This window comes from Pseudomonas sp. P4_D7 (genome assembly GCF_056401755.1).
The window spans coordinates 1-57671 of record NZ_JBFUIR010000022.1; the positions used below are offsets into that span (position 1 = coordinate 1).

General features: G+C 59.5%; 53 protein-coding genes and 1 tRNA gene (1 of these 54 running past the window's edge). 30 read left to right on the top strand and 24 right to left on the bottom strand.

The window, feature by feature from the left end; translation table 11 throughout:
- Position 1: 1 nt before the first annotated feature.
- A tRNA-Gln gene (locus AC1DVF_RS15660) sits at positions 2-76 on the bottom strand.
- 319 nt (positions 77-395) lie between these two features.
- Between AC1DVF_RS15660 and AC1DVF_RS15665 the strand changes: the two genes are divergently transcribed.
- Complete coding sequence (locus tag AC1DVF_RS15665; protein WP_477782735.1) at positions 396-1424, top strand: alpha/beta fold hydrolase; 1029 nt, start codon at positions 396-398, stop codon at positions 1422-1424.
- A gap of 204 nt (positions 1425-1628) precedes the next feature.
- Here the strand turns inward: AC1DVF_RS15665 and AC1DVF_RS15670 are convergent, their stop codons facing one another.
- The 5 genes from AC1DVF_RS15670 to AC1DVF_RS15690 all read right to left on the bottom strand — a co-directional run bounded on the left by AC1DVF_RS15670 (position 1629) and on the right by AC1DVF_RS15690 (position 6380).
- Positions 1629-1985 (bottom strand): DUF6124 family protein, encoded by a 357-nt coding sequence (locus AC1DVF_RS15670; RefSeq protein ID WP_099759009.1) that lies wholly within the window; start codon positions 1983-1985, stop codon positions 1629-1631.
- Positions 1986-2103: 118 nt separating this feature from the next.
- On the bottom strand, positions 2104-2469 hold the full coding sequence (locus AC1DVF_RS15675; RefSeq protein ID WP_093433121.1) for a DUF6124 family protein: 366 nt from the start codon (positions 2467-2469) through the stop codon (positions 2104-2106).
- A gap of 597 nt (positions 2470-3066) precedes the next feature.
- Positions 3067-4092, bottom strand: coding sequence for a GlxA family transcriptional regulator (locus tag AC1DVF_RS15680; RefSeq protein WP_460090756.1), 1026 nt, complete (start codon positions 4090-4092; stop codon positions 3067-3069).
- 109 nt (positions 4093-4201) lie between these two features.
- Entirely contained in the window at positions 4202-5362 is a 1161-nt protein-coding gene (locus AC1DVF_RS15685; protein ID WP_099759001.1) for a radical SAM/SPASM domain-containing protein, read from the bottom strand.
- A gap of 124 nt (positions 5363-5486) precedes the next feature.
- Complete coding sequence (locus AC1DVF_RS15690; protein WP_477782736.1) at positions 5487-6380, bottom strand: LysR family transcriptional regulator; 894 nt, start codon at positions 6378-6380, stop codon at positions 5487-5489.
- Between the two features lie 115 nt (positions 6381-6495).
- Here AC1DVF_RS15690 and AC1DVF_RS15695 point away from each other — a divergent pair, with 115 nt between their 5' ends.
- From AC1DVF_RS15695 to AC1DVF_RS15730, 8 genes are all read left to right on the top strand, one after another.
- The gene (locus AC1DVF_RS15695) at positions 6496-6888 is read left to right on the top strand and encodes a RidA family protein (protein ID WP_099758999.1); all 393 of its coding nucleotides are present in this window, start codon (positions 6496-6498) and stop codon (positions 6886-6888) included.
- Between the two features lie 89 nt (positions 6889-6977).
- Positions 6978-7697, top strand: coding sequence for an SDR family NAD(P)-dependent oxidoreductase (locus AC1DVF_RS15700; RefSeq protein WP_477782737.1), 720 nt, complete (start codon positions 6978-6980; stop codon positions 7695-7697).
- Positions 7698-7826: 129 nt separating this feature from the next.
- Complete coding sequence (locus AC1DVF_RS15705) at positions 7827-8690, top strand: putative selenate ABC transporter substrate-binding protein (protein ID WP_099758997.1); 864 nt, start codon at positions 7827-7829, stop codon at positions 8688-8690.
- Positions 8687-9484, top strand: a complete 798-nt coding sequence (locus AC1DVF_RS15710) for a phosphonate ABC transporter ATP-binding protein (protein WP_320336899.1) — start codon at positions 8687-8689, stop codon at positions 9482-9484. The genes AC1DVF_RS15705 and AC1DVF_RS15710 overlap by 4 nt, the downstream gene beginning before the upstream one ends.
- A complete protein-coding gene (locus tag AC1DVF_RS15715; RefSeq protein WP_093433144.1) occupies positions 9478-10302 on the top strand; it encodes a PhnE/PtxC family ABC transporter permease in 825 nt (274 codons plus the stop codon). The genes AC1DVF_RS15710 and AC1DVF_RS15715 overlap by 7 nt, the downstream gene beginning before the upstream one ends.
- A complete protein-coding gene (phnE, locus tag AC1DVF_RS15720; RefSeq protein WP_460128486.1) occupies positions 10299-11066 on the top strand; it encodes a phosphonate ABC transporter, permease protein PhnE in 768 nt (255 codons plus the stop codon). The genes AC1DVF_RS15715 and phnE overlap by 4 nt, the downstream gene beginning before the upstream one ends.
- A gap of 188 nt (positions 11067-11254) precedes the next feature.
- Positions 11255-12934 (top strand): MFS transporter, encoded by a 1680-nt coding sequence (locus AC1DVF_RS15725; RefSeq protein ID WP_093433152.1) that lies wholly within the window; start codon positions 11255-11257, stop codon positions 12932-12934.
- Positions 12935-13050: 116 nt separating this feature from the next.
- Positions 13051-13266 carry a hypothetical protein gene (locus AC1DVF_RS15730; RefSeq protein ID WP_460090751.1) on the top strand — a complete coding sequence of 72 codons (216 nt, stop codon included), beginning with the start codon at positions 13051-13053 and terminating at the stop codon, positions 13264-13266.
- Between the two features lie 186 nt (positions 13267-13452).
- Here the strand turns inward: AC1DVF_RS15730 and AC1DVF_RS15735 are convergent, their stop codons facing one another.
- From AC1DVF_RS15735 to AC1DVF_RS15745, 3 genes are all read right to left on the bottom strand, one after another.
- Positions 13453-14223 carry a DUF72 domain-containing protein gene (locus tag AC1DVF_RS15735; RefSeq protein ID WP_477782762.1) on the bottom strand — a complete coding sequence of 257 codons (771 nt, stop codon included), beginning with the start codon at positions 14221-14223 and terminating at the stop codon, positions 13453-13455.
- Between the two features lie 148 nt (positions 14224-14371).
- Positions 14372-16159, bottom strand: a complete 1788-nt coding sequence (locus AC1DVF_RS15740) for a thiamine pyrophosphate-requiring protein (protein ID WP_477782738.1) — start codon at positions 16157-16159, stop codon at positions 14372-14374.
- Positions 16160-16430: 271 nt separating this feature from the next.
- On the bottom strand, positions 16431-16706 hold the full coding sequence (locus AC1DVF_RS15745) for a DUF2798 domain-containing protein (RefSeq protein ID WP_477782739.1): 276 nt from the start codon (positions 16704-16706) through the stop codon (positions 16431-16433).
- A 124-nt stretch (positions 16707-16830) separates the two neighbouring features.
- Here AC1DVF_RS15745 and AC1DVF_RS15750 point away from each other — a divergent pair, with 124 nt between their 5' ends.
- From AC1DVF_RS15750 to AC1DVF_RS15780, 7 genes are all read left to right on the top strand, one after another.
- Positions 16831-17742: a LysR family transcriptional regulator gene (locus tag AC1DVF_RS15750; RefSeq protein ID WP_477782740.1), complete on the top strand. Its 912-nt coding sequence runs from the start codon at positions 16831-16833 to the stop codon at positions 17740-17742.
- Between the two features lie 88 nt (positions 17743-17830).
- On the top strand, positions 17831-18907 hold the full coding sequence (locus AC1DVF_RS15755; RefSeq protein ID WP_477782741.1) for an alpha/beta hydrolase family protein: 1077 nt from the start codon (positions 17831-17833) through the stop codon (positions 18905-18907).
- 2 nt (positions 18908-18909) lie between these two features.
- A complete protein-coding gene (locus AC1DVF_RS15760; protein WP_099758983.1) occupies positions 18910-19320 on the top strand; it encodes a GFA family protein in 411 nt (136 codons plus the stop codon).
- A gap of 48 nt (positions 19321-19368) precedes the next feature.
- Positions 19369-19752, top strand: a complete 384-nt coding sequence (locus AC1DVF_RS15765) for a hypothetical protein (RefSeq protein ID WP_093433186.1) — start codon at positions 19369-19371, stop codon at positions 19750-19752.
- A 106-nt stretch (positions 19753-19858) separates the two neighbouring features.
- Positions 19859-20698: a glutathione-dependent disulfide-bond oxidoreductase gene (gene yghU / locus AC1DVF_RS15770; RefSeq protein ID WP_460090746.1), complete on the top strand. Its 840-nt coding sequence runs from the start codon at positions 19859-19861 to the stop codon at positions 20696-20698.
- A gap of 256 nt (positions 20699-20954) precedes the next feature.
- Positions 20955-23132, top strand: a complete 2178-nt coding sequence (locus AC1DVF_RS15775) for a TonB-dependent siderophore receptor (RefSeq protein WP_257354797.1) — start codon at positions 20955-20957, stop codon at positions 23130-23132.
- Positions 23133-23269: 137 nt separating this feature from the next.
- Positions 23270-24463 carry a GAF domain-containing sensor histidine kinase gene (locus AC1DVF_RS15780; RefSeq protein ID WP_477782742.1) on the top strand — a complete coding sequence of 398 codons (1194 nt, stop codon included), beginning with the start codon at positions 23270-23272 and terminating at the stop codon, positions 24461-24463.
- On the opposite strand, the gene AC1DVF_RS15785 is transcribed toward AC1DVF_RS15780, so the two are convergent.
- From AC1DVF_RS15785 to AC1DVF_RS15795, 3 genes are all read right to left on the bottom strand, one after another.
- Positions 24460-25101, bottom strand: coding sequence for a LysE family translocator (locus tag AC1DVF_RS15785; RefSeq protein ID WP_093433198.1), 642 nt, complete (start codon positions 25099-25101; stop codon positions 24460-24462). The two genes, AC1DVF_RS15780 and AC1DVF_RS15785, sit on opposite strands and share 4 nt — an antisense overlap.
- 892 nt (positions 25102-25993) lie before the next feature.
- Positions 25994-26335, bottom strand: coding sequence for a hypothetical protein (locus tag AC1DVF_RS15790; protein ID WP_095126388.1), 342 nt, complete (start codon positions 26333-26335; stop codon positions 25994-25996).
- Between the two features lie 86 nt (positions 26336-26421).
- Positions 26422-27066: an ATPase gene (locus AC1DVF_RS15795; RefSeq protein ID WP_093433203.1), complete on the bottom strand. Its 645-nt coding sequence runs from the start codon at positions 27064-27066 to the stop codon at positions 26422-26424.
- A 171-nt stretch (positions 27067-27237) separates the two neighbouring features.
- On the opposite strand from AC1DVF_RS15795, the gene AC1DVF_RS15800 reads away from it, so the two are divergent.
- The 3 genes from AC1DVF_RS15800 to AC1DVF_RS15810 all read left to right on the top strand — a co-directional run bounded on the left by AC1DVF_RS15800 (position 27238) and on the right by AC1DVF_RS15810 (position 29294).
- Positions 27238-27486, top strand: a complete 249-nt coding sequence (locus AC1DVF_RS15800) for a hypothetical protein (RefSeq protein WP_093433206.1) — start codon at positions 27238-27240, stop codon at positions 27484-27486.
- 147 nt (positions 27487-27633) lie between these two features.
- Complete coding sequence (locus tag AC1DVF_RS15805) at positions 27634-28791, top strand: GGDEF domain-containing protein (RefSeq protein ID WP_477782743.1); 1158 nt, start codon at positions 27634-27636, stop codon at positions 28789-28791.
- An 8-nt stretch (positions 28792-28799) separates the two neighbouring features.
- Positions 28800-29294, top strand: a complete 495-nt coding sequence (locus AC1DVF_RS15810; protein ID WP_477782744.1) for a PaaI family thioesterase — start codon at positions 28800-28802, stop codon at positions 29292-29294.
- A 55-nt stretch (positions 29295-29349) separates the two neighbouring features.
- On the opposite strand, the gene AC1DVF_RS15815 is transcribed toward AC1DVF_RS15810, so the two are convergent.
- The 6 genes from AC1DVF_RS15815 to AC1DVF_RS15840 form a co-directional block, all read right to left on the bottom strand.
- The gene (locus tag AC1DVF_RS15815) at positions 29350-29613 is read right to left on the bottom strand and encodes a PAAR domain-containing protein (protein ID WP_093433215.1); all 264 of its coding nucleotides are present in this window, start codon (positions 29611-29613) and stop codon (positions 29350-29352) included.
- Positions 29614-29665: 52 nt separating this feature from the next.
- Positions 29666-30073, bottom strand: coding sequence for an Imm1 family immunity protein (locus AC1DVF_RS15820; protein WP_093433218.1), 408 nt, complete (start codon positions 30071-30073; stop codon positions 29666-29668).
- 5 nt (positions 30074-30078) lie between these two features.
- The gene (locus tag AC1DVF_RS15825; protein ID WP_477782745.1) at positions 30079-34806 is read right to left on the bottom strand and encodes an RHS repeat-associated core domain-containing protein; all 4728 of its coding nucleotides are present in this window, start codon (positions 34804-34806) and stop codon (positions 30079-30081) included.
- Positions 34803-37727, bottom strand: coding sequence for a type VI secretion system Vgr family protein (locus AC1DVF_RS15830; protein ID WP_477782746.1), 2925 nt, complete (start codon positions 37725-37727; stop codon positions 34803-34805). The genes AC1DVF_RS15825 and AC1DVF_RS15830 overlap by 4 nt, the downstream gene beginning before the upstream one ends.
- A 126-nt stretch (positions 37728-37853) precedes the next feature.
- Positions 37854-38369 carry an Hcp family type VI secretion system effector gene (locus tag AC1DVF_RS15835; protein WP_008084998.1) on the bottom strand — a complete coding sequence of 172 codons (516 nt, stop codon included), beginning with the start codon at positions 38367-38369 and terminating at the stop codon, positions 37854-37856.
- A gap of 453 nt (positions 38370-38822) precedes the next feature.
- The gene (locus tag AC1DVF_RS15840) at positions 38823-41027 is read right to left on the bottom strand and encodes an OsmC domain/YcaO domain-containing protein (RefSeq protein WP_477782747.1); all 2205 of its coding nucleotides are present in this window, start codon (positions 41025-41027) and stop codon (positions 38823-38825) included.
- 221 nt (positions 41028-41248) lie between these two features.
- Here AC1DVF_RS15840 and AC1DVF_RS15845 point away from each other — a divergent pair, with 221 nt between their 5' ends.
- The gene (locus AC1DVF_RS15845; RefSeq protein ID WP_477782748.1) at positions 41249-43861 is read left to right on the top strand and encodes a bifunctional diguanylate cyclase/phosphodiesterase; all 2613 of its coding nucleotides are present in this window, start codon (positions 41249-41251) and stop codon (positions 43859-43861) included.
- A gap of 44 nt (positions 43862-43905) precedes the next feature.
- On the opposite strand, the gene AC1DVF_RS15850 is transcribed toward AC1DVF_RS15845, so the two are convergent.
- Both AC1DVF_RS15850 and ppk2 read right to left on the bottom strand, forming a co-directional pair.
- Positions 43906-44121 (bottom strand): hypothetical protein, encoded by a 216-nt coding sequence (locus tag AC1DVF_RS15850; RefSeq protein ID WP_093433233.1) that lies wholly within the window; start codon positions 44119-44121, stop codon positions 43906-43908.
- 211 nt (positions 44122-44332) lie between these two features.
- Positions 44333-45148, bottom strand: a complete 816-nt coding sequence (gene ppk2 / locus AC1DVF_RS15855; protein ID WP_477782749.1) for a polyphosphate kinase 2 — start codon at positions 45146-45148, stop codon at positions 44333-44335.
- Positions 45149-45337: 189 nt separating this feature from the next.
- Here ppk2 and AC1DVF_RS15860 point away from each other — a divergent pair, with 189 nt between their 5' ends.
- The 3 genes from AC1DVF_RS15860 (at position 45338) to AC1DVF_RS15870 (ending at position 48881) form a co-directional block, all read left to right on the top strand.
- Positions 45338-47464, top strand: a complete 2127-nt coding sequence (locus AC1DVF_RS15860; RefSeq protein ID WP_477782750.1) for a TonB-dependent receptor family protein — start codon at positions 45338-45340, stop codon at positions 47462-47464.
- A gap of 59 nt (positions 47465-47523) precedes the next feature.
- Positions 47524-48315, top strand: coding sequence for an enhanced serine sensitivity protein SseB (gene sseB, locus AC1DVF_RS15865; RefSeq protein ID WP_477782751.1), 792 nt, complete (start codon positions 47524-47526; stop codon positions 48313-48315).
- A 104-nt stretch (positions 48316-48419) separates the two neighbouring features.
- The gene (locus tag AC1DVF_RS15870) at positions 48420-48881 is read left to right on the top strand and encodes a hypothetical protein (RefSeq protein ID WP_093433250.1); all 462 of its coding nucleotides are present in this window, start codon (positions 48420-48422) and stop codon (positions 48879-48881) included.
- A 93-nt stretch (positions 48882-48974) separates the two neighbouring features.
- Here the strand turns inward: AC1DVF_RS15870 and AC1DVF_RS15875 are convergent, their stop codons facing one another.
- Together AC1DVF_RS15875 and msrA are read right to left on the bottom strand one after the other, a co-directional pair.
- Positions 48975-49238, bottom strand: a complete 264-nt coding sequence (locus AC1DVF_RS15875) for a hypothetical protein (RefSeq protein ID WP_099758971.1) — start codon at positions 49236-49238, stop codon at positions 48975-48977.
- Positions 49239-49272: 34 nt separating this feature from the next.
- Entirely contained in the window at positions 49273-49779 is a 507-nt protein-coding gene (msrA, locus tag AC1DVF_RS15880; RefSeq protein ID WP_220558768.1) for a peptide-methionine (S)-S-oxide reductase MsrA, read from the bottom strand.
- Between the two features lie 93 nt (positions 49780-49872).
- Here msrA and AC1DVF_RS15885 point away from each other — a divergent pair, with 93 nt between their 5' ends.
- Together AC1DVF_RS15885 and AC1DVF_RS15890 are read left to right on the top strand one after the other, a co-directional pair.
- Complete coding sequence (locus AC1DVF_RS15885; RefSeq protein WP_477782752.1) at positions 49873-50250, top strand: hypothetical protein; 378 nt, start codon at positions 49873-49875, stop codon at positions 50248-50250.
- Between the two features lie 144 nt (positions 50251-50394).
- On the top strand, positions 50395-50862 hold the full coding sequence (locus AC1DVF_RS15890) for a hypothetical protein (protein WP_093433260.1): 468 nt from the start codon (positions 50395-50397) through the stop codon (positions 50860-50862).
- Between the two features lie 35 nt (positions 50863-50897).
- Here AC1DVF_RS15890 and AC1DVF_RS15895 read toward each other — a convergent pair whose 3' ends face one another.
- Positions 50898-52115 carry an MFS transporter gene (locus tag AC1DVF_RS15895; protein WP_477782753.1) on the bottom strand — a complete coding sequence of 406 codons (1218 nt, stop codon included), beginning with the start codon at positions 52113-52115 and terminating at the stop codon, positions 50898-50900.
- Between the two features lie 131 nt (positions 52116-52246).
- On the opposite strand from AC1DVF_RS15895, the gene AC1DVF_RS15900 reads away from it, so the two are divergent.
- Complete coding sequence (locus tag AC1DVF_RS15900; RefSeq protein WP_477782754.1) at positions 52247-52861, top strand: TetR/AcrR family transcriptional regulator; 615 nt, start codon at positions 52247-52249, stop codon at positions 52859-52861.
- 174 nt (positions 52862-53035) lie between these two features.
- Here AC1DVF_RS15900 and AC1DVF_RS15905 read toward each other — a convergent pair whose 3' ends face one another.
- Positions 53036-53290 carry an avidin-fold protein gene (locus tag AC1DVF_RS15905; protein ID WP_477782763.1) on the bottom strand — a complete coding sequence of 85 codons (255 nt, stop codon included), beginning with the start codon at positions 53288-53290 and terminating at the stop codon, positions 53036-53038.
- Between the two features lie 233 nt (positions 53291-53523).
- Here AC1DVF_RS15905 and AC1DVF_RS15910 point away from each other — a divergent pair, with 233 nt between their 5' ends.
- The 4 genes from AC1DVF_RS15910 to AC1DVF_RS15925 form a co-directional block, all read left to right on the top strand.
- Positions 53524-54585 (top strand): fimbrial protein, encoded by a 1062-nt coding sequence (locus tag AC1DVF_RS15910; protein WP_477782755.1) that lies wholly within the window; start codon positions 53524-53526, stop codon positions 54583-54585.
- 284 nt (positions 54586-54869) lie between these two features.
- The gene (locus tag AC1DVF_RS15915; RefSeq protein ID WP_093433268.1) at positions 54870-55418 is read left to right on the top strand and encodes a fimbrial protein; all 549 of its coding nucleotides are present in this window, start codon (positions 54870-54872) and stop codon (positions 55416-55418) included.
- Positions 55419-55509: 91 nt separating this feature from the next.
- Positions 55510-56250, top strand: coding sequence for a fimbrial biogenesis chaperone (locus AC1DVF_RS15920; protein ID WP_477782756.1), 741 nt, complete (start codon positions 55510-55512; stop codon positions 56248-56250).
- Between the two features lie 75 nt (positions 56251-56325).
- On the top strand, positions 56326-57671 hold the 5' portion of the coding sequence (locus tag AC1DVF_RS15925) for a fimbria/pilus outer membrane usher protein (RefSeq protein WP_477782757.1). It continues 1159 nt past the right edge of the window; 1346 of the gene's 2505 nt are visible here — the first part of the coding sequence; it begins with the start codon at positions 56326-56328; the stop codon falls past the right edge of the window.

The window sequence follows — 57671 nt, forward strand, 5'->3', positions numbered from 1 at the left end:
ATGGCAGGGGCGGCTGGATTCGAACCAACGCATGGCAGGATCAAAACCTGCTGCCTTACCGCTTGGCGACGCCCCTACTGCTCTTTCCAGCTACTCCGTTAGTTTCGCTGTGAGAACGGGGCGCAATTTACCAAGGTTTTTTTGCTTTGGGAAGCGCGAAGTGAAATATTTTTTGTTTTAAAACAGCGACTTAATATTTTGGCCTGAATCAGGTCCAGGGGGAGTCGGTTTCGCCGCCGTGTATCACACTGTGTACGCCCCCCACCGCGACACATCGACTTTCAACAAAGCCGTTCTTCGACACAGGCCAGATACGTCTCCGCGCTCAAATGCACTCAAGGTTTCAGGTGTTCATTCAGAACCCTTGGCCAAAGGCTCGCAAAGGAGACGTCACCATGAAGATGGCACTGCACACCCGCAAAACCGCATTTGGCTTGTCGATTCTGGCTGTATCGCTGTTCGGCGCTTTTGGCAGCGCTCAGGCGCAAACCACTGAACCGGCCGCCGTCAGCTATTCCGCGCCCTCGCCCTTCGGCCCGCTCAAGCATGTGAAGGCCGGCGTGCTTGACGTCGCCTATGCCGAAACCGGCCCAGCAGACGGCCCGGTGGTGATCCTGTTGCACGGTTGGCCCTACGACATTCACAGCTACGATGAAGTCGCGCCGCTGCTCGCGGCCAAGGGTTATCGGGTGTTGATGCCGTATGCGCGCGGTTATGGCGATACGCAGTTCCTCTCCAAAGACACCCTGCGCAACGGTCAACCAGCGGCGCTGGCCAGTGATGTCATCGACTTCATGGATGCGCTGAAGATCAAACAAGCGGTGCTCGGTGGTTATGACTGGGGCGCGCGTTCGGCGGACATCGTTTCGGCGCTGTGGCCGGAACGCGTGAAGGCATTGGTTTCGGTCAGCGGTTATCTGATCGGCAATCAGGCCGCCGGGCAAAACCCGCTGCCGCCCAAGGCTGAATTGCAGTGGTGGTATCAGTTCTACTTCGCTACCGACCGTGGTCGTGCCGGTTACGAGAAAAACACTCACGACTTTGCCAAGCTGATCTGGCAACTGGCCTCGCCGCAGTGGAAATTTGACGACGCCACGTTCGATCGCAGTGCCAAAGCGCTGGAGAACCCCGATCACGTCGACATCACCGTGTTCAACTACCGCTGGCGTTTAGGCCTGGTTCAGGGTGAAGCGAAATACGCCGCGCTGGAACAGAAGCTCGCTACCGCGCCGTCGATCAACGTGCCGACCATTACCCTCGAAGGCGATGCCAACGGCGCGCCGCACCCGGCGCCGGAGGATTACGCCAAGCGTTTTACCGGCAAGTATCAGTTCCGCTTGATCAATGGCGGGATCGGGCACAACTTGCCGCAGGAGGATCCGCAGGCGTTTGCCAAGGCTGTGATTGATGCTGACCACCTGTAGAAACAAAAAAGCAGTCAGCCGCTCAGGCTGACTGCTTGATTATTTGAGGGTGGAGGGATGGTCACGTTTTGCAGATGCTTTGCCTGAACGGACGCCATCGCGAGCAGGCTCACTCCTACAGGGGGAACGCATTTCAAATGTAGGAGTGAGCCTGCTCGCGATCACGCCCGACCAGACACCCTCAACCCCGACTAACGTGCGCGATCACTCGGTTGGCACAACCAGATCCAGCGCCTTGTTCACCGCCAACTCCCCCAACATGACCACTTGCGCAATACCCAGCAGGGTATGACGATTTGCGCCCTCCAGCATTCCGGCAAAATTACCGAGCATGACCGACGCGGACGCCAGGGAGCCGCAAGCATTGGTCAGCAGCGACTCCGTGTCTGCTTGCGGGTTGGCCATGAACAGAGCATTGGGCGTATAGGGTGTGGCCATGATCGCGGCAGGCAACAGGTAATGGTCGAGTGCACGCTCTGCCGCTTCGTGGAGCTTTCTTGAATTGGGCGAGGCGTACGGCGATATCAGGTCAGTGACCGGTGGTTCGGGTGGCTGGGACATCAGCTGAAACTCCAGACAAGAACCGTTGGCGGCTCTTTGATAGAAGGCGTGAAGCGCCGCGATTACAGACGCTTCTGTGCAATGAGGGAGCGAGCCCCCTCACCCATCTGCTCCGCGACTAGTGCGGCAAGCGCTGGTTGTCCAGAACTCGGCCGACCACCAGCTCGCTGAGCATGATCACCTGTTGCAGGATCAGCATCTTTTTGCGCTGTGAGGGTTCTATCGAATCGGCGAGTTCACGGGCCATGTCAGTGGCGGAGGACAAGGTTTCAGTGGCTTCGACGAGCAGGGTTTCGTTATCCACTGTGGGGTCGATGAGGTAGATCTTGCCGGTCTTGCGGGTGGGTACTGAGGTCTTCAGCGCTGAGGGGTTGAGATAGAAGTTGATCGCGCGGTCGGTGGCCTCTTTGATGTTTTGAGGTTCGAGTGCGGCGTCGTAGGGGATTGGATCGGTTTCTGGCGGGTTTGGCGTAATTTTGAACATAGATGACACTCGCTTAGCAAAAAATAAGGAGCCATCACTCACGCTACCAAACGAGGTGGTGACCATTGCGCAGGTTGGTAGACCGGTCTAAGCGAGTAAACCCCGGCGCTCCCGAAGGAGCCCCACGCATGGCCACCATAAAAAACCGAGCCCCGAAAAGAGACTGCATATAGCGGCGCATAACGCTTAGAAAACGGGCTACCAAACCCGATCACTGTTTTGCAGTGACAGGGAAACGATACAGCCCGCCTCAAGGCGCGTAAGCCGGCGGATTCTGGCGTACGCGTAGGCAACGGCGCAAGGTGTTGTAGCCGTTATGGCGTAACAGTGCGTGTAAGTTAAACGTGCGTGGGTGATAGCGTTTAAAAGCCCCTCACCCTAGCCCTCTCCCAGAGGGAGAGGGGACTGACCGGGGTGTTTGGGAGAGCTACGCCGACGTGGGATACCGAGGTGAATTTTGGTGACGAAGCGGTTGGTGCCGCCTGCAAGTTCCCTCACCCTAGCCCTCTCCCAAAGGGAGAGGGAACTGACCGGCTGTTTGGGGGAGGTACGCCGACGTGGGATACCGAGGTGAACTCAGGTGGGTGACGGCTTGGGTTATTTGACCAGGCGTTTTTCTTTGGAAGGTCTGTAGCCGAAATATGAGCTGTAGCATTTGCTGAAATGGCTTGGCGAGACGAAGCCGCACGCGACCAGCACTTCCACTTGTGAAAGCTCAGTGTGCTGCAACAACCGTCGCGCTTCGGTGATGCGCAGTTCCAGGTAATAGCGCTGCGGCGTGGTGCCCAGTTGCTCCTTGAACAAGCGCTCCAACTGCCGACGAGAACGCCCGGCATACACCGCCAGTTGCTCCAGCTCCAGCGGCTCTTCCAGATTGGCATCCATCAGCTTCACCACTTCACGCAACGGCGCACTGACGCAGATGTTCTCGTCTGGTTTGATGCGCCGGTAACGCGATTCCTCGAAGGCGAGGATGTCTTCGATCCCTTCGACCAGGGCTTTGCCGTGCAGACTCTTGATCCAGTCCAATGCCATGTGGAAAGCGCCGGACGGACTCGATGCCGTGAGCCGGTCGCGGTCGATCACGTAAGGCTCACTGCTGACATGGGTGGTTTTGGCGATTTCAGTCAGCGCCGGGCGATGTTCCGGGTGGATCGCGCAGCGATAGCCGTCGAGCAATCCGGCGCGGCCGAGGAACCACGAACCGTTCCACAACCCGGCGAGGCTGATGCCCCGCTCCGCTGCAACCTGAAGCAAATGAATAAACTCCTCACTCGCCCGCAACTCAGTGCGATACCCGCCACACACCACCAGCAGATCCAGTTGCGCCAGCGCGGCTGAATCCAGACGTGCGTCAGGGCGGATGACCAGCCCCAGATCACTGATGACTTCGCCGTCGCCCAAACCAAACGTGCGCGAGGAAAACAGCCCCGGACGCAGCAGGTTGGTGGTGACAACGGTGTCCAGTGCTTGGGTAAACGCCGGTAGCGAAAAGTGTTCGAGCAGCAGAAAACCGGTCCGGGTCATGCGCGTTTCATCCGCGCTTTGCTCATTCAGATAGCGGAGGTTTTTCCCCTTCATGCCTCCGCTGAATTGGCGTCGTTCGATCAAGTTGTGGTCCATCGGTCATGTTGTTGTGCGCCGATAGTTGGCTTGATCCGCCAAAGAGTCAATCACGCCGGTGAATGGCGAACAGTTTCAGTGGGGGGTTGTCCGCCAATCCATCTCTGACTCAAACAGCCGAGAAAACCCCGGCGCCTAAACGCCCCTCAAGACGCCCACACAGCACGTAGTGCTGATAACCGCTGGAGAACGATCCCTGGGAAATCGCGATCCTGACATCGTCATTCAATCGAAGGTACTGGGCTTCATCAAAGTTTTCTGCGCTGACTTCGCCCGCACGCCCGAGACGCTCGCTGTCCACCGTGAGACCCTGGCTGGCGAAGTGCTCGAAATCGATGATGCGATTCACCGCGTGCCGCTCCAGCACACCCTGATTGGGATGCATCGAGTAGATATGCAGGCCCTTACTGGCGCAGCGGTCGCACATGTCGACACAGTTTTTCTGCGTCGATTTACGCCGCGTCAGCTCTTCAAGCGGCATGTCGAGGTACTTGCCAACCTGATACTCGGTCTGATTGAAGATCGTGCAGCAAAGCACCGTGTTGCCATTGCAGTCGATGACCAGCCAGTCATCCTTGAGCGTGCACGCCATCTTGGGAAATTGCTGGATGACGTTGACGAGATCGTCGTACGGCGGCAATGCGAGGCGTTTCAGGGTGTCAATGTCCGTAGCCGTGACAGACGGGTCACGCTCGACAATGGCCAGTGTCTTCTCCAGCGGCATCATCACCGAATACCCGGTGGTGAAGATGAAGCCAAGACGCTCACTGAACGCGCGCATCAGTGATTCTTCTTCGATGTTATCCAGGTAGCGGTGATAGTAAACATCCACACGGGTTCTCAGACCCAGGCGCTGTTTGATCTCCTGCAGGGCGATCATGTTTTGTTTTACAACTTCGATATCGCCGCCGACATGGCCCTTTTCGTAGGTCTCCTGGTAAAAACCCGAGAGCGAAATACGGAAGTAACTCGGCTCGGCCATCAGGGCCTTTTCCATATTCTTGGCGAGATTAAGGTTGGTGCTGATACCGCTGCCCATGCCGGCAGCATTAATGATCTCGATAAATTCGCCAATTTTTGGATGAATCAGCGGCTCGGTCCAGTTATAGAGGTAGATGGTGTCGACGCCCTCTGTCTTGGCCTTATCGACAATCTGCTTGAACATGTCGAGCTGCATGGCTTTTTTGAAATTGAGATTTTCCGAGTTGCCCATTGGGCAAGACGGGCAGCTCAGATTGCACGCACCGACGATATCGATGTACATATTCATGCGGGTGAAGCTCCTAGAATTGAAAGCCATGCATCTCATCACTACGGGCTTTCAAGTCGCCTGATTGTGTTGGTATTTTGACGGCACTGGCACAGCAGCTAGCAATAACTGCACCACAATGCTTCTACGCCATTAACTCAACGACCCAATCGATGAACACGCGCAATTTCAGGCTGACATGCCGGTTCGGCGGATAAGCAATGTAGAGCGGCATCGGCACAAGTTTCCAGTCTTCGAACAGCGGCACCAGCTCGCCACGCGCTTGATGGGCGGCAGACATGTATTTGGGTAACCACAGCACGCCCATGCCCGCCAGACCTGCCGCGAGATAAGCGTTGCCGTCATCGACTGCCAATACGTGCCGTCCCTTGATTTGCAGGTTTTCAGTGGCGTTGTGCAAGGCATATGGCACCGGTTTGCCGGTGCGTGCCCAGAGAAAACCGACCACGCGATGGTGGCTGTCTTCCAGGTCTCTCGGGTGCGCGGGGATGCCCGCGCGCGCCAGGTATTGCGGTGCGGCAAACACCCCCAACTGCAGATCGGCGACCTTGCGTGCCATCAGCGACAGGTCCATGAGYTCGCCGCCGCGCACCACGCAATCGACGTTCTCATCAATGATGTCGACGATACGGTCACTGACGCCCATGTCGATCTGGATATCCGGATAGCGCGCGTGAAACTCAGGCAGGGCCGGCACCAGAATCAACCGTGCGAGCGGACTCGGGACGTCCACTCGCAGCCGGCCCGAAGGTGATGCCGCCGCGCCTGGCAGGCTGGTTTCGGCATCATCGAGGTCGGCGAGCAAGCGGATCACGCGTTGGTAATACGCCGCGCCATCGGCGGTGACGTTGACCTTGCGCGTGGTGCGATTGAGCAACTTGACCCGCAGGCGCGCCTCCAGTTGCTGAACCAGTTGGGTCACGGTGGTCTTGCTCATGTGCAAGGTTTCCGCCGCTTTGGTGAAACTCCCCGCCTCGACCACTCGGGCGAAGGCCTGCATTGCGTCAAAACGGTCCAAGGTGTGCCCTCGATTGTTTGGATTTCACAAACAGTGAACGCCAAGCTTGCGCGTTTATCGCTGGCCTGCAAATACCTACAGTGGCTCCATCAACTCAAATGAAGGAGACACTCCCATGACTCAGCGCGATGTTGTTTTTCCATCCGCACGCCGCACGCTTTACGAACGCCACCGTTACTCGCCCGCCATTCGCTCCAACGGTTTTCTGTTTGTTTCGGGACAGGTCGGCAGCACCGAGGACGGCACGCCAGAGCCGGACCTGAAAAATCAGGTGCGTCAGGCGTTCACTAACCTCAATGCAATCCTTGAAGAAGCCGGTGCCAGCTTCGATGACGTGGTCGATGTCACCGTATTCATCGTTGATCCCCAGTCGAAATTCGAGACGATCTGGAATGTGGTGCTGACCGAGTTCTGGGGCGAGGCGCCGCATCCGACGGTGACGGCGGTTGGTGTGACGTGGCTGTATGGGTTTGATTTCGAGATCAAGGTGATTGCCAGGTTGCCGTAAATATCCGGACACACCCATTCGTTTGCCATTTCAGAGGTCGTCTGTTTGCATGCTGCCCCACATCAGCATTCAGATCAGGGAGAGGATCGATGAACATTTTGGTGGTGGGTGCCAGTAAAGGCTTGGGCCGAGCTTTTATCGAAGGTTTGGGTCACGCGGGAGACACGCTGATTGGTGTGTCCCGCACGCGTCCCGAAGGTTTGGTGTGCGAGGCAGAGCATCCAGTACGCTGGGTGGAAGCCGATCTGATGAACCCGGCCAAAGCCGCGCACGCCATCGAGCATGCGGTCGTCGACGATGGGCTGGATACGCTGATCTACAACCTCGGTATCTGGGAAGAGTCGGCTTTCGATCCAGCCTATGACTTTCTCGACAGTCCGGACGACGAATTGCAAGCCATCGTCAGTTGCAACATCAGCGCAACAATCCTGTTGATCAAACGCTTGCTTCCGCTTCTGCTGAAAAGCCCCCATCCCAGAATCATCCTCACCGGATCGACTTCAGGCCTGCCGCAAAGCGGGCGTCCGGAAGTCGCCTTCGGCGCCTCCAAATTCGCCCTGCGCGGGATTGCCGATGCGTTGCGCGAAGGCTACCGGCATCAGCGTCTGGCGGTGACTTGCCTGAATCTGGGGTATCTCAACACCGAGGATCGGCTGAGCACGCCGCGAGATCTGGCTGCGCAGCGTGGCGAGGGTCAGCTGATTCCAGTTCACGATGTCGTTCAGGTGGTGCGCATGATTCTGAGTCTGTCTTCGGCCAGCTACGTCAAGGAACTCACCCTGCCGGCAATCCTCGACGAACGCTTTTGACCGTTCCTGCCCTGATGGCGCTGGCCTTTACGCGTGCGAATACGTATAACCTCGCCGATTCGTCTACCCTCACGTTGCGCCCTGGTTCAGCACTTCACACTTTTTGACGCTCACGAAACGGAGAATTCCATGCTCAAACGAACACTGGCACTGACCGCCGGCCTGGCCCTGTCCTTTTCTACTTTGGTGGTGCAAGCCGCTGACGTTTTGCGCGTCAGCGCGATTCCCGATGAAGCCCCGACCGAGTTGCTGCGCAAGTTCGAACCACTGGGTGCTTATCTGGAGCAGCAACTGGGCATGAAGGTGCAGTTCGTGCCGGTGGCCGACTACCCGGCAGTGGTTGAAGCACTCGCGACCGATCGCCTCGACATGGCCTGGCTCGGCGGTTTCACGTTCGTGCAGGCACGTTTGAAAACCGACGCAACGACGCCAGTGATCCCGTTGGTACAACGCGAACAGGATGCGCAGTTCACCAGCAAATTCATCACCGCTGACCCCAATGTGCATAGCCTCGCCGACTTGAAGGGCAAGACCTTCGCTTTCGGTTCGGTGTCGTCGACTTCCGGCAGCCTGATGCCGCGTTACTTCATGCTGAAAAACGACAACATCAAGCCTGAGGGCTATTTCAGCCGTGTCGCCTACTCCGGCGCCCACGACGCCACCGTGGCCTGGGTGCAGGCTGGCAAGGTTGACGCCGGTGTGCTGAACGCCAGTGTCTGGCAGAAACTGGTTGACGCCGGCAAGGTCGACACCAACAAGGTCAAAGTCTTCGCCACCACCCCGACCTACTTCGATTACAACTGGACTGTGCGCGGCACCCTCGACCCGGCACTGGCCGCGAAGATCAAGAAAGCCTTCCTTGATCTGGACCCGGCCAACCCTGAGCAGAAGAAGATTCTAGATCTGCAGGCCGCCAGCCGCTTCATCGAGACCAAACCCGAGAACTACAAGGGCATCGAGGAAGCCGCCCGCGCCGCCGAACTACTGAAATGACCCTACGCCTCAAACAAGGCAACCTGCGCCACGCCAATGGAGTCGACGCCCTGCGCGGTGTCAACTTGCAGATTGGCGTCGGCGAACAGGTGGCCATCATTGGCCCGTCCGGGGCCGGAAAATCGAGTTTGCTCAACCTGCTGGCCACCGCACTGCGGCCCAGCAGTGGCGAGATTGAAGTGCTGGGCGAACGCGCCTGGCACTTGTCTGCCCGCCAGCGTCAGCGTCTGCGCGCGCGGATCGGCCTGGTGCATCAGGCGCCGCCACTGCCACCGCGTCAGCGTGTAGTGACGGCGGTGCTGGCCGGCAAGCTCGGCCAATGGAGTCTGGGTAAAAGTCTTTTGAACCTGTTGCATCCGCTGGATGTGGCCGGTGCGCGCGCGGCGTTGGCGCGACTGGACCTGGGCGACAAATTATTCGCGCATTGCCAGCAATTATCTGGCGGCCAGTTGCAACGCGTCGGTATCGCCCGCGTGTTGTATCAGGCGCCGGAAATCCTCTTGGCCGACGAACCGGTGTCAGCCATGGACCCGGTCATGGCCGGGCACACGCTGTCGATCCTCTCGCGACATGCCCGCGAACGTAACGTCACGCTGGTGGCGAGCTTGCATGCGGTGGATCTGGCGCTGTCGCACTTCCCGCGAATCATCGGTCTGCGCGACGGGCAGATTCTGTTCGACAGCGCCTCCGCTCAAGTCAGCCCCGAGATGCTCGACGCGCTGTACGCCAACGAAAAGCTGCAATCGCCGACAGCTGCGTTGGCGCCTTTGACTGTGCAGATTCCACGATGCTGAAAGCCGATTCACGCGATCCCGCTGCATGGCCACGTCTGCTGCTGACGTTGCTGGCGATTGCTTTGCTGTGGCCGGGCATTCAGCTCAGCGAGCTGAATCTGGGCGTATTGCTCCCCGACAGCCAGAATGAAATGGGCCGTTTTGTCGCGCAGTTCTGGCCACCGGCGCACGACGAAGCGTTTCTGCAGTTACTGCTCAAAGCCACCCTGCAAACTCTGGCCATCGCCACCGCCGGCATGGCTCTGGCGCTGGTGTTGGCGATACCGGCGGGCCTGGTCGCCAGTCGTGCGCTGTCGCTGTCTGCCGCGTCACGCGGTGGCGTGCCGAGCCGACTGGGGCGTCTGTTGCGCTGGCCGGTGCGCGGACTGTTGATTTTCCTGCGCAGCGTGCCGGAAATCGTCTGGGCGCTGCTGTTTGTGCGCGCCGTAGGGTTGGGGCCGGCGGCCGGTGTGCTGGCCATCGCCATCACCTACAGCGGCATGCTCGGCAAAGTCTATGCGGAGATTTTTGAATCGACCGATCAGCGTCCGGCGCACGCACTGTTGCAGGCTGGCAGCGGGCGTCTGGCGGCGTTTGCTTACGGCACGTTGCCCAACGTCGGGTCAGAACTGCTCTCGTACACGGTCTATCGCTGGGAATGCGCGATCCGCGCGTCAGTGGTGATGGGGTTTGTCGGTGCGGGAGGTCTGGGTCAGCAGATCGACCTGTCGATCCGCATGTTCGCCGGCGGTGAAGTCGCCAGTATTCTGCTGTGCTTCCTGGTGCTGGTATTGGCCGCCGACCAACTCAGCCGCTTGCTGCGCTGGAGGCTGACATGAACCGGCTGATCAACTTGCTGCTGATCGCCGGTATTGCGCTGGCGGTCATCGCGTCTTTCGCTTATCTGGGGCTTGATCTGGGTGAGGTGTGCAGCGCCACCAGCCTCAAGCAGATGGGCGCGTATGTGCAGCGTTTTCTCAGCCCGGACTTGAGCGCGGATTACCTGAAAGCCATCTTGCATGGTTCGATGGAAACTCTGGCGATGTCGGCCCTCGGCACCCTGCTCGCTGCTGTGTTCGGCATCGTTCTCGCCCTGCCCGCCGCCGGACGGTTCGGCTGGCCGTTGCAAAGCGCCTCGCGCCTGCTGCTCAATGCCTTGCGGGCGATACCGGAACTGGTCTGGGCGGCATTGATGGTGCTCGCCGCCGGCCTCGGCCCGAACGCCGGCACCCTCGCCCTCGCCCTGCACACCACTGGCGTGCTCGGTCGCTTGTTCGCCGAAGCCTTGGAAAACACGCCACCGCAACCGGCCGAAGCCATTCGCTTGCAGGGCGGCAACCCGATTCTGGCCTTCTGCTACGGCACCCTGCCGAACCTTGCGCCGCAACTGCTCGCCTACGTTCTGTACCGCTGGGAAAACAACATCCGCATGGCCAGCGTGCTGGGTTTTGTCGGCGCTGGCGGATTGGGGCAGATGCTCTATGTGAGCCTCAGCCTGTTTCAGGAAGCGCAAGCCAGCACGGTGATTCTGGCGATGCTGGTGCTGGTGTTTGTGGTCGACTGGTTGAGTGCGTGGAGCCGGCAACGCTGGGTCAAGGCCTAGTACGCAGGCTGGCGAGTGGATATCTGGCAGAAGCTGATTATGCTTCAGGAAAGCTTGCACATTTGCGCGATGGCGGCACTGTGCAAGCTTCACGCAACAGCGCTTCCGGCATATGCCACAAGGCCAGAGTGAGACGAGCAATAACGGGGGACTCCGGCCTACAACAATAAGCACGACGGAGAACACCCATGGCCACAACCTACACAACGTCCACCGGCAGTCCACCGCGCAGCGGCGGCATCACCAAGGAAGAGCGCAAGGTCATCTTCGCTTCGTCCCTTGGCACGGTTTTCGAGTGGTACGACTTTTATCTCTACGGTTCACTGGCGGCGATCATCGCCAAGCACTTCTTTGCCGGTGTCAACGAAACCACCGCGTTTATCTTCGCCCTGCTCGCCTTCGCCGCCGGGTTTGCCGTGCGGCCGTTCGGGGCGATTGTGTTTGGCCGGCTCGGCGACATGATCGGGCGCAAACACACGTTTCTCATCACCATCGTGATCATGGGCGTGTCGACCGCGATAGTCGGTCTGTTGCCCGGCTACGCGACCATCGGCGTCGCCGCACCGGTCATTCTGATCACCCTGCGCTTGCTGCAAGGCTTGGCGCTCGGCGGCGAGTATGGCGGCGCCGCGACCTACGTGGCCGAGCACGCGCCACGCAACAGACGCGGGTTCTTCACCTCGTGGATTCAAACCACCGCGACCCTCGGCCTGTTTCTGTCGCTGCTGGTGATCCTCGCCTGCCGCACGGCGCTGGGCACTGAAGCCTTCGAAGCCTGGGGCTGGCGGATTCCGTTTCTGTTGTCGATCCTGCTGCTGATCGTTTCGGTGTACATCCGCCTGCAACTGAGCGAGTCGCCGGTGTTCCAGAAAATGAAGGCCGAAGGCAAGGCGTCGAAAGCGCCGCTGACCGAATCCTTCGCGCGCTGGGACAACCTCAAAGTGGTGATCATGTCGCTGCTTGGCGGCACGGCCGGGCAAGCGGTGGTCTGGTACACCGGGCAGTTCTACGCGTTGTTCTTCCTGCTGCAAACGCTGAAGATCGACCCGCAAACCGCCAACCTGTTGATCGCCGGTTCGCTGCTGATCGGCACGCCGTTCTTCGTGATTTTCGGCAGCCTCTCCGACCGCATCGGGCGCAAGCCGATCATCATGGTCGGGTGCATGCTGGCGGCGCTGACGTACTTCCCGATCTTCCACGCGCTAACCCAGTACGGTAACCCTGATGTGTTTATCGCCCAGGAGAAGAACCCGGTCAAAGTGATCGCCAACCCGGATCAGTGCTCGTTCCAGTTCGACCCGGTGGGGAAGGCCAAATTCACCAGTTCCTGCGACCTGGCGAAGACCCTGCTGGCAAAACGGGCGATCCCGTATGAGAACGTGATTGCCGAGCCGGGCACCGTCGCACAAGTGCGCATCGGCGATAAAGTCGTCGAGAGTTTCGAAGGCAGCGCCCTGCCGGCCGCCGACTTCAAGACCCGCAACGATGCGTTCACCGCGACTCTCGGCACCGCGCTCAAGGAAGCCGGTTATCCGGAGAAAGCCGACCCGGCGAAAACCAACTACCCAATGGTGTTGCTCCTGCTGACCGTGCTGGTGATCTACGTGACCATGGTTTACGGCCCTATTGCCGCGTGGCTGGTCGAGCTGTTCCCGACCCGCATCCGCTATACCTCGATGTCGCTGCCGTATCACATCGGTAACGGCTGGTTTGGTGGCTTCCTGCCGACGGTGGCGTTTGCCATGGTCGCCGCGACCGGGGATATCTATTACGGCTTGTGGTATCCGATCGTGATTGCGGTGATGACAGCGATACTGGGCACGTTCTTCCTGCCGGAAACCAAGGATCGCGACATTCTCAAGGATTGAACACCGTGCGCGCCCTCTCCATCGCGGGAGGGCGCCATTCGGCATGACCTGGCAAAAATATCGAACGCCTGCCGCACTGCCTGCCTCCAATGTTTACACCACTGGAGGTCAGCAAAATGAACAGCGACGATAAAACCCCGCACGCCCCGCCCACCGATACGTCCGGCAAACCGGTAAACGTTGTCGAGCGCGATCTTGAAGACCGGGACGATGACAGCGCAGCCGTGGATGAAGTCATCACGCCCTCGTCCACAAGAGTGAAGGAGCAGGACGCCGAGACGCTGCAGCGCAAGATCGATGAGATAGAGCGCAAAGTGGCCGATGGTAATTAGTGGTATTGAAGGAGATCGCGGCAGTCTGTTCGATCTACCCCCTCACCCCAGCCCTCTCCCCCAGGGGGGCGAGGGGGAAAGGGAGCCGATCTGTGTGTTCTTCAAGTCTTGCGTTCAACTCGGTATTTCAAGTCGGCGTTACTTGCACAAACACCTCGGTCAGTCCCCTCTCCCTCTGGGAGAGGGCTAGGGTGAGGGTTTCTTCGCCGGGTTGAGTTTCACGGCCGCACATATCTGCTCCCAATCGGCCGTCAGCGTCGCCAGCGCCAAGGCATTGCCCAGCGCCGCGCCGCTGGCGGTATTGTCGAAAATGCACCAGGTCGTGGCACCTGCAGCGGTCGCTGACAGCAAGGCGTGTGCGAGGTGTTGCAGATAAGGTGAATCGTAGGCGCTGTGGTAAATGCGCGGTGAGCCGTGCAGGCGCCAATACTGGGTGCCCGCCCAGCCGGCTGGCGAAATATCACGGCGGATGCGCGAAGGATCGACTGCTGCTTGGGCGATCTGATGAGTCATTAATATCGGCTCGGCGCTGACCCACGATTCATGCCTTGGCTCAAGCACCACCGCGCCGGAGAACCGCTCGCGCAATGTCGTGAAAAAGGTTTCGGCGCTGGCGGCGTCAAACGCCAGCGAAGGTGGTAACTGCACCAGCAAGCAGCCCAAGCGTTCGCCCAGACCGCCGCATTCAGCCAGAAACCTGTCCAGCGCCGCCTCGCAACCTGCCAGGCGTAACTCATGGGTGATGTGTTTGGGCGTTTTCACCGAAAACCGGAAGGCCTCCGGTACACCATCGGCCCAACGCTCATAGGTTTGCCGGCGATGCGGACGGTAGAACGAGCTGTTGATTTCCACGCCGTTGAGTCGCGTGGCGTAGCGCTGCAAATGCGTGCCCTCCAAGGGAAATACCGGCCAGTGTTCGCGCCCCAGACTCCAGCCGGCACAACCGATGAAAATCAAAAGCACACCTCCGGGTTTCTCCTGCCTGATCGTTCCTACGCTCTGCGTGGGAATGCCTCAAGGGACGCTCCGCGTCCAGTGACGCGGAGCGTCACGGGCTGCATTACCACGCCGAGCGTGGGAACGATCAAACCTGTGCGTTTACCGGTTATTTTTTCCCGGGTAACACCGCGCCGAGCACCTGTTTGGCGGTTTGCACGATCACCCCGGCTTCATCCGGATCGCCCTTGAGCAATGTCGTGGCGAATTTCTTCGCCTGCTCAAGCTTGATGTGCGGCGGCAAGGGCGGCACGTTCGGGTCGGTCTTGAACTCGATCACCACCGGCACTTCCGAGGCCAATGCCTTTTCCCAGGCTGCGGCGACGTCTTCTTCGCGATCGACAAAAATGCCTTTCAGGCCAATGGAAATGGCGAACAAGTGGTAAGGCACGTCCGGGATACTTTGCGACGCTTCGAACTTCGGATCGCCCTCCATCACCCGCTGCTCCCACGTGACCTGATTGAGATCCTCGTTGTTGAACACCGCACAGATCCATTTCGGACTCGCCCACTGCCGCCAGTATTTGGCGACGGTGATCAGTTCGGCCATGTTGTTCATCTGCATTGCGCCATCGCCCACCAGCGCAATCACCGAACGCTCGGGATAAGCAAACTTCGCGGCAATCGCGTAAGGCACAGCGGCGCCCATGGACGCCAGGCCACCGGACAACGAGCACTGCATGCCACGGCGTATTTTCAGGTCGCGGGCGTACCAGTTGGCGCAGGAGCCGGAGTCGCTGGTGATGATCGCCTCATCGGGCAAGCGTGGCGACAGCTCATAGACCACCCGTTGCGGGTTGACCGGGTCGGCTTTGGCCATGGCGCGTCTTTCGAGGGTTTTCTCCCAACTGCTGCGCCAACCTTCGATTTTCTTGCGCCACTTGTTGGAGGTTTTCTGTTCGAGCAGTGGCAATAAAGCGGCGAGGGTTTCCGCCGAGTCGCCGACCAGATTGACTTCCATCGGATAACGCAGGCTGAGCATGTCGGGCTGCAAATCGATCTGCACGCCGCGCGCCTGGCCTTCTTTGGGCAGAAACTCCGAATACGGAAAACCCGAACCGATCATCAGCAAAGTGTCGCATTCGTTCATCAGTTTGTAGCTCGGTTCGGTGCCGAGCAGGCCGATGCTGCCGGTGACCCAAGGCAGATCGTCCGGCAACGCGGCTTTGCCCAATAATGCCTTGGCGACGCCGGCACCGAGTTTTTCCGCCACGGCGATGACTTGATCGGTCGCCTGCAATGCCCCGGCGCCAACCAGAATGGCGACCTTCTCGCCCGCGTTCAAAACCTCGGCGGCACGCTGCAGATCCTCGTCATAAGGCAGCACTTTGGGTTTCGTGTAACCCACCCCGGAATGCGCGGTGCCATGGGCGCGAGCCGGTGCTTCATATTTCAGTTCCTGCAAATCGTTGGGCAGAATCAGCGCGGTTACCCGCCGTTCGCCCACGGCCGTGCGCACTGCGCGATCGAGCAAATGCCGCACCTGCGAAGGCGCCGACGCCTGCTGCACAAATGCCCCGGCGACATCCTTGAACATCGACACCAGATCCAGCTCTTGCTGATAGTGGCTGCCCAATGCCGTGCGTACCTGTTGACCGACGATGGCGAGCACCGGCATGTGGTCCATGCGCGCGTCATAGAGGCCGGTGATCAGGTGCGAGGCGCCCGGGCCGGACGTGGCGATGCACACACCCAGCTCGCCGGTGAACTTGGCGTGTGCCGAGGCCATGAACGCGGCCATTTCTTCATGCCGCGCCTGAACGAATTCGATTTTGCCCTTGGCCCGACTCAGCGCGCCGAACACGCCGTTGATGCCGTCGCCCGGATAACCAAAAATTCGCGTAACACCCCATTCACTGAGCCGCTCAACCAGAAAATCTCCCACTGTCATCGTCATCTCGATCCTCGTCTTTCTCCGCTGCATGGAGCTGCCCCGACAGCACATCCGCCGGGAGGTGTAAGGGTCTGGACAGTTGGGTTGTTGGCGAAGTTTCGATTGGTTTCCTCAGGCCAATCCTTGTTTGTTTTTCTGAGTTCCCCACAAGACCTGTCGATCGGTGGTGAGTCCATTCGCGAGCAGGCTCGCTCCCACTGGGAATTGAGTTGCAAATGTGGGAGCGAGCCTGCTCACGAAGTCGGTAGAACAGCCACTGATGACGCGGAGGCTTTCAACGATGCGGATGCACCGTGAACGCCACCAGTTTGATCACGATCGGCCGCACGACCAGGATGCACAGGAACGCCACCGGCATCGCCAGCTTATAGGCGTGCAAGGCATTACTCAGGTAGTTGTTATCAATGCCCGAATTGGCAGCGGTGATCACCAACGACATCAGGAACGCCATGATCGTCGCCATGTACAGCGCAAACACGTACGGCGTGGCGCGCGGCGACAGCTTGCGTCGGCCTAGGATCATGGCTTCGGAGCTTGTTGGTTGATTCATAAGGCGTTTCCATCCATTGACAGGGAGACCGCACGTTAGCAAAGCCGGTCTGCCGCAACTAGACGCTCAGTTGCAGGTACTTTATAAAGCAGAACTTACGAATCAACCCTCAACGGGACGATGAATGAATCTGTTAGCGGCGATTGCCAGTTTTATCAAAGTGGTCGAAGCCGGCTCGATTGTCGGCGCCGCCAAGACCCTCGGCGTCAGTGCGGCAGCGGTCAGCCAAACGCTCAATCGGCTAGAAGCACACCTCGGCGTACGGCTGCTGCAACGCACCACGCGCAGCATGGCACTGACCGAAAACGGCGCGGTGTACTACGAGAAAGTCCGACGCATTGCGGCGGATCTGGAATCGGCACAAAGCTCGATCAGCAGCGATGAAACCCATTTGCAGGGTCGGCTGAGTATCGCCTCGACATCGGCGTTCGGCCGCCACGTACTGGCGTCGCTGATTGCCGGTTTCGGCGCACTGCACCCGCGCCTGCTCATCGAACTCTCCACCACCAACGGCAAGATCAACCACATCCAGGACGGTATCGACCTGAGCCTGCGGATCAAGCCGCAACTGGAGGACGGCATCGTCGCGCGCAAGATCGTTTCGCTGCCCTTCATCATGTGCGCCGCGCCAGCTTATCTTCAGCGTGCCGGGTGGCCGCAATCGCCGGATGATCTGCAAAACCATGCCTGCCTGGCCTTTCGTTATCCCCTGGACGGGCGTTTTCTGCGCTGGAGTTTTATCCGCGACGGGCAGCGTTTCGACGCCCCTGTCAACGCCACCGCCATCAGTGATGACATTGATGCACTGGCGCAAATGGCGGTTCACGGTGCAGGGATCACGCGACTGGCGGAGTTTGTTGCAGCGCCTTTCCTGGCGACCGGGCAACTGGTGCCGCTGTTTGAACACAGCGTCGTCCAGCCAATGGACATCTATGCCTGCGTGCAAGAACGCGCGGCGATGACGCCGAAGGTTAAAGCCTTTCTGGATTATCTGACAGCGCATCTGGCCACGCGCTGGCCGATGGAAAATGTTTAAGATTCTGGGTTCAAAGAGGCTCGCTGAAGCGCGCGAAATCGGGCAAAGTCCACCTCGCCCAATCGGCCCATCACGGAAGATAACAACAATGAAAAAAACGCTCGGTGCCCTGCTACTGATCTGCTTGAGCAGCCACGCCTTCGCTGACGCCCAACCCGTTGGTTTCCAGTACGCCACGCTGGCGGATCCGCGCAATGAGCGCCCGGTAGAAATGGTCGTCTGGTACCCGAGTGCGACCACCGCTGCGACACCACAATTGTTCGGCGACAACCCGGTATTCGTCGGCGCCCCTGCGGTGCTCAACGCCCCGGCCGCCAAAGGCGAGCATCCATTGGTTGTGCTATCCCACGGCAATGGCGGGAGCTGGATCAACCAGACATGGCTGGCCAGCGCGCTGGCCCGTCAGGGTTACATCGTCGCAGCGGTCAACCACCCCGGCACCACCAGCCGTGATCGCAGCCCGCAAGCCGCGGCGCAGTTGTGGCAGCGCCCCGTTGACCTCAGCCGCGCCATTGATGCGGTGACGGCGCAACCGGAAAAATTCGGCGCAGTGACGAAGGATCGAATTGCTGTTGTGGGCCATTCGCTCGGCGGCTGGACGGTCCTCGAAGCCGGCGGCGCGCGCTTCGACCCCGAACGATTTGCCAAAGACTGCAAGGTTCACACGCAACTCGCCAGTTGCACCGCTTACCAACAAATGAACACTGCAAACACCGCGCAAGCGAAAGCTCAATTGGCCGCCGACTGGCGTGACAAGCGCGTCACTGCCGTGGTTTCACTGGATCTGGGCCTGTCGCGCGGGATGACCGACGCCAGCCTCGCGGCCTACCCCGTGCCGATCCTGGTGATCGCTGCTGGCGTGCCGTCGAAAGAACTGCCCGCTGAACTGGAGTCCGTCGACCTCGCCAAACGTCTGCCAAAAACCTCATCGCGTTATGTCGAGATCAGCGACGCCAGTCACTTCAGTTTCATGGCAATCTGCAAACCTGGCGCCGTGGCGATGCTCGACGAGGATGTACCGGGCGACAGCATCATCTGCACTGATGGCGACGGTGGTCGTCCGCGTGCGGTCATTCAGCAACAGGTGATTTCCCTGATCAGCGGGTTTCTGTCGCAGTCACCTGCCCCCTTGAAACAAGCCATTACCTACAAGGATTCGCAATAACAATGCTCACGCCCTCCCCTCAGACCTTCCGGGGCAGTTGCCTGTGCGGAGCGGTGAAATACCAGATCCGTTCACGGCCCAAAGCGCTTTCGCACTGCCATTGCAGCCAGTGCCGCAAAAGCCACGGCGCGGCGTTTGCCAGCTATGGCAGCGTGCAGCGCCAGAACCTGGAGTTGCTGGAAGGTGCTGACCATCTGAAGTCGTATCAATCGTCTGAATCGGTACAACGCCAGTTCTGCACGCACTGCGGCTCGTCGCTGTTCTGGGCAAGCAATCAAGGGGAATTCAACGGCTGGATCTCGGTTGCGCTGGGCACGCTCGACACGACGTTCACCACGGAAAAACAGCAACATGTGGAAGTCACGTCGAAGGCGCCGTGGTTTGAAATCAAGGATCAATGGCCGCAGCGCTGAGGCTGAAAGATTCATTTATCAGACGTTGCTTCACCCATTGGAGATCAGATGAAACGCTCAAAAATTGCGGCGTTGGCTGCGCTGGTAATGGCCGCAATAACCGTCATTTCACTGCAGATGTTTCTGTACGACGCCGAGATAACCATGGCTCAGGCATCCATGGGCAGCGTGCCTGTCCAATTGGTCGCACAAATCCTGATCACCATCGCCACTCATCTGTTCGTCGTCCTGATGGTGCCAACGCTCTTGATCGCCTACAGGAGGTACCTCGCCGGCTATGCGGTGCTTGCCCTGTCCCTCGCGGCCTACGCCCAGATGACCACAGGGCTGGGTGTGATCGGGCCGATGATCGCGGTCATCGCCGTCTCGATCCTGGGTTTTTATGGTTTCAGAAAAGCCAGCGAATGGATTCGCTACCTGCGCGCGAAATGACTGATCAGACCGATCAATCGCACTCTGGATCAGGAAGCGGGTTCTGTGGTGTGCTGTCTATTATCAGCGAGGTATTTTTTCCACTTGCCAAGATGAGGCCCCTTACATGAGCAAAGCACCGTACGTTCCGCCCCAGGTCTGGAAAAACGAAGCCCCGTCCGGTGGCCAGTTCGCCAGCATTAACCGGCCGGTTGCCGGGCCGACCCATGACAAGACCTTGCCGGTCGGCAAGCATCCGTTGCAGCTCTACTCGCTGGCCACGCCCAACGGCGTCAAAGTGACGATTATGCTGGAGGAGCTGTTAGCGCTGGGGCACAGCGCTGCCGAATACGATGCGTGGCTGATCCGCATTGGCGAGGGTGACCAGTTCTCCAGCGGCTTTGTCGAGATCAACCCCAATTCGAAAATTCCGGCGCTAATGGACCGTAGCGTTGAGCCGCCGATTCGTGTGTTCGAATCCGGTTCGATCCTGCTGTACCTGGCGGAAAAATTCGGCGCATTCCTGCCGAAGGATCCGGCGGGCCGCACCGAAACCTTGAACTGGCTGTTCTGGCAGATGGGCTCGGCGCCCTACCTGGGCGGCGGTTTCGGGCATTTCTATGCCTATGCGCCGGAGAAGATGGAGTACCCGATCAACCGCTTCACCATGGAAGCCAAGCGGCAACTGGACGTGCTCGACCGGCGTCTGGCCGAAAGCGCCTATCTGGCCGGCGACAGCTACACCATCGCTGACATCGCAGTCTGGCCGTGGTACGGGCAATTGGTGCGCAACAACGTTTATTCGGCGGCCGAGTTTCTCGCCGCTCACGAGTACACCCATTTACAGCGCTGGGCCGAGGACATCGCCCAGCGGCCGGCGGTCATTCGTGGGCAACGCATCAATCGCACCTGGGGTGATGAAGCAACCCAAGTACCCGAGCGTCACCAGGCTGAAGATTTGAACTGACAGCCCTTTCATCACGTTCAGCAGCGGGCCGATCACAAGCGTTTGAGATCGGCCCGTTTTGCTTCTATCTCGCCCCCGAAAAACCACGACTCTGCGCCAACCCGCGCCGTAGAGCGCCCGCCCGATTGTGAAAAATTCGTTAACTAACTGAGCCGTACGCCTTTCTTCACCCGGAATGATCTGACAGACTAATGCGAATAATTCCTACACGCACTCGCACTGGATTCGTTTTCGTATCATTTGGGGAAGCAGATTGATGTCGTTTTGCACCATACACCGCCGCTCAAACCGTTCACCAAACCTGTTGGCACTCGCCATTTGCATGGCCAGCATCACACCGGCGCTGGCCGACGAGGCAACACCTGCCACGTCTGAAACAGCCGCGCCGGCCACGCTGGAACTGGACGCGACAGAAATCGGCGCGACCCAGATGAGCAGCACCACCGAAGACACCCAGTCCTACACCACCGGCCCGATGCGGACGGCGACCAAGCTGTCGCTGACCATGCGCGAAACACCCCAAGCGGTAACGGTGATCACCCGTCAGCGCATGGACGACCAGAACATGACCAGCATCAACGACGTGGTGAAAGGCACGCCGGGACTGTTCCTCAGTCAGGCCAGCGGCCCGGGTCGGCAGACTTACAGTTCGCGCGGTTTCGACATCGACACCATCATGTACGACGGCCTGCCGAGCTCCTATTCGCCGTTCTCGATGGCGGTGCAACCGAATCTGGCGATGTTCGACCGCGTCGAAATTGTCCGTGGTGCGACCGGCCTGGTCACCGGCGCCGGCAACCCTTCGGCGGCGATCAACCTGGTGCGCAAACGCCCGACGGCCGATCAGCGTGTAACCCTCACTGGCGCCGCCGGCAGTTGGGATGACTACCGTGGCGAGATCGACGCCTCCAGCCCGTTGAACGAAAGCGGCACCCTGCGTGGCCGGGTGGTCAGTTCCTATCAAGGCGCCGACAGCTTCCGCGACAAGGAAGAAAACGACCATGGCCTGTTCTACGCCATCGGTGAAGCCGACCTCAGCGACAGCACCACCGCGACCCTCGGCTTCTCGCGTCAGAACGAACAGACCAACTATTTCTGGGGCGGCCTGCCGATCGGCACCAACGGCCACCACCTCGACCTGCCCCGCTCCACCTACCCGGGCACCGACTGGGAAAACCGCAAGCTGCAGATCGATACTGTGTTCGGCGAAGTCGAGCATCGTTTCGACAACGACTGGAAACTGCACGTCGCCGGCTCATCCTCGACCCTCGACGGCGAGTTCTCCGGGACTTACCTGTCGCGTTACGCCGGCCCGCTGGAAACCACGGCCTATCAATCCCATCACACCGACAAGCAGCGCTCGCTCGACGTGTTCGCCAGTGGCCCGTTCGAAGCGTTCGGCCGCAGCCACGAACTGGTGGTCGGCGCCAGCAACCGGGTGTATGACGCGACCACCAAGGAATACGATCCGTACACCACGGCCTGGCCGATTGGCGCGCCCAAGCCTGATTTCGTACGGGACGGCAAAACCCGCAACGTCACCACTCAGGACGCCGTCTACCTGACCACCCGCCTGAGCCTGGCCGACCCGCTGACGCTGATCCTCGGCAGCCGTCTCGACTGGTACGACTACGACGACCGCACGGCCGATGGCGACTACAAAGTCACGCGTAACCTGACCCGTTATGCCGGCCTGATCTACAAGCTCGACGACCATCATTCGGTGTACGCCAGCTACACCGACATCTTCACCCCGCAAACCCAGAAGGACCTCGGCGGCAAGGTGCTCGAGCCAATCGTCGGCGAAAACTACGAGGTCGGCATCAAGGGCGAGTACTTCGACGGCGCCCTCAACGCCAGTCTGGCGGTGTTCCAGATGGACCAGACCGGTCGTGCCACCCAGGCCGACAATCAGTTCGGTTGCCCGGTCCTGACCTGCTACGGCTCATCGGGCAAGGTACGCAGCCAGGGCGTGGACATGGAACTGCAAGGCGCGCTGACCGACAACTGGCAGGTCGGCGCTGGCTATACCTATACGCGCGCGCACTACATCAAGGACGAAAACCCGGCCAACAACAATCAACGTTTCGAAACCGACACGCCAGAGCATCTGTTCAAGGTGTCCACCGTCTATCGCTTCCAGGGTCCGCTGCAACACTTGCGCGTGGGTGGCAACGTTTACTGGCAGAGCCGCATGTACAACGACGTCGCTCTGGCCAATAACGGCAGCTACCGCCTTGAACAGGGCGGCTATGCGGTCACCGACCTGATGGCTGGGTACGAGGTCAACAAACACCTGGATCTGCAGGTCAACGCGAACAATATCTTTGATCGCGTCTACTACTCGGCCATCGGCTCCAATGTTACGTGGGGCTCCAACGACAACTACGGCAACCCGCGCAGCTATATGCTGACGGCGAAGTACAAGTTCTGAGTCGCTGACCTTCTGATCAGCAACAAACAAGGGCGCCGGGGAAAGCCACGGCGCCCTTGTACTTTCTGGCCTCTTCATTAGTCATGAGCAGCAATAACCGTTAGTCTCTGAGCGAACTCTTCACGAAGCATCGCGCCATGACCAATCCGGCCTTTACCCCTGATATTGACGCGATCCGCAGCATTGACGCGGTGCCAGTCATCCTGAGCATGGTCAAACACCTCACCGGCATGCGTTTCGCCGCAGTCGCGCGGGTCACCGAAAGCAACTGGGTGGCATGCGCTGTCGATGACTCCATTGATTTCGGGCTCAAACCCGGTGGCGAACTGGTACTTGAATCGACCATCTGCCACGAGATCCGCCAGCATAAGCAGCCGGTGATCTTCGGGCACGCCAGCGCGCACCCGGTCTTTTCGTTGCACCACACGCCGAAAACCTATGGGCTGGAAAGCTACATCTCCATTCCCATCGTCAAAGCCAATGGCGACTTCTTCGGCACGCTGTGCGCCATCGACTCGGTCCCGGCCAATATCGACGAACCCGCCATCACCAAAACACTGACCCTGTTCGCTCAATTGATCGCCATGAACCTGGACACCCAACGCCATCTGGAAGCGACCCGAATTGAGCTGAACAACGCCAATGAACTCGGGCGCCTGCGCGAGCAATTCATCGCCGTTCTCGGCCACGACTTGCGCACACCACTGAGCGCGGTGCGCATGAGCGCTGACTTGCTGGAAAGCAAAACCGAAGACAAACGTTCACTCAACCTGATTGCGGCGATTCGCAACAGCTCGGTGCGCATGGGCGTGTTGATCGAAAACATCCTCGACTTTGCCCGAGGACGTCTGGGTGGCGGGATTCCGGTGCAGCGCAAGTTAGTGGACGACTTGCAGCACACCTTGCAATTGACCCTCGCCGAGGTACAAGCGTCCCATCCCCAAGCGGTGTTTATCCATGAACTGGATGTGCCGGTGGGCATTTATTGCGATGCGCTGCGCATCAGCCAATTGCTTTCCAATCTGCTGGGCAACGCGGCCACCCATGGCTCGAACAGCGCGCCAATCGTCCTCAAGGCGTATGCGGAAAATGACGAGATCGTGATCTCCTTGACCAACCAGGGCACACCGATTCCAGCGCAACTGCTGCCACTGCTGTTTGAACCGTTCTCCCGCGCCGAGGCCGGGCAACGTTGCGAGGGTTTAGGGCTGGGGCTGTATATCGCCTCGCAGATCGCGATGGCGCACAACGGTACATTAAGCGTGACCTCAAGCGCCGAGTCGGGAACCTGCTTCGTGGCGAGACTCCCGGCCCGGTACAAATGGCTTTAAGCCGCCTGCCGCCGCATTGTCAGAATCGCCGCGCCAAAACCGATAAAGGTCGAACCAACCACACGACTGACCCAACGGGACAACGCCGGACGGGTCAGCACGCCCTTCGCGCGCGAAGCCAGCGCGGCGTACACACTCAGTGACGACACTGACAACGCCATGAAGATCGAGGTCAGGATCAGAAACTGCGGCAGCAACGCCGCGCCCTGATCAATGAACTGCGGAAACAACGCAGTAAAAAACATCGTCGCCTTGGGATTGGTCACCGCCGTCAGGAACGCCGACTTGTACAGCTTGCCGCGAGTCGGTCGCACCCTGCCCGCCTCACCTTCAATCCCATCCGGCAGCATCGGCCCCTTTTTGAACAATTGCTTGACCCCGAGGTAGAACAGATACCCGGCCCCGATGATCTTCACCGCGTTAAACAGCACTTCAGAACTGGCCAACAACGCCCCCAACCCCAACATCGCCGCCGCCGACAAACAGAACAGCCCACTGGCATTGCCCAGCGACGACCAGATCGTGCTGCGCTGCCCGTGAGCAAGGCTATTGTTGATCGCCATCAACGTCGCAGGCCCCGGGCTAGCGATGGCAATTGCCGCGACCAGAGTGAAGGTCAATATCGAGTGAGAATCCATTTTCGCTGCTCGCAAGGTTGAAGATGCCGCATCTTACAACAACCGGCTGCATAGCCCAGATCAAAAGCCCCTCACCCTAACCCTCTCCCGGAGGGAGARGGAACTGAYCGAGGTGATTGCSAGAGYYAYGCCGACGTGAAATACCGAGCYGAACTCAAATCCAGAAGCAGATCAAAAGCCCCCTCACCCTAACCCTCTCCCGGAGGGAGAGGGAACTGATCGAGGTGATTGCGAGAGCTACGCCGACKTGAAATACCGAGCCGMACTCAAATTCTGAAACAAATCAAAAAACCCTCACCCTGGCCCTCTCCCGGAGGGAGAGGGAACTGACCGAGGTGATTGCGGGAAATACACCGACTTGAAATACCAAGCTGCACTCAAATTCGGAAGCAAATCAAAAGCCGCACCCACCCCGCTCTCTTCACCACTCCACAGGATGAGCGTTAGCTCGGCTGCAGCTCTTGATCTTGCCGTGCTGGCCCCTTCGGCAGGCTGAGTGGAGGGATTGATSCGGGGGTGGGAGCGCAGCGACCGTTTGGCGAAGCCAAACACAGCGAGAGGAGGTGCAGCGAAGCAAACCGTAGGCGCTGCGCCCGGATCGATCCCGGAGCGAAGGAACCCCGAGCCCCAGCGAGCGGGCCGAACGCCGGGGCCCAGCCTTTTGCTTACTTTTCGGCGTCTGGAAAAGTGAGTCGCTGTAAGAGCGAAACCGCCAGCGGCGACACCCGCAGAAACGGATATTCACAAAGAACACCCAGAGCATGGTCGGCCCAAAGGCCGCCAAGGCACCAAACAAAAAAAAGCCCCGCAAACCGAATGAAAGGCGCGAGGCAAAAAATTGGTTGGTTGCGGCCAACCAAAGGAGCTCAGTCAATACGTAAAAAAGCCAAAGTCAGATGCAATCCTGCGCCGCCCGCTCAAAACTCGAAGGCAAAAGATTCGAAGCCAGCAAATGGCGCTCATAGATAAACACCTTGCCGCCATTACCGGCCTTATAAGCCTCCAGCACGTTGTCAGCAGAAATCTTGCTCGGCACCACAATCCGATAACTACGCTGAGTCTGCGAAACCGTCGGGTTCAACGCACTGCCCTGCAACTTCGGCACAACACAATCGGCGTACTGCGCAGGCGTCTTGCTGGTCTGCAACGTCAGGCTCGGATTGTTCGGCGCCGAAGCGCAACCGGCGAGCAGCAAAGAGGCAACGGCCAGAGCGGGCACAAATAAAAGACGCATCGGTGTCATCCTGAAAATAAAGGTTCGGTTCAACCGGCAACGGTTCAGCCTCACGGAGCCGCCGTCGCCATTTATGTTTTAAGTGATCAGCTCGACGCTACCAGCGCCTTGAGCGACACATCGAATTGCTTCAACGCGTTGAGTTGCAGGTCACGCTGCTTGCCGATCTGTGCAGCGATGGCCGGTGCCGCCTGGTTATGCACCCAGACCGAAGGCAACTGCTTCTCGACGGCGCCTTCTGCCTTGCCGATGTATTGCAGGTCGGCGTCGTAGAAGCGTGCGGTAAAACGCGCTTCAACCAGACTGTTGCGCTGCGTCAGCAAGCGGTTGAAGGTGTCGAGTTTCACCACCACGTCCGGATGCGCCTGTACCAAAGCATCAAGGTTGTCGTAAACGGTCACCGACAAGAACTGCTGTTGCAGCGAACTCACCAGCCAGTCGATGGCCAGTTCCGGATCGGAACTGTCGACGAACGCTTCACGAATCCGCGAATCCAGCGCGTCTTTCGCGCCGTTGACCGCCATGTTGTGGTAACGCTCAAGGTATTGCAGGTTGTCCAGGGTGTTCTCGCTGAGCAACACACCCACGGTTTGCGAATGCTGCAACGTGGCGCTGCTGCCCGTGATGGTCTGGAAGTGACACGACCCGGCGTCGGCTGCGTAAGTCGGAGCTGTGAACAGTGCGCCGCCTGTCAGCAGGGCGACAAAAGCCAGTCGGGTCAGGGTGTTCATCGCGCAAATTCCTTGAGCTGCGTGTTCGATGGAAACGATTTTCCGCCGAATGCCGACAAAGCAGAACTTGCGTTTCGTGATGGTCACTATTACTTCTAGCAATAGTTGCGCGACGTGCAGACTGCTACACACTCAACCACAACGAGAAAAACAGCCCATGAGGAGTTCGCCTTGAGAACGTTTGACCTGATCCGTGACGCCGTTCTGCCCGATTTTCGCGAGCGTGTGGCCGAATACCTGGTTCAGTACGAAAGCGTATTGCTGGACAAAGGCATTACCGACCCGCAGCTCATCCAAGACACCGCCAACCAGTTGCGCGGTTACCTGCGCGGGCTTAACACCACCCGGGTGCTGGGCATGGCCTATTGGGAAGAGCTGGATCGCCGAGTTGTCGACACCTGGCTTGAGCCCAAGCCATGACCCATCGGCACGGCGGTCAGGGTGGCGGTGAGCGACCGCGCCCTCCCCGCTGCCAATGATCTGCGCGGCAACACGACCTCTGCGAAAAAGCCGCCCGAACGCTTACAATCGCCGGTCAAACTGCCACTCAGACAGGCTCATCAAGAAATGCCGCTCGACCCACCTACGATGCTGACCCTTTCCATCGCCCTCGCAGCCGCCGCAGCGCTGTACCTGGCGATCGAATGGCGCAGCATTCGTGAGCCTTCGCTGCTGTTCTGGAGCGCCGGTTTTGCCACCATCACGGTCGGTTCCACCCTGGCCCTGCTGCGCAGCAGCGGCTTTTTGCTGATCGGCATCTGGTTCGCCAACGGCCTGCTGGTGACCGCGCATTTCCTGTTTCTGCTCGGCGTGGCGCGTTTCACGCAGATACGCTTGTCGACGGCCTGGTACCTGATCTTTGTCACCTGGCTGGTCTTGCTGCTGTTGCCGGAGGGGCCGCTGTGGTCGAAGGTCATGCTGGCGGCCAATTCGTTGCTGGTGGCGCTGTCGACCCTCAAGGCCAGCTCGCTGCTGCGCCCCCATGGCAAATCGTTGAGCGTCGGCGCGGTGCAGTTGCGCTATGTGCTGCTCGGTCACGGTATTTTCTACGTGGCCAAAGCGCTGACAGTGGTGATCCCCGGCACGCTGATCGATCTGGCGGCGTTTCGCGGCGAGATCATTCAGATTTCCCTGGTCGAGGGCGCGATGGCAATCATGTTGATCGCCCTGTCGATGACCGGCACCGAGCGTTATCGCCGCGAAAAACAGATCGCCCGCCTCGCCGAACGCGACCCGCTGACCGCTTTGTATAACCGCCGCGCCCTGGAAAAACGCGCGCCGCGCCTGTTCGAACAGGTTTCGCCGGCGCATCCCGGCGCCTTGCTGCTGATCGACATCGACAACTTCAAACTGGTCAACGACCAATACGGCCACACCGCTGGCGATCGTTTGCTCATTACCTTGAGCGAGATGATCCGCTCGGTGCTGCCGCGCAATGCGCTGACCGCACGCCTGGGCGGTGACGAGTTTGTCATTTTGCTCAGCAGCACCTCGGGTGAGCGCGTCCTGGAACTGGGCAACGCGTTGCGTGAGCAGTTTCTGAGCATGACCTCCCAGACGTTCCCGACCACCGCTGCGGTGACCCTGAGCATCGGCGCCAGCCTGTTCGACAAGCCGCCCGCGCACCTGACGGCGCTGATCGAACAAGGCGACGCCGCTCTCTACGAATCGAAACGCGGCGGACGCAATCGTCTGCGCCTGACCAGACTCACTCCTCCAGGATAATAAAAACCATGTCCAGCCTCGTTACCCCTTTGCAAGACCTCGCAGCACCCGAAGGCGTTTGCTACGGCTGCGGTGGCCGCAACCCGCACGGTCTGCACGTCAAAAGCCACTGGCACGAAGACGGCGTTCACGTGATCGCCGAACACCTGCCGGACGCCAAGTATTGCGGCTGGCCGGACCTGGTCTACGGCGGCCTGCTCGCGATGCTGGTCGACTGCCATTCCAACTGGACGGCCATGGCCTACCACTACCGCGCCGAACACCGCGAACCCGGCAGCCTGCCACGCATCGACTGCGTCACCGGTAACCTCGGCATCAAATTCATCAAGCCGACACCGATGGGCGTGACGCTGACTCTGCGCGCGAAAGTCGAGGGTGACGTCGGGCGCAAGACGCGAGTGATTTGTGAGGTGTTTGCCGGTGAAGTGCTGACGGCGGTGGGCGATTCGGTATTTGTGCGTGTCGATACCGGGCAACTGGCGGATGCGGCACACGGGCGATAAACCTGGCGAGCCTGCCTGCCTTGTCCAACCGTTACCGGCAGGCCCTGGCGACTGTTCAACTGACCACAGCCCCTTTGGGGCCGCTGGCAATCAGAGCGGCGCCACAAGCGGTTTTCATGCCGTCCAACGCCACAGGCGTGCCATCAACGGTGTAAGTGCTACTGCCCTCGGCGATGGGGAAAATCCCTTTGCACAGAGGGCAGCTTACCTTGTGTCCGACACCGGCAATGGGCTTGCCATTGAGATCGGTTTGAGAGAATGCCTCAAGGACCGTGCCACCATGCGTGGTGGAGTCACCCAAGCGAATCGCGTCTTTCACAGCATCACTCCTTTGCCGTTCAATCAGGCCCGACGGTCTGACCTTCGCCCCCTCATTCTTCAATCTCCCACGCCAATCCCGGGTCCGCTTTGCCGTGTTCGCAAAAATACAGCAACGCTTTCCGGGCACTTTCTTTGCCGACAACCTGGTTTTTCGGGTAACTCCCGGACTGCCCACCGACGACGACATCAACCGTCTCATCGCTTGATGCATCAGGAGTGGTCAGTGTGTACAGCTTCTCGTCGACGTTGACCGCGATAAACACAACATAGCGATGGTCGTTCCCCCCGCCCACGCTCATGTAGTTATCGTCATCGAGCAAAAACAGTGTCGAACTGCACGCCTTTCCATCCAGTCGATCCAGAGTTTCGAGTACCTTTGCGCGGTCGGGACTCAAGTGCTCTCGCTCTTTGAAAGTCTCGCCCTTTGCTTCGTCTTCTATGATTTTTTCCAGCTTCATGATCACTACTTCGTTGGTGTGTAAGTTCGGCTGCCACTGGGTGAATGCACGGTAATATTACATCCCAGATTTCGAGCCAGTGAACGAATACCCCCTGCGCCCGGCAACCCACAAGCCTTGCACGGATCGCGGTCGACCCACATTTCGGCACTTTCGGCTTTACCTGCCATGCCCGCATTCACGGCATGTTGCACCGCTTCAGCCTCCGCGTGGGTTTTGGTTTGCGCATTTACCCGATCGAGGGTAATCGCCGTCTTGGGATTCTGATCACCTGAGTTTATACCCTCGAAACTCTGACCATTGACCCTCAATAAAGACAATGTCGATGTGTCATTGGCAGAACCTGCGACGGGTAGACCCAAGGCTTTCCTGCGGTCAGCCAGTTGCTGCCGTGGATCACAGGTTTCCAGGCCCAGCGGATCGATCCAGCCCGTCGGGTTTGGTGCATAGACATAAAGATTCAAGCCACCGGCATAGCTGATCGGGTCTTTGCTGATGAAACGACCGACCTGCGGATCGTAGTACCTGTAGCGGTTGTAATGCAGGCCCGTCTCATGGTCATGGTACTGCCCCTGAAAACGCAGTGGATTCGTCAGCCCTTGTTGCCTGGCCCGATCTGAACGCTGTTCCTGAACTTGGCCCCACGCCTTGTATTGCGCACTCCAGACGATTTCACCTCGCTGGTCAGTCAGTTCCTGTGGCGTGCCCAAGTGATCGCACTGATACCAGCTCAACTCATCGATCGGTTGGGCCTTGGGTGCGTGGTTCCACAACGGATCATCGTCCAGTCGATATTCGTCGCTGTAGTCGGGCTGCTCCGACAGTTTGATTGCCTGATGCCGCAGTGCCTGAGCGACAGGCACAAAGGTGCCAGGCTCGTACACGTAATGCACGGTACGACCATAGTCACCATCCACCTGTGCGAGGCTACTTTCCCAGGCTAGAACGTCACCGTCCCAACCATATAACGTGAAGCCGCAACCCGACTCGCGCTGCTTGCGTGCGTATTCGTGATGGTTCCATTGAGAGCCGGCTTCAGGGTGCTGTTTAAAGTGCGCACGGGAGTGTTTGTAAACCCTGCGGCCCAGCGCATCGTAGGCGTAATCGACCTCCAGACGGGCGTCGTCAAAATGCACCAGACGGTCGAACAGATCCCAGCGCAGCCGGCTGTAACTGCCGTTATGCCAGCGCTGGATCAGGTTGCCCCGCTCGTCATACTCATAATGAGTGCCGGCGTACTCGCGCAGCAGGTTATCCAGAAGCTTGCTGCGGGTCGGGTCCTGATCCAGCGGGCGTCGGGTTTGCCGGGCCGTATCGTCGAGCAGATTGCCAGCCGGGTCGAAGGCAAAGGTTTCCACACCCAGGCGACTGCTCGCCTGAAGCAGACGACCGACCGGGTCGTATTGATAAGCCAACGTCCCTCGGCGAGTATCGTCAATACCGCGCAACTGACCTGCCGCATCGTACTGATACTCGCGTTTGAGGACAGTGCGCTTATCGTCGGCGCGCCCCAGCAGTTGCTCCTGCAAACGTCCGGCGGGGTCCCACTGCTGGGTTTGCAACAGATGATTGCCCTGATGCCGCGCAACTTCACGATGCAGGTCGTCGCGCTCGAAACCGATAAGGTCATGTTCATCGAGGCGCATGCCCAACAGATGACCGCTGCCGTAAGTCAGCCAACTGACCCGATGACCGTCCGGACGCAGCGTGGCCACTCGCTGATTGAGCGCATCGTATTCATGTCGCCAGATCGCGACCGAGGGTTTTTCCAACCCCAGAAAATGCTGATGTTCGCGCAGCAGGTTGCCAGCCGGGTCATGGAACCACTGCAAGCGGCTCTGATCGTTACTGGCCAGCACCAGGTTGCCGTTACCATCGTAGGCGAAGGTTTCCGCTTGCGACTCGCTGCCCAGCGTCGCCAAACGGCTGATCATCCGGTTCATCGGGTCGAACTGGAATTCGGTGAGGCGCTCGCCGTCGCGAATGGAGGCCAATCGCCCGGTCTCGGTGTCATAGCGATAGTGTTTGCTGCGCCCATCGAAGCCGGTTTCATGGAGCAAGCGCCCTACCGGATCGTACTCGAACTGCACCCGCTGCTGGTTCTCGTTTTCCAGGGCGGTCAGCCGCCCCAGTCGGTCCCAGCGATAGCGCAACGTCTGCTCCGTGGCATCCACTCGCTCGGCCACCAGCCCCGCAGCCGTGTAACGCCAGGAGGTGCAGCGGTCCAGCCCGTCGACATGCGCCAGCAAACGACCTTCAGCATCGTAAGTGAAACGTTCTTCGGTTTTATCCGGATGCCTGATCAGCACCCGCTGGCCGGCACGGTATTGGTACTCGGTGCTTTGCCCGGCCGCGTCGGTGAAGCAAATCAACTGCCCAAGACTGTTGTACTCCCAGGTACTGGCCTTGCCGGAGCAGTCGGTATATTTCGTCAGTTGACCGGCATCGTTGTATTCAAGTTTCTTCTCGGCGCCGTTGGCGTCCTTGATCGCTTTGAGCAGGCCTGCCGAGGTGTAGGCGTATTCGGTCTGGTTGCCCAATGGGTCAATGGCTTTCTCCAGATTGCCGTGAGCATCATAGTCGCGCAGCCAGAGCCCGCCTTCGGCGTCGCTGATCTTGATCAACTGATCTTGATCGTCATACGCAAAATGCACGACGGTGTCGTCGGCACGAATATGCTCAAGCACATTGCCCCGTTCGTCATAGCTGAAGCGGTCGATGCTGCCGTCGGTGTGCACATGGCGCACGACGTTTTTCGCCTCATCGCGAAACAGCCATTCCGAGCGTTCATCCGGGTGTCGAATGCGATAGGTGTAGCCAAGGATGTCGTAGTAGTGCCAGGTCTCGTTGCCATGGGCATCGGTGACATACGTCAGGCGGATGTTTTCGTCCCATTCCAGCCGGGTATCGAAACTGCCGTCATCCGCCCATTCGCGGACGGCTTTGGCATCAGCGCCCTGACCTTGCCATTGCAGGTTCATCCCGCGCCCGGTGCGATCGGTGTAACGCGTGACCAGATGGTGCTGGTATTGATAATTCCAGGCCGCGCCGTTTTCATCCTGGGCCTGGATCAGATCACCGCTGGCGTCGTAGCGATAGGCACACAATTGACGCTTGGGTGCACCGTCGCGAATTTCCCAGAGACCGATCAGGTGCCCTTGCGCGTCGAGCAGGGTGCCGAGCTGCAAGTGGACGTTGCTGATATCGCCTTCGTAGGTAATCAGATCCGACAACACCGCCTCGTCGTCATGACGGTGTTCGTAGTGAAGCATGACCCCGGCACCGCTGCGCAGGACGATACCGATCAGCACGTAACGCTGACCGCGGCGCACGTAGGTTTCCTTGCGCTCGATACCGCTGCACAGCACCAGCCGGTTTTCGTCGACCCGCACCAGCGTCAGGCTTTCAACCGGGTCGTAATGGGCCTCACCGACTTTGGGCAGTGGGTAATTGTGGCTACGTCCATCTGCCGCGTGAAACACCAGGCCGTCATCGACGCGATCGAAACGGGTGGTGAATTCGGTAATCCAGCGAGCGCCCATGTCCCCTTTGTCATAGGCCTCCAGGCGCGAGTAATACGTGCGCGTCCAGTTGATCGGGAACGGGCCCGGCAGGCTGAAATCAGTGTGACGGAAAGTCTCCGAGCCCATCGAGAAACTGATGCTGTGCGCGGTAATCGGGCACACCACGTTTTTTCTGCAATTAGGGTCGGCTTTCGCCCCGGCTTGCTTGGACTGCATCTCAAGCTGACCTTCCCCGGCCTTGCGCTTGGCCTGGGTGGTGCCGCCGGGTTTGACGTTCGTACTCTGACCATGCGCCTTGCGCTTACGCCAGGTGACCACGGCGCCACCGAGCATCTGCAACAGCCAGCCGATGGAGTGTTGAACACCCGGATCGCTGAGCTTCTTCAGCTGAGTTCGCAGCTCTACGCCCAAAGTCCGCAGCATGGACGTATTGCTGAGCACCAATGCCTTGGCTTTTTCCGGCAGCAGGTTTTTCGCTGCGCTGTTGGCTACGCCTTTGCCGGCGGCCTTGTAGGCACTGAACGCTGCACCAAAGATGTTGCCGATGGCCGCTTTGGGGTCATGCAGTAACTGGCTGCGCGCCGCCGTGATCTTTGAACCCGCAGCGTTGAGGTCGCCCTTGGCATCGAGTTTGCCATTGACGACGGTTTCCAGCCCCTTGGCAATCTCGTTCACCGCGCTCTGGCCCAGTTTGCCAGCGTCGTCGAGAATGCCAGCGAGTTTGGGCTGCGCCTGTTTTACGAAGTCATCGATCGTGCCGACAATGGTCGCGTTCAAATGCCCGATCAACACTTCGATCAGCGAATCACCCAGAAGCATCTTCGCGCTGTTACGCAGTTCCTGGCGCACCAGGCCCAATGTCGGACGCAGCGTCATGCGTGCCGATGCCATGGTTGGAGGGGCCGGCAGTACGCCAATCAGGTTGATCCCTAGGCTGACCCAGTCCAGCACTTGGCGCTGCTTGCTTTTGGCCAGGGTCACGATGTCGCCAAGGGCGTCGACCAGCGCCATGATGTTACCCACCACCGGCAAGGCGCCGGCAACGTTCTTCACACGGTCGAGCGTGACAACCCCGCCACTGATCGACTGCAGCCAGGCATCGAATTTGGCGGCGCCGCGACCGACGTCTTGAATATCGATGGTGTTGAGCGGAACGACAGCAACCTGGGGTTCACGTTTTTTATCGGGCGCAGGAGTCGGAGTAGTCATGACATGAACTCATCTGGCAGCAAGCTTGAGGCCGGACTCAGGCCGGGCGTTTGAATCGCGTTTTTGGGCAACGAAACGGCAGGCAAACTCGGCAACTTGCCGTTCTTGCTCGCGGCGCCGAGGATGCTCGACGCACTCGGCAACGCCGCACTCGCCAATTTCGGCAATCCAGCCGCGCCACCCTGCACAACACCCTTAACCTGCTGCGCTGTTTGCATCGCACCTTGCGCCGTCTGCATCGCACTCATCCCTGTTTGCGCCATGTCCTTGCCCTTCTCCAACATGTCCCAACTCTTGCTCGGCAAGACCTGCGCGACCATCGCCTGCACTTGGCTCGGCACGTCTTCAGCCCCCGGCGGATTCAACGGCCACTCAGGTTTGCCGATGTAACTGCCATCGCTCCACGTATCCGCCGGATCCTTGCCGAACAGCACTTGCGCCGGCCCCGGTGCGGCGCCGGTGACGCTGGCGAAACCTTTGCCATCGAGCTTGCCCTTGATGCTTTTGCCCAGGGCATCGATGACTTCGTAATCGCCTTCCTTGATGCCCTGACGCCCGGCGTACTGGTTGAACAATTCCAGGTTGCCCTTGCCCGGTTTCGGCGGTTCCGGGAATACCCCCGCCAAAGATTTCGCGCCGGTGTAGGCGAAGTTCGCCGCGTGCGCGGTGTACGGGCCGCTGGTGGCGTGGGTGATGCCGCCGGCGTTGTAGGTGGTGGCGCTGCCGCCGCCCTGGATCACCAGTTCGGTTTTCGCGGTGATGGTGATGCGGTCGGCATTGGCAGTGATGTTGAGTTTGGCCAGCAGGTTGATGCTGTCCTTGAGTGCGCGCACATCGATGTCGCCGGACGCTGCAACCAGACGCCAGCCCATGCTTTGCACGAACAGGCGCATGCCGCGACTGGCGCTGGCCAACAGGCGTTTGCCGATCGACAGGCTGGTGTGGCCGGTGCTGCTCAATGCCAAATGTTCGCCAGTGGCGATGTGGCTGGAGCGCGGCGTGGTCAGGGCGATGCCGGCCGGGCTGGCGAGGACCAGATGCGGCTCGGTGAACTCGGGAAATTCGTTGGCGGTGAGGTTGGCCGGACCGCTGCCGAGTACGCCTTGGTGCTGGGCGTGCAGCGCTTTGGCCACGTCGTCCTGATCGCCGGCCTCTTGGGCCTGAAGCTCTTTGGCCTGAACGGCAAAACCGTCCTGCTGATCGCTGGCCGTGGCGAGGCGCTCGGCAGTTTCCGGCAGATCCTTGTGGTGCTTGGATTCGTTCGGCCGTGGCTCGGTGGTGATCAACAGACCGGCCCCGGCACGTACTGCGCCGTGGCGGTCGGTTCTCAACTCAAAACCTTCGCCGCGCGGTTGACCGCCGCTCGGGCGCGGATGGGTCAGATAACCGAGATTGATCGCACTGGCGCCGTGGTCGCTGCGCAGCGCAATGCTGATCTCGCTGGTGGTGTCGTCGATGCGCAGTTCGTTGGCGCGGCTGCCCTTGTATTCCTTGCTCTTGACCGTGGCCAGGGTCTTGAAATCCGGCAGTTTGTACGGCGGCAGATTCGCGCCGTGGTACAGGCAACCGGTGATCAGCGGCTGGTCGGGATCGCCTTCGAGGAAGGTGATCAACACCTCCATGCCGACCCGTGGAATGTTGATCGAACCGAAGGTTTCCGCCGCCCAACTCGACGCGACGCGCATCCAGCAACTGGTCATGTCGTCGTGTTTGCCTTCGCGGTCCCAGAAGAACTGCACTTTCACCCGGCCGTACTGGTCGCAGTAGATCTCTTCGCCTTCAGGGCCGCAGACCACCGCACTTTGCGTGCCGAGGACTTTCGGTTTCGGGTGATCGAGCGGCGGACGGTACGGCACATCCCACGGGATGGCGCTGAAGCGGTTGCGGTAGCCCTGGTGGAAATCGTCCTTGAGGTCGGTGGTGTCGCTGGTCACCGACTCTTCGAGCACCTGCGGCTGCTTGCCTTCGTGGAAGATTTCGGTGAGCAGCCAGAGGTCATTCCACGTCGGGTTGGCGTGGTCGGTCAGGGCGAGGAAATGCCCGCTGACCAGAATCGGCTGATCGCTGTTGCCTTCGGCCAGACGATAGTCGCTGCGATGGCGTTCCAGCGCGCGATTGGCCAGGTGTTTACCGCGCTCGCGATCAACGAAACGACCCGGGTAATCGTAGTCTTCGAGGTCCGGTTGGGCGCTGCTTTTGGCGTCGCTTTCCAGCTCGATCTTCGGTTTGACGAAATCGTAATCGCGGCGCGTGGTGCGACTGGTGCGGGTGGCCAGACGCAGGCCAAAACGCTTGACCACCGGTTTGTCGGCGACCAGTCCGGAGTCCTGCTGATAGGCCACTGGCGCGAGTTTCGGGAACACCGTCTGGTCATCGCCGAAGGTCAGTTTGTGGCCGCTGGACGTGTGCTGGAAGTGGTAGTGAATGCCCTCTTCTTCACACAGGCGCTGGATGAAATCCAGGTCCGACTCGTCGTACTGCACGCAGTAGATCCGTTCCGGATAAATCGCGCTGAGCTGGAAGTGGTAATCGCTGGCGAGGATGCCGTGTTCTTCCAGGACCTGGCTGATGATCTGCTGCACGGTCATCTGCTGGAAGATGCGCTGATTGACTCGATGCGCGAGGTACGCCAGTTGCGGGCGCAGGGAAATCTTGTAGCGGGTCAGGCGCTTGCCCGCCTCGCCCTGGGCGATGCTGTAGACCAGCCCGTGAATGCCAGTGCCGGTTGGCGACAGCTGAAGAAACGCCAGTTTGTGCAGCACGCTTTCGAGGTTGATCGAGGCCTTTTCACTGACCAGTTCCAGCTCGAATTCGAACGGCGTGTTAAGGGCCTCACGACCGGTGAACGACAGCACCTGAAAGTCGCTGTCGACACCATCAACGGTCAGATTGAAATGAGGCTGGTTGGCCGGTGAGAACATTCCCTTGTCCCTCGCGCAGTGCTGCAACACGCCTCAGGGTGCAAGAGCCTGAGGCGAAGAATTGCTTGATCGAACAGTGAACTCGACCAGTCAGACTGGTCGAGTCGGTATCACTATCAGCCGCGATTAAACGACTGGAGCACGCCAGTCATCGGAACCCGAAGTACCGGAGACTTCGTGGGTCCAGGTGATTTTACGGTAGGTGAACTGCACTTCTTCCAGGTGGGTGAAGTGCGCGTTGCCTGGATCCTGGCAGTTGTGCATTTTGTTGTTGATGGCGACGATGATCGCGTCTTCCAGTTTGGTGGTGTAGTAATGCTCTTGGGTGCCTTGCGCCGAAGTGCGGTACCACTGGATAACGATTTCGCTCATGCGTTCGCCGGAGGTCAGAGCGGCTTGCAGCAGAGGCGAAGCCTTGTCGTAGACCTTGGTGATCACCACAGGCTTGTGCACGCGCTGACCGGTTGGCTGACCGGATTGCGGGTCACGCGGGATGATCACGTCGTGGGTGAACGCCTGAACCATCACCTGGTCTTCGTGGCCTTCTTGAAAGGTGTTGCCAACGGAATCGGCAGTAAATGCGCCGGCAGTGATCAGGCCTTGTTTTTCGCCAGTGACGGACATGTACGCGGGGGTTGCCATGGAATGCTCTCCTTGCTCAAAAGACACAAGCGACAGGCACCATTGCCTGTCCGTGCGAATTTGGATATATCAACTTTCATGCCAGTCATTACATTGCCATTGTTCATCAACAACTTGTGTAAACAACTTCAACAAAAGTAGCTATTGCAGCCAGGAAGAGTCGTCGTAAGTGCGCAACTTCTTGCGCAGTACTGCGCAAGAAGTTGCGCACTTGGCTGCACGCCCTGAACGGCGTGGCCTGTAGCGATTTTCAGGAATGTTTTCTGGAAACAACTGCGCAACTTCTTGCGCAGTTGCTAAAAAGCGTTTTCATCGTCAATCGACGAAAAATCTCCAGATAGCCTTACTCTCGTTGACGTTGCATCAACGCAGTTTTGCTGAATAGGCAAAACATCGCGCGTAAAGAAAAGCCAGGCAACTGCCTGGCTTTTCTGGTCAGCGGAAATAATGTAGTCAGTGCGAAGAAGCCGTCACATTCGCCCGCGCCGTGTGCAGCTTTTTATAGCTCTCGATCAAGCGCAAATGCCGATCCAGTCCTTCCAGCTTCATGCTCGTCGGCGTCAGGCCATGGAAGCGCACGCTGCCGTTGACCGAGCCAATCGCTGCATCCATACGCTCGTCACCGAACATGCGGCGGAAGTTGGCTTCGTAGTCTTCCAGTTGCAGATCCTCGTCCAACTCCATCTCCAACACTACGTTGACCGCTTGATAGAACAAGCCGCGCTCGACGGTGTTGTCGTTGTATTGCAGGAACGCTTCGACCAGGTCTTTAGCCTGTTCGTACTTCTGCAGCGCGAGGCAGATCAGCAGGCGCAGCTCCAGAATGGTCAGCTTGCCCCACGGCGTGTTGTCGTCGAACTCGACGCCGATCAGCGTGGTGATCTCGGTGTAATCGTCCTGCTCGCTGTTTTCCAGGCCTTGGGCGAGGTTGCGCAGGCCGACCTTGCTCAGGGTGTGCAGGTTGAGGATGTCGGCACGGAATTGCAGGGCTTTGTTGGTGTTGTCCCAGATCAGGTCTTCGACCGGGTAGATCTCCGAGTAGTCTGGCACCAGGATGCGACAGGCCTTGGCGCCGATGTGCTCGTAGACCGCCATATAGACTTCTTTGCCCATGTCTTCGAGGATGCCAAACAGCGTTGCAGCCTCTTCGGCGTTGGAGTTTTCGCCTTGGCCGGAGAAGTCCCACTCGACGAATTCGAAGTCCGGTTTGGCACTGAAGAAGCGCCACGACACCACACCGCTGGAATCGATGAAGTGCTCGACAAAGTTGTTCGGTTCAGTGACAGCCTGGCCGGAGAAGGTCGGTTGCGGCAAGTCATTGAGGCCTTCGAAACTGCGGCCCTGCAACAGTTCGGTGAGGCTGCGCTCCAGCGCCACTTCCAGGCTCGGGTGCGCGCCGAACGAGGCGAACACGCCGCCGGTGCGCGGGTTCATCAGGGTCACGCACATCACCGGGAATTCGCCGCCCAGCGACGCATCCTTGACCAGCACCGGGAAGCCCTGCTCTTCCAGGCCTTTGATGCCTGCGAGGATGCTCGGGTATTTCTCCAGCACTTCTTGCGGCACGTCCGGCAGGGCCATTTCGCCTTCAAGGATTTCGCGTTTGACCGCGCGCTCAAAGATCTCCGACAGGCACTGCACTTGCGCTTCGGCCAGGGTATTGCCGGCGCTCATGCCGTTGCTGAGGTAAAGGTTTTCGATCAGGTTGGACGGGAAGTACACCACTTCGTTGTCGGACTGGCGCACGAACGGCAGCGAGCAGATGCCACGCTGGGTGTTGCCGGAGTTGGTGTCGAACAGGTTCGAGCCACGCAATTCGCCGTCACGGTTGTAAATCTTCAGGGTGTACTCGTCGAGAATTTCGCTCGGCAACTCGTCCTTTGGCCCTGGCTTGAACCACTTCTCGTCCGGGTAATGCACGAACTCGGCGTTGGCGATTTCTTCGCCCCAGAACTGATCGTTGTAGAAGAAGTTGCAGTTCAGGCGCTCGATGAACTCGCCCAGCGCCGAGGCCAGAGCGCCTTCTTTGGTCGCGCCCTTGCCGTTGGTGAAGCACATTGGCGAATGCGCATCGCGAATGTGCAGCGACCAGACGTTGGGCACGATGTTGCGCCACGAAGCGATTTCAATCTTCATGCCGAGGTCGGCGAGGATGCCCGACATGTTGGCGATGGTCTGCTCCAGCGGCAGGTCCTTGCCGGCGATGAAGGTGCCTGCGTCCGAACCGGCAACCGGCATCAACAGCGCCTGGGCATCGGCGTCGAGGTTGTCGACTTCTTCGATGATGAATTCCGGCCCAGTCTGCACAACCTTCTTCACCGTGCAGCGATCAATGGAACGCAGGATGCCCTGGCGATCTTTCTCGGAGATGTCCGCCGGTAATTCCACCTGGATCTTGAAGATCTGGTTGTAGCGGTTTTCCGGGTCGACGATGTTGTTCTGCGACAGGCGAATGTTTTCCGTCGGGATGTTGCGCGTGTCGCAGTACAACTTCACAAAGTACGCCGCACACAACGCCGACGACGCCAGAAAGTAGTCGAACGGCCCCGGCGCCGAGCCATCGCCTTTGTAGCGAATGGGCTGATCGGCGATCACCGTGAAGTCGTCGAACTTGGCTTCAAGTCGAAGGTTGTCGAGAAAATTGACCTTGATTTCCATGCGGGATTACCAGAATACGGCTAAACGAATGGCCGCCATTATCCGGTTTTTGCGCGGGAAGTCTTGCCCTTTCGGGAATCGCCGCTGATCGGCGCGCTGCACTCGGGGAGGCAAATCACGCGGGTTTCACTACGCTTTCAATGCAGTCCCCCAGAAGAATCTGAACATTGCGCCCGCGCCGTGGTTCTAGATTCAGAAGACAGCGGATCAAGGACGAGCACATGGACCTTTCCAGCTTTGCAGCCCCGCTTCCACCGCGCCAGAGCGCCGTCACCCGCCGCCTGGCCTTCGCGGTCGGTGCGCTGTTTGTCAGTGGCGTGATTGCTGCCGCCGTGGCCTTGCTCGGCATTGCCGAACGCCTCGACAACGACGAGATCAACAAAACCCGCTTCTATTCCGCTCGCGCGCTGGAAAACCGCATCACCGCCTCGAAAAACTACATCACCAGCTACGCCTACTGGACCACGGCCTACGAGCATTTGAGCGGTCAGGTCGACACCGACTGGGCCTACACCGAACAGAACCTCGGCAAGACCCTGTTCACCAGTGACGGCTATGACGGCGTGTTCGTGCTCAACCGTGAAGGCACCCGTTACGCGGTGGTGCGCGGGCAAATGGTCGCTGCCGAGTTGTCCGCGTTCGTGCAGGTGAGCGCCACGGAGTTACTCGATCAAGCGTTGGGCCAAGGTGATCTGACCAAGCCGGTCAGCCGCTATTCACTGTTCGAAGGCTGGCCGGCGCTGGTCTCGGCGGCAGCGATTATTCCCAACGATGAGCGACCACTCGGCGACCCGCAGAAAACTTCGGTGCTGGTGTTCGTCGACAAACTCACGCCGACCAAATTGCGTCTGATCGGCAGCGGTTACGGCTTGAACAACCTGACCCTGGCGCCGGACGAGACCATCGACCCGCAGCGCCCTCGGGTGCCACTGGACAACACCGGTTACAGCCTGATCGCCGATCTGGAGCGGCCCGGGCAACATTTATTGTGGTCATTGTTGCCGCCACTCGGCGCGACGATAGTGGTGCTAATGCTGCTGACCGCGTACTTCTTCCGCCACGCGTTGCGGTCATCGCAGTACGTCGATCAGAGTTTTGCTGTCATGCAGACTTCCAATCACGCACTGGAGAACGCCAACCGCGAACTGGAAGCCAGCGAAGAACGCTTTCGCACGGTGGCCGAAGCCGCGTCGGACTGGATCTGGGAAGTCGACCGCACCCTGGCACTGACCTACCTTTCGGCACGCTTCAGCGCAGTGACCGGTTACCCGCAAACCCTCTGGCTGGGGCAAGACATCGGTCAACTTCTGTTTTGCGACACCACGCCTCTGGAACTGTGGCTGAGGAATCTCACCGAGCAAGACAGCGCCAGTGACTTGCGTTGCACCTACCGTGACCACGCCGGCCAGCAACGCCACTGCCGGCTCTCCGCCCGGCCGATCTTCGACAAGCACGCGGTCATCGGCTATCGCGGCACCGCCAGCGACATCACCGACGAAGTGGCAGCACATGCGCAAATCCAGCATCTGTCGATGCACGACGCCCTCACCGGCCTGCCCAATCGCAACAAACTCGCGCGTTATCTGGATGAAGCGCTGCTGCTCAAGGAGCACGCGCCGCCGCTGTCGTTGCTGATGATCGACCTCGACAACTTCAAGCCGATCAACGATTCGCTCGGCCACCCGGCCGGTGATGCCGTGCTGCAGGAAGTCGCCGTACGCCTGCGTGAATGCACTCGCGAACTGGACATCGTCGCGCGTCTGGGCGGCGACGAATTCATCGTGGTGCTTAATGGCATGGACAGTCATCACGAAATCGACAAGTTCTGCACCCGCCTGATCGCCAGCCTGCATCAACCGGTGGTCTTCGAGCAGCATCCGCTGCACATCGGCGCCAGCATCGGCATCGCGCTCAGCCGGCGCCACAGTTATGTGCCCAGCGACCTGATCCGTTACGCCGACATTGCCCTGTATCAGGCCAAATCCGAGGGCAAGAACACCTGGTGCTATTTCGAAGCGCACATGAGCGATCAGATCCAGACCCGCCGACAACTTGAGGATGACCTGCGCCACGCGCTCAAGCACAACGAATTCATCCTGCACTATCAGCCGCGCTACAAGGTCGATGGCAAGCACATCGTTTCGGTCGAAGCGCTGGTGCGCTGGCAACATCCGACCAAGGGCCTGCTCGGCCCTGACCTGTTCATTCCGTTGGCGGAGCAAACCGATCTGATCGTTCCGCTGAGTCGCTGGGTATTGCGCGAAGCCTGCGAAACCGCGCTCGGCTGGCCGGAAGACATCCTGCTGTCGGTCAATCTGTCGCCGGCGCAATTTGCCCTCAGCGATGTGGTCGAGGATGTTCGCGAAGTGCTGGTACAGACCCGTTTCCCGGCCAGTCGCCTGGAACTGGAGATCACCGAGAACGTGATGCTCAACGACACCGACTGCGCGCTGACCACCATGAATGCCCTGAAGGAATTGGGTGTGCGCCTGAACATGGACGACTTCGGCACCGGTTACTCATCGCTCGGTTACCTGCGCGCTTACCCGTTTGACGGGATCAAGATCGACAAGCGCTTTATCGCCTCGATCAGCAGCGGCACTAACGATCGCGCGGTGGTGCAGGCGATCATCGGCCTGGGCAAGGCCATGGGCCTGACCGTGACTGCCGAAGGGGTCGAAACTGAAGAACAGCTGGATATTCTCGGGGTCGATCAATGCAATGAGGTGCAGGGTTACTTCATGAGCCGGCCGATCGACAAAGCAGCGTTTGCGCGGTTGCTGCAGGATTCCAGAGGTGCACAGTTGAAAGCGAAGACAGGTCGTGTGACCTGAACGGCTACAGGGCGGATCCATCGCTGTAGCCGTTTGCGGCGGGTTCAACCGTTTGATCGCCCCGTATCCCCGATGAATACATTGCCCGCATCCCGCACCAGTTGCCGCCACTCGGCGCTGGTGATCAGTCCCTGCTCCTCCATTTCGTCGGCTGCCTTGAGCAGTTCGTCGTACTGCTCTTCCGGGTCCAGACGCATCTGCGATTGCGTCGCCAGCTTTCGCCATGCCGCCAGTTTTTCTTGTTTGCGCTGATCGAACATCGGGAATGATCTCGTGAGGGACTTCCCCGGTAGAAAGAAAGGTCAGCGCAGTGGTTCAGCGCAGTCGACGGATGGACTGTTTGCTTTGGATACACCACCGAACCCTGTAGGAGTGAGCCTGCTCGCGATGGCGGATCGTCTGTGGCGGATGTGTTGGCTGACACACCGCTATCGCGAGCAGGCTCACTCCTACAGGGATTGTGGCAGTTTGTCAGAACTTCTCGGCCACGCGCCGGTATGGATAATCCGGATCCCGGTACTTGCCCGGTTTCTGCCGTTTGGGCAGCTCGATTTTCTCGCGTTTCACATCCTCATACGGAATGCGGCTGAGCACATCGGTGATGATGTTCAGCCGTGCGCGGCGCTTGTCGTTGGAGTCGGCCACCAGCCACGGCGCGTGTTCGGTGTCGGAGTGTTTAAACATTTCATCCCGCGCCCGTGAGTAGTCGTACCAGCGGCTGTAGGACTTCAAGTCCATGGGTGTCAGTTTCCAGGTCTTGCGACCATCGTTGATTCGCGCTTYGAGCCGGCGGGTCTGCTCTTCGGGGCTGACTTCCAGCCAGTACTTGAGCAGGATCACTCCGGACTGGACGATGGCGTGTTCAACCAAGGGAATCGATTTGAGAAATTTGTCAGCCTGCTCGTCGGTGCAGAAGCCCATCACCCGCTCGACACCGGCGCGGTTGTACCAGCTGCGATCGAAGATCACTATTTCGCCCGCTGCCGGTAGATAAGGCAGATAACGCTGCACATGCATCTGGCTTTTCTCGCGATCGGTCGGTGCCGGCAACGCCACCACGCGAAAGACACGCGTGCTGACGCGCTCGGTCAACGCCTTGATCGTGCCGCCCTTGCCGGCGCCATCGCGCCCTTCAAAAACGATGCAGACCTTGACGCCCTTGGCGATCACCCAGTCCTGCAACTTGACCAGTTCGACGTGCAGTTTGCGCAACTGGTCGAGGTAATCCTTGTTTTTCAGCTTCAGACTTTCAGGCGCTGTGGCGGCCTTTTTTTTGCCTTTTGCCATGACCTTGGCCCTCTCCAATAAATGCAGAAACAGACTGTTGATTGACGGGATACACCAGACACGTGAGGTTAGTTCATGCCGTGCTGTTTGCCATTGCCGGGCAAAAAGCAAAATTGCCATGTGTTTCCTTCGTTCTTTGTTGCGTCGCACTGTTCATTGCCCTGCCCTTGTCTGCCTGGAGTTTTCTCGATGCCCGCGTCCAAATCCCTGCCCGCCGCCCTGCTCGGTCTGGCTCTCGCCGGCCCGGCAATGGCCGAGACTCAAGGTCTGGAACTGGGGCAAGTGCTGATTTCGGCCGACGAGCAAAGCGGCTCAGACGCGAGTATTGAAGAGGCCAAAACCCGTCTTGAACAGGTCCCCGGCGGCACCAACGTGGTCGACATGCGTCAGCCGTTGCAGGGCCGCGTGGCGAGCAATCAGGATGTGCTGGCCTATCAGCCGGGCGTTTATGCGCAGTCGGCGGGCAACGAAGGCGTGAAGATCTCGGTGCGTGGCTCGGGCATTAACCGCGCGCCGGGCGCCCATGCGTCGGGGCTGTACACGATGCTCGACGGCCTGCCTCTGACTGGCCCGGGCGGCACGCCGTATGAATTGCTCGAACCGCTGTGGGTCGATCACGTTGAAGTACTGCGCGGCGCCAACGGCTTTGATCGCGGTTCGCTGGCACTGGGCGGCGCCATCGATTACGTCAGCCACACCGGCTACAACGCGCCGAAACTGCAAGTGCGTTATGCCACCGGCAGCCACGGCTATCAGCAGCGCCAGGTCAGTTCTGGACAAGTGCTCGGCGATTTCGATTACTACGTGTCGCTGACTGATTCCAACGCCGACGGCTATCAGGATCACACCGCCAGCGAGAGCAAAGGCGTGATCGCCAATTTCGGCTATCGCTTCAACCCGAACCTGGAAACCCGCTTCTATATCCGCTACCGCGAGACCGACAACGACCTCGCCGGTCGCGTGACCAAGCACTCCATCGAGCACTCGCCTCGCGCGGCCAATCCGTCCTATGTGGCACGCGATGACAGCCGCAAGCAACCGGGCAGCACCTTCATCGGCAACAAGACTACGTTCTATATCGACGACGACTCGAGCATCCAGACCGGCCTCGTCTATCACGATTACCCGATGGACCTGCGCGAAGGCCCGAACCTCTTGAAAGTCGCCTACACCGACGTCAGCGGCACCTTCGACTACAAACGCCGTGACACTATTTTCGGCATGGAAAGCCGCAGCAACGTCGGCCTGCGCGTCACCAAACACCTGCCCAACGACGGCGCCAGCGAGTTTGTGCGCATCCCTACCGGCAACACCGCAAGCTACGTGCCGGGCACGCGCATGCGTAACTTCACCTATCAGGGCTCGGACACTGTTCTGCACTTTGGTAACGACCTGGAAATCGCCGACGACCTCTGGCTGACTACGGGCCTCGCCGCTATCTACACCCGCCGCGAAAGTGCCGTGACCTATCCGCAGAGCGGCGGCAAAACCAGCATGAACGACTGGGACTACGCACCGCGCCTGGGCCTGCGCTACCAGATCACCCCGGACCTGCAAGTGTTCGGCAACCTCAGCCGCTCGGTTGAAGCGCCGCACCCGTGGTCGCTGATCTACAGCTCCAACGTGCGCTTCCCGTTTGATAGCGGCGCGGCGACCGGCACGCAGAAAGACCCGATCAAACTGCAAAACCAGACCGCGACCACACTGGAGCTGGGTGGCCGTGGCGACAGCGCCGTCGGCGAATGGAGTCTGGCGTGGTATTACGCGCAGGTGCGGCATGAGTTGCTGTCGGTGTTGCCGGATGCCAATGCCGTCACGCCGTATGAGTTGAACGCCAGCCCGACCGTGCACCAAGGTGTCGAAGCGAGTCTCAACAGCCAACTCTGGTCTGCCGCCGATGGCCGCCAGTTGCGCCTGCGTCAGGCGTATACCTTCAGCGATTTCCACTATCGCGACGATGATCGTTTTGGCGATAATCGCCTGCCCGGCTTGCCGATGCATTACTACCAGGGCGAGTTGCGCTACGACTGGCCTCAGGGCTTCTTCGCCGCGGTCAACACGCAACTGGTGTCGAAAGTTGCCGTGGATTACGCCAACAGCTACTACGCCGACCCTTACGCCCTGTTCGGCGCGACACTCGGCTACAACGCGCCGAAAGGTGACTGGCAGACGTGGGTGGATATGCGCAATCTGAGCAACAAGCACTACGCCGCCACGGTGACGCCGGGGTATGACGACAAAGGGCTGGATGCGGCGCGGTCGACGCCGGGTGAAGGGATGGGTGTGTATGTCGGGGTGTCGTGGAGTCTGCTCTGACACGAGCCGGTGGCGAAAACCCAAGTCAGCAATTTTCTAGCGAGTCACGGATGGACATTATGGATAGCCCGCAAGAAAACCCACTGGAAAAATCGCTCAGGCTGGCCGCCGACGAGCCCGCGCACCGGCCTGAGTTCTTCACCACACTGCTGAACTCGCCGGTTTACATCCTCGGCACCACGGGCACGGCAGACGGCGTGGTCAATCTCGAAGCCGGCAGCAACATCAGCATCGCGCATTGGGAAAAACCGGATGGCACCTCGGTCATTCCGTTCTTTTCGTCACTGCAAACCCTGCAACAGTCGATCAACAGTGAAGAGACGTATCTGGAGTTGCCGGCCAGGTCTCTGTTCGAGATGACGCTGGGCGCGCAGCTTTTTCTGAACCCGAAATCGCCTTACGGCAAAGAGTTCTTCCCGCAGGAAGTGGCCAATCTGCTTTCCGATGAAGTCGGCCAGACCGCCACCTCACGCACCGTCGAAAAAGAAACCAAAGTGCTGCTCGGCCAGCCTTCGCAATACCCGACACAAATGATCCATTCGCTGACGCAGTTACTCGCCAAACATCGCAATGTGAAGCGTGGGTTTCTGGCGTTGATGCACGACACTTCGGTGGACGAAAAACCGCACTTGATCGTCGGGATCGAGGCGGACGGCGATGTTCAGCGGGTCATGCGCGAAGCCGGCAATGTCGCCGGGGACACGGCGCCGGATGGCGAGCCCGTTGACCTGTTCCGCGTCTGCGAAGGTGAGTCGGGGCTGAGCGATTACTTTCTCAAGCAAACAACGCCCTTCTATGAGCGCAGCTGGGGCAGCAAGCTGCGTTCATTGTTTGGCCTGGGCAAGGCTTGAGCGCTGGCGCTCTGTTGGCAAACGCCCTCTCGCAGTCAGCAGATCAATAAAGTCAGACGCCCGTCTGATCGTGAATCAACTTTGAGTAAAAACAGGTTTTATCGATGAAAAAGATTGTCCTTCCCTTGGTCATGGCGCTGTTGTGCCTGCAAGGTTGCGCAGAAATGCCGGCGTATTCCAACGTCGGCGCCACCACCGCAGCAGACGAGTCGCGCTACACCGTGGTCGAAACCGACACCTATGCCGGCAGGCCCCAGCGGCACTTTGCCGACGGCGAGGCGAACCTGAACATCATCCGGATCAACGATGAAAAAGTCGGCAACATCCCGTTCTCCACGTACTACTACAAAAACGATTCGCCGCAGCGCGCGGTGCTAAAACCGGGCACCTATACCATCCAACTGGAATACCGATTGCCGCTACATTTCATGTATGCGGATCTGAAGTTCGATGGCAAGCCGGGCCAGAAAATCATGGCGCGCTCGCAATACGTTGGCCTCAATCGTCTGCAAGTCTGGCTGGAGGACACCGCCACCGGGGAAGTCGTGAGTACGCGTGTGAATTGAACACCGTTGCCGCTCCACTCGGGCGCCATCCTGCAACAGATGGCCCCGAAAGGAGGGTTCAGCCCAGTCGCATCGACAGCTCAATGTCAGTGCTTATGTGCTGGCGCTGGATGGGCGACAGATCGCCCAGCCCAGGTCTCTGTAGGACGTCTTGTCTTGTTCGGGAAAGTCAGTCTGGTACTCGCCCCACTGCATGTGCGCATAGTACTTGGTCATCGCTTCGAAATAACTGTCAGCCTCGACCTCCCAAACAAGCTTCGCGTCCGACCCCATAAGTGCACGCGCACTATCACCTTGAGCACCGGCCAGACAAAAGGTCTGACAGCCATCGGGTTCGAGCCAAAGTTCATGATTCATATTCGAGGTTCTGTTGTTTGAGGTCGTTATGGACTCACCCGCGTTTCGGCAGTTTCCAGTTCGGCCGAATGAAATGGCAGGTGTAGCCATTCGGAATACGCTCAAGGTAATCCTGATGCTCCGGCTCCGCTTCCCAGAACGGCCCCGCCGATTCGATTTCGGTCACCACCGGGCCCGGCCACAGTTTTGAGGCGTCGACGTCGGCCGCGGTGTCTTCAGCGACATCGCGCTGTTCTTCGCTGAGGTAGTAAATCGCCGAACGATAGCTGCGCCCGAGGTCATTGCCCTGCCGGTTGGCTGTGCTCGGGTCGTGGATCTGGAAGAAGAACTCGAGGATCTGCCGATAGCTGATCACCGCAGGATCGAAAACGATTTCGATAGCTTCGGCGTGGTCACCATGGTTGCGATAAGTAGCGTTCGGCACGTCGCCGCCGCTGTAACCGACGCGAGTCTGCAACACGCCGGGATAGCGCCGCAGCAGATCCTGCATGCCCCAGAAGCARCCGCCGGCGAGRATGGCGGTTTCGGTTTGAGTGGTCATGGGTTGTGGCTCCTCTCGGAAGTAGTACGCGAGTGTACTTTTACAGGTCAGTGATGAGTACCATAAACGCAGATTCCAGACCAAGGAAACGCTATGCCGCTGCTCACATGGGACCCTTTTGACCTTATTACTGCGCTAGGCGTGATTCCCGATCAGGACGGGCATGGAACATCCCATCAATACTTGATCGAACAGGGTTCTATCAGCCTGAAGCTGACGATCTGGCAATACGATTCGGATGTAGAGATTCAGGTCTGGGAAAGATCATTACCCAACCCCATTATCAAATACACAATGCTGGGCTGCCCCGGTATCCGTGTGATTGACGATAAACGCGGGAAATTTGTTGAATTCGCCGCGTCGAACACCTTCACCGGGCGATATGACGGTTACTCAGTCATTCCCTTTGGCCTGAGATTGTGGGTGGATCCACAGATTTTTCTGGAGCCGTTCAGCTATCCAGCGGCCTAGGTTCAACAGCGTTTAAATACGCCTGGTGCAAGTCGGCCTTCAGTATCCCTCAAGGCTGGCGATAACCTGTTCGGTGGTTCAGTCGGGCGTGGGCATTTTCGCACTGATTCACCCGCCAATCCTCTATTGATCATGGACTCTCCAATGCTCCACCGTATCCACGCCGATTATCACCAGGCGAAATGCAACCGTAGCGCCTGCGCCTGGCTGTTTATCGACGGCATCCCCATCGAGCAATGGCTCAACGAGCATCTCGAATATCCCGACCTCGACTTGAATGGTTTGTCGTTGATGTGGTTGCTGGACGAGGAAGAAGACGCCCTCGCCCAACGCCGTTTCGCGCCTGCAGAACACGGTTCGTCCACGCTTGTACCGCTGCTGGTCTGCAGCGATGACATGAACTTCGATTGCTTTGTGCTGATGACCGAACAGGTGATCGATGGCGACACTTTGCACTGGCGTCGGTTTGGTTTGAGCGTTTCCAGCGGCCTGGAAGTCGGCATCAGCACGCGGTGGGACGCCGATAGCCGCCCGGCCAGTTTTTCCCTGGCACAGTTTCGCGGCGCGCTGGAGGATTTTTACAGGCTGATGAAAGCCGGGGGCGCCGAGTAGCAGGCTACACCGCCACCGCCCGACACCTCCGGGCATCAGTGCCCGGCAACCGCCGCCGCTCCAGCAACACGCGGCCCCGACCTGAACCCGTGCACCCGTGCGGCGAACGCAATGGCAAACCCCACACTCACCAGCACCACCATCGCCCACGGAAACGAGGCAACACCCCATCGATCCAGCAGCACCCCGCCGACCACGCCGCTGCCCGCGATCGCGCTATTCCACGCCACCACATTCAACGACAACGCCACGTCCGCGCCATCCCCCGCCGCATCCGCCAGAGCCGTCTGCAACAGCGTCGCCGCACCGCCAAAACTCAATCCCCACACCAACACGCCCAGATAAATCACCTCCGGCACCCGTCCGTAAAAGCCGAACCCTACGCACACCAGTGCAAACGTGGCCAGACTCACCAGAACGGTCTTGCGCAACAGCGGCTCAACCAGTTTCGCCGTCAGCCAGATCCCCGCCAACGCCGCGAGACCAAACACCAACAACACCAGATCCACGCGATCCGTCAGCCCCGCCGGAGCCACAAACGGCGCGATGTAGGTGTAGAGAATGTTGTGCGCCAGCATCCAGCTGATCACCACCGCCAGCACCGGTCGGACGCCCGGCGTCGTCAGCACATCGCGCAGCGACAGGCGCTGATGCGCAGGCTGTGGTGGATAGTCGGGGACTTTCACCAGCACCCAGACGATCAAAATCAAAGTCAGCCCGGACATAATGCCGAACGTCGTACGCCAACCGACCAGCCCTCCCAGCCATGTGCCGAGCGGCACCCCCAAAGACAAGGCAATCGGCGTACCGACCATCGCCAGTGCCAACGCCTTACCCTGCTGATCAGGGTCGACCATCCGCCGCGCATAACCGGCCAACAAACTCCACGCCAGACCTGCCGCAACCCCGGCGAAAAACCGCGCCACCAGCGTCACACCATAATGCGACGACAACGCCGTGATCGAATTGAACAACAGAAAACCAACAATCGTCAGCAACAACACATTGCGCCGACGCCAGCCGCGCGTGGCGATGGTCATCGGGATCACCGCCAGCACCGAGCCCAGCGCGTACGCGGTGACCATTTGCCCGGCCATGGAAGGCGAAATTGCCAGGCCATCGCTGATCAGCGGCAACAGCCCGGCGGGCAAGGTTTCGGTAACGATGCAGATAAAACCGGTCATGGCCAGCGCCAGCAAGGCGCCGATGGGCAAGCGTTTGGGCGCTGCCGATAGAGTCATTGAAGGTGTCACGGGAAACTCCTTGAGCGCAGAATGTCAGACTTGAATACCGATCGATATAAAATACTGGCGGCAGCCGAGGCACGTTGTCAACGACTTATGTATCGACTAGTATCCAAATCACTTTCCGAGGAGCTTCAGCTATGGCCAGAACCGGTCGCCCCCGCGCTTTCGATCGCGACGACGCCGTTGACCAGGCGATGCAATTGTTCTGGCAACACGGCTACGACTCGACCTCCCTCGCCCTGTTGAAGGCGCAGTTGGGCGGCGGCATCTCCGCGCCAAGCTTCTACGCCGCGTTCGGCTCCAAAGAAGCCCTGTTCGACGAATGCGTGCAGCGTTACCTGACGACCTTCGCCCAGGTCACCGAATGCCTGTGGGACGCAACCCTGCCGCCACGCCAAGCCATCGAGACCGCGCTGCGCCAGTCGGCACGCATGCAATGCGACGACGGCCACCCCAAAGGCTGCATGGTCACCCTCGGCGTCATGAGCGCCCCGAGCCCGGAAAACGCCCACGTCGCTCAAGCCCTCACCCACTCCCGCGCCCGAACCCGCGCGGGGATTGTGGCGTGTGTCGAGCGTGGTGTGAGTGAAGGAATGTTAGCGGAGGACACGAACGGAGCCGCCATGGCGACGGTGTTCGACAGTTTCTTGCAGGGGATTTCCATCCTTGCTCGGGATGACACGTCGATTGAGAGTATTGATGCGGCGATTACGCAGGTGATGCGCACGTGGGATTTGATGGCGAAGAGTTGACGTCTACGTTGCACCCACCTAATCTGCGCCCATCTCGCCCAAGGCAGTAAGCGGTCCTAACCATCCAGGACACGCCAAACCCTTGGGCGCTTTACTATCCGGAAGAAAGCAGGACCACTGCGGGATTGAATCTCAATATGCGTTCAATGCGGAACAAGCAACAAACCTTGAGCGCTACGCGACCACCTCAACATAACTCGACTGCCCCGCCTCATCCCCCCCCACAACGCCCCGCGACCAATCCGCACGAATCTCGCCACCCGTGGTGATGCACTGATAAAGCAGCTCGACACTGTCAGGCCCGGTCACTCGGCCAACCTGGTTACCCATGGGAATATGCCCACTCGCATAAGTCCCCCAAACTGCCGCGCCTTCGACGAAGTAGTGAAACACCGTGCGCGCATCGGACCACCCCTGAGCATTGCGGATTCTGGGCGGTGAAGCTGTTTACCACGCCAACGCGGTGACACTCACCCTGGGCGTCGGCGCCTGTCTGGCAGGGAAATTCTCTGGGAAATTTCCTACAAGCCAGCGGGAAGCCGGCTATTCAATGCGCGCCTCGTGATCCTGATAATTCAGCCCTTCGTTGGCCGACGCCAACAACGTCCAGATGCAGTCAGCCTGCATTGAATGGCCGTTTTCTTCTCAGGAGGGCACACACCATGAAGATCGGGTTAGGGATGCTGGGCGGGCTTGGCGCAACGGCGTTGATGCTGATGGCCGCGCCGGCGATGGCGGCTTGCACCTGGGCGACGGGCAACAATACGGTCAAGCAGTTGACGCTCACCGGCGGCGCGGTATTCGCGCCGCGAGACGTACCGATCGGCACCACGTTGAATACCAACGGCACCATGCGACAGCTGAATTTCGGTGACACCTTGCAGTGTTATGGCACCGCTTCCTATAACACGACACTGGTCGGTCCGGTGGCGGTGAACATTCCGGTGGACGTGATGAATGTGCCAGCCAATGCCTTACTGCAGACCAACGTGCCCGGCATTGGCCTGGCCATCTACATGACGGGTTTCGCTGCCGCCTGGATTCCGCCGCCGGGTAACCCCAGCCGATTCATTCCCTTCAACATGAATCGTACCGCTCCAAGCCAGGCGAACATGAACCAGGCGATGATGCGTTATGCGCTGATCAAGACCGGTGACATCGCGCCCGGCACCCACACCATCAATCAACTGGTCGCCACTGGCACTTCGGACATGGGTCCAATGTTCGACCTGACCTTCACCGCCACCGTAACCCTGGCCGGTTGTTCGATGCCGGCCGCACCGGGCAACCAGATCAACGTGCCGATGGGTACTTGGGAAAAACGCGTATTCAACGGCAAGAACTCCACCACCCAGGCCCAGCCGTTCCCCATTACCCTCAACGCCTGCATCGCCGGCAACAACTACCCGTCGAACACCAACGGCTACTTCAATGGCAACTTCGCCAACATTCAGATCGATGCCGACAAGACCTCAACCATCCTCGACGCGGCCAATGGTGTCCTGAGCCTGTCGCGCGATTCGACGGCGCAAGGCGTGGCCATTCAGGTGTTGCAGGACAACGGCACGCCGATGAATCTGGGCCAGCCCGTACGCCTCAATCGGATCGTCAACGGCGTGACTTCGGTGCCGCTCCGAGCCCGTTATATCCAGACCGGCGATGGGCCGACGCCGCAGCCCGGCACCGCCAATGGCCATGCGAGCTTCACCGTGACTTACCGCTGAAATCCACCAACAAGGGTCCACCTGTTTTTCCCGACGCTCCCCTTTGCCATCGCCCATTTCGCGCGGTGCCAAAGGCGGGGCGTTTTTTTTGGCGACGACTTATTGATCCCATAGCAGCGCTAGGAATTTTCCTACAAGCAAAGGGATTTTCCCTACATAGCGCCCGGATCCGCATCCCGATAATGAGCCTCAGACGCCACGCTCTACCCCCGAAGGGATGGCGACGTCGATCCGTCTCAGGGCCTTCGGGCTTCAGGACATTTACTCAATATCTGGAAGTGATCATGAAAAATTTTGCGCTCAAAGGTTTGTCCCTGGCCCTGGTTCTGGCAGCCGCTTCGCAAGCTGCAATGGCCGCTGACGGTGAAATCAACTTTGTCGGCAGCGTGACCGACAACACCTGCCCGGTAGTGGTTTCCGACCTCAACGGTTCGGCCGGTGCCGGCGACGTTGGCCTCGGCAGTGTGCCGGCGACCTCTCTGGCCACGGCTGGTGCAGTGGCGGGTGGCGGCGCGTTCACCCTGACCATTGACACCACCGCACCGGGCTGCAACGTCACCGGCAAGAAAGCCGTGGTCAAGTTCCTTTCGCTGAGCGGCAACGCCGGTTCCAGCGGCCAGTGGATCGGTCTGCTGCCAGAAGCCGGCGTGGCCACCAACGTCGCCGTGCAGATCAAGGATGCGTCCGGCAAAGACGTGCAACTGGGCCTGGAATCCTCGCCTTATCTGGACCTGACCCAGCCGCTGCGCTTCACCGCCAACTACGTCGCCACCGGCGCAGCCACTTCCGGTCCGGCCAACGCCAAAGCCGCGTTTACCGTCGACTACCAGTAAGTCCGGTCAGCCTCCGGCGGCGATTGGCGCTGCCGGATGCCCTTCCCTTTGCCACGGTTTTTGTGGCCGTGCCGACAAGAGGATGAACGCAATGAACCCAGCAAAAACCTCCTTCAAAACCGCATCGGTATTGGCCGTGTTGTTGAGCGCAACGTTACTCAGCAGTTTCAGCCAGGCCGGTGTGATGCTCGGCGGCACGCGTATCGTGTACGACGGCAACAAACGCGATGCCTCGATCACCGTCAGCAACACCACGGCCGAGCCCTACGCGGTGCAAGCCTGGATCAACACCGAAGCCGACGACAACACCACCGCGACCCCGTTCGTGGCCACCCCGCCGCTGTTTCGCCTCGATCCGCGCAAAGAGCAAATGGTGCGCATCCAGAAAGTCCCCGGCGATCTGCCGCAAGACCGCGAATCGGTCTTCTACTTCAACGCCCAGGAAATTCCGCTGGCCGGCAAGGCCGACGCCAACACCCTGAAAATCGCCATGCGTACGCGGATCAAAGTCTTCTATCGCCCGCCCACCCTCAAGGGCAGCGCGATGGAGGCACCGCCGCAACTGCGCTGGAGCCTGCAACAGGAACAAGGCAAACCGGTGCTGGTGGTCAACAACCCGACAGCGTTTCACGTGTCCTTTATCGGCGTGAAAGTCGAGGCCGGTGCGCAAGTCCTTGAAGTCAATGAACCGAAAATGGTCGCGCCGATGAGCAGCCAGCGTTACGCACTGCCAGGTTTCAGCGGCCGCAGCGGCGCGGTGGTGTTCTCCGCGATCAACGACTACGGCGGTTACAGCGAGCCGAAAAAAGTCGAGCTGAGCAGYGCCCCGTAACACCGCCCCCCCTTTCCTTGCGAACCTGCCTGCACGCTGCCGATGCCGCGTGGCGGCCGAGTGTTGAGTATTGTCATGCGAATCGAAGCCCTGAACCGTCATCGTCAGTCCGCGCCTTTTGTTCCATTGCATCTGTCGGTCGCCATCCTCGCGGCGCTGATGGGCAGCTCGGCGAGCGCAGATGAACCGGCGAAGTTTGATGCCAGCTTCATGCAGCCCTTCGGCGGCGCCAGCGCCGGGCCCAACCTCGATCTGGACGCCATCGCCAACAGCGGCAGCATTGGCCCCGGCACGTATCCGGTGGTGATCCGGCTGAACCAGAGCTTTTTCGACCGCCGCGACATGACCTTCGCCAAGGACGCAAAAAGCGCTGAAGTGCGCGCGTGTCTGTCCGAAGCGTTTCTCAAGGAACTGGGGGTCAAGGTCGATGCGTTCCTGCCCCCGGGCGAAACATTCCCCGCGTGCATCGACCTTGCCGAACTGATCGAAGGCGCTTCGGTGAGCTTCGACGCCGGGCGTCTGGCCCTCGACATCAGCGTGCCGCAGATCGCTCTGCGCCGCGATGCCGCCGGTTATGTCGCGCCCGAAGAATGGGATCGCGGGATCAACGCGGCGATGCTCAACTATCAGTTCTCGGCGGCCAACACCCAGTCCGACGCCCGTGGCAACGGCACGCAGTACAACCTCTACGCCAACGGCGGATTCAACCTCGGCGACTGGCGTTTTCGCTCCAGCTCCTCGTTCCGTCAGGACGAAGACGGCCAGCAGGACTGGCAGCGCAGCAACACCTACGCACAGCGCGATTTGACCGCGATCAAAGGCACCCTGACCCTCGGCGAAAGCTTCACCCCGGGCGACGTGTTCGACAGCATTCCGTTTCGCGGCGCCCAAGTGGCGTCGGACATGGGCATGCTGCCGGACTCGATGCAGGGTTATGCGCCGATCATTCGCGGCATCGCCGAAACCCAGGCCAAGGTCGAAGTGCGGCAGAACGGCTACTCGCTGTACACCACCTACGTGGCGCCGGGCGCATTCGAAATCGACGACCTCAACGCCGCGTCGGGCAGCGGCGACCTCGAAGTCATCATCACCGAAGCCGACGGCCGCGAGCGGCGCTTCACCCAGCCGTACGCCACGCTGGCCAACATGCTGCGGGAAAAAACCTGGCGTTACAGCGCCACCGCCGGTGAGTACAACGCCGTCGACGGCGGCCAGCGTCCGGCCTTCGCCCAGGCGTCGCTGGCTTACGGCTTGCCGTTCGATCTAACGTTATATGGTGGCCTGCTGGGCGCTGATTTCTATYGGGCGGGTGTTGTGGGCGTCGGCAAAAGCCTCGGCAGTCTGGGCGCCGTGTCGCTGGACGTGACCCAGGCCCAGACCGACGTGCCGAGCGGTTCCGGGGTCGCGGCCGGTAAAGAGAA

Excerpts from the sequence above, each read along its gene's own strand:
- AC1DVF_RS15810 (WP_477782744.1), top strand. The coding sequence starts at position 28,800 with ATGTCCAGCCTCGTTACCCCTTTGCAAGACCTCGCAGCACCCGAAGGC.
- AC1DVF_RS15715 (WP_093433144.1), top strand. The coding sequence starts at position 9,478 with ATGCTGAAAGCCGATTCACGCGATCCCGCTGCATGGCCACGTCTGCTG.
- AC1DVF_RS15915 (WP_093433268.1), top strand. The coding sequence starts at position 54,870 with ATGAAAAATTTTGCGCTCAAAGGTTTGTCCCTGGCCCTGGTTCTGGCA.
- AC1DVF_RS15760 (WP_099758983.1), top strand. The coding sequence starts at position 18,910 with ATGCTCACGCCCTCCCCTCAGACCTTCCGGGGCAGTTGCCTGTGCGGA.
- AC1DVF_RS15835 (WP_008084998.1), bottom strand. The coding sequence starts at position 38,369 with ATGGCAACCCCCGCGTACATGTCCGTCACTGGCGAAAAACAAGGCCTG.
- AC1DVF_RS15890 (WP_093433260.1), top strand. The coding sequence starts at position 50,395 with ATGCTCCACCGTATCCACGCCGATTATCACCAGGCGAAATGCAACCGT.
- AC1DVF_RS15825 (WP_477782745.1), bottom strand. The coding sequence starts at position 34,806 with ATGACTACTCCGACTCCTGCGCCCGATAAAAAACGTGAACCCCAGGTT.
- AC1DVF_RS15780 (WP_477782742.1), top strand. The coding sequence starts at position 23,270 with ATGACCAATCCGGCCTTTACCCCTGATATTGACGCGATCCGCAGCATT.
- AC1DVF_RS15750 (WP_477782740.1), top strand. The coding sequence starts at position 16,831 with ATGAATCTGTTAGCGGCGATTGCCAGTTTTATCAAAGTGGTCGAAGCC.
- AC1DVF_RS15840 (WP_477782747.1), bottom strand. The coding sequence starts at position 41,027 with ATGGAAATCAAGGTCAATTTTCTCGACAACCTTCGACTTGAAGCCAAG.
- AC1DVF_RS15860 (WP_477782750.1), top strand. The coding sequence starts at position 45,338 with ATGCCCGCGTCCAAATCCCTGCCCGCCGCCCTGCTCGGTCTGGCTCTC.
- phnE (WP_460128486.1), top strand. The coding sequence starts at position 10,299 with ATGAACCGGCTGATCAACTTGCTGCTGATCGCCGGTATTGCGCTGGCG.
- AC1DVF_RS15700 (WP_477782737.1), top strand. The coding sequence starts at position 6,978 with ATGAACATTTTGGTGGTGGGTGCCAGTAAAGGCTTGGGCCGAGCTTTT.
- AC1DVF_RS15665 (WP_477782735.1), top strand. The coding sequence starts at position 396 with ATGAAGATGGCACTGCACACCCGCAAAACCGCATTTGGCTTGTCGATT.
- AC1DVF_RS15875 (WP_099758971.1), bottom strand. The coding sequence starts at position 49,238 with ATGAATCATGAACTTTGGCTCGAACCCGATGGCTGTCAGACCTTTTGT.
- yghU (WP_460090746.1), top strand. The coding sequence starts at position 19,859 with ATGAGCAAAGCACCGTACGTTCCGCCCCAGGTCTGGAAAAACGAAGCC.
- AC1DVF_RS15675 (WP_093433121.1), bottom strand. The coding sequence starts at position 2,469 with ATGTTCAAAATTACGCCAAACCCGCCAGAAACCGATCCAATCCCCTAC.
- AC1DVF_RS15755 (WP_477782741.1), top strand. The coding sequence starts at position 17,831 with ATGAAAAAAACGCTCGGTGCCCTGCTACTGATCTGCTTGAGCAGCCAC.
- AC1DVF_RS15680 (WP_460090756.1), bottom strand. The coding sequence starts at position 4,092 with ATGGACCACAACTTGATCGAACGACGCCAATTCAGCGGAGGCATGAAG.
- AC1DVF_RS15705 (WP_099758997.1), top strand. The coding sequence starts at position 7,827 with ATGCTCAAACGAACACTGGCACTGACCGCCGGCCTGGCCCTGTCCTTT.
- AC1DVF_RS15805 (WP_477782743.1), top strand. The coding sequence starts at position 27,634 with ATGCCGCTCGACCCACCTACGATGCTGACCCTTTCCATCGCCCTCGCA.
- AC1DVF_RS15845 (WP_477782748.1), top strand. The coding sequence starts at position 41,249 with ATGGACCTTTCCAGCTTTGCAGCCCCGCTTCCACCGCGCCAGAGCGCC.
- AC1DVF_RS15695 (WP_099758999.1), top strand. The coding sequence starts at position 6,496 with ATGACTCAGCGCGATGTTGTTTTTCCATCCGCACGCCGCACGCTTTAC.
- AC1DVF_RS15740 (WP_477782738.1), bottom strand. The coding sequence starts at position 16,159 with ATGACGATGACAGTGGGAGATTTTCTGGTTGAGCGGCTCAGTGAATGG.
- AC1DVF_RS15910 (WP_477782755.1), top strand. The coding sequence starts at position 53,524 with ATGAAGATCGGGTTAGGGATGCTGGGCGGGCTTGGCGCAACGGCGTTG.
- AC1DVF_RS15710 (WP_320336899.1), top strand. The coding sequence starts at position 8,687 with ATGACCCTACGCCTCAAACAAGGCAACCTGCGCCACGCCAATGGAGTC.
- AC1DVF_RS15795 (WP_093433203.1), bottom strand. The coding sequence starts at position 27,066 with ATGAACACCCTGACCCGACTGGCTTTTGTCGCCCTGCTGACAGGCGGC.
- AC1DVF_RS15775 (WP_257354797.1), top strand. The coding sequence starts at position 20,955 with ATGTCGTTTTGCACCATACACCGCCGCTCAAACCGTTCACCAAACCTG.
- AC1DVF_RS15725 (WP_093433152.1), top strand. The coding sequence starts at position 11,255 with ATGGCCACAACCTACACAACGTCCACCGGCAGTCCACCGCGCAGCGGC.
- AC1DVF_RS15790 (WP_095126388.1), bottom strand. The coding sequence starts at position 26,335 with ATGCGTCTTTTATTTGTGCCCGCTCTGGCCGTTGCCTCTTTGCTGCTC.
- AC1DVF_RS15730 (WP_460090751.1), top strand. The coding sequence starts at position 13,051 with ATGAACAGCGACGATAAAACCCCGCACGCCCCGCCCACCGATACGTCC.
- AC1DVF_RS15785 (WP_093433198.1), bottom strand. The coding sequence starts at position 25,101 with ATGGATTCTCACTCGATATTGACCTTCACTCTGGTCGCGGCAATTGCC.
- AC1DVF_RS15870 (WP_093433250.1), top strand. The coding sequence starts at position 48,420 with ATGAAAAAGATTGTCCTTCCCTTGGTCATGGCGCTGTTGTGCCTGCAA.
- AC1DVF_RS15885 (WP_477782752.1), top strand. The coding sequence starts at position 49,873 with ATGCCGCTGCTCACATGGGACCCTTTTGACCTTATTACTGCGCTAGGC.
- AC1DVF_RS15850 (WP_093433233.1), bottom strand. The coding sequence starts at position 44,121 with ATGTTCGATCAGCGCAAACAAGAAAAACTGGCGGCATGGCGAAAGCTG.
- AC1DVF_RS15830 (WP_477782746.1), bottom strand. The coding sequence starts at position 37,727 with ATGTTCTCACCGGCCAACCAGCCTCATTTCAATCTGACCGTTGATGGT.
- AC1DVF_RS15820 (WP_093433218.1), bottom strand. The coding sequence starts at position 30,073 with ATGAAGCTGGAAAAAATCATAGAAGACGAAGCAAAGGGCGAGACTTTC.
- AC1DVF_RS15745 (WP_477782739.1), bottom strand. The coding sequence starts at position 16,706 with ATGAATCAACCAACAAGCTCCGAAGCCATGATCCTAGGCCGACGCAAG.
- AC1DVF_RS15765 (WP_093433186.1), top strand. The coding sequence starts at position 19,369 with ATGAAACGCTCAAAAATTGCGGCGTTGGCTGCGCTGGTAATGGCCGCA.
- sseB (WP_477782751.1), top strand. The coding sequence starts at position 47,524 with ATGGATAGCCCGCAAGAAAACCCACTGGAAAAATCGCTCAGGCTGGCC.
- AC1DVF_RS15900 (WP_477782754.1), top strand. The coding sequence starts at position 52,247 with ATGGCCAGAACCGGTCGCCCCCGCGCTTTCGATCGCGACGACGCCGTT.
- AC1DVF_RS15685 (WP_099759001.1), bottom strand. The coding sequence starts at position 5,362 with ATGAATATGTACATCGATATCGTCGGTGCGTGCAATCTGAGCTGCCCG.
- AC1DVF_RS15670 (WP_099759009.1), bottom strand. The coding sequence starts at position 1,985 with ATGTCCCAGCCACCCGAACCACCGGTCACTGACCTGATATCGCCGTAC.